We start from the raw sequence: 57671 nt of genomic DNA on the forward strand, positions 1-57671 counted from the left end.
GTTTGAGCGCCAAGCTATCGTAGCGCTGTGCAACAGCAAGGCATACGCACATCTGCCGCCAAGTCAGATCGTGCCGCAGCTGGCTGACGAGGGCCGATACATGGCCTCAGAAGCGACCTTTTACCGTGTACTGCATGCCGCAGGCCAACAGCATCATCGCTCGCGAGCCAAGAGACCGCATCGTCATGAGGCACCCACCACCTATGCGGCGACAGCCGCTAATCAGGTGTGGTCGTGGGACATCACCTACCTACCGTCACCGGTTCGCGGGAAGTTCTACTACCTCTACCTGATGGAAGATATCTACAGCCGCAAGGCCGTGGGCTGGGAAGTTTACGAGGCAGAAAATGGCGAAAATGCAGCTGCGTTACTGCAGCGGAGCGTGACTCAAGAGAAGTGCTGGTGGCAGCCGCTGGTACTTCACTCGGACAATGGAGCGCCAATGAAGTCTGCGACGCTGCTGACCAAGATGTATGACCTGGGCATCACGCCTTCTCGTGGCCGGCCACGCGTCAGCAACGACAATCCTTACTCTGAATCACTGTTCAGAACGCTGAAATACTGTCCTCAATGGCCACAGAGTGGATTTGCCAGCCTGGAGGATGCGCGTATCTGGGTGAGAGATTTTATGGCCTGGTACAACACTGGGCATCGTCATAGCCGAATCCGCTTCGTGACACCGGCTCAACGCCACGAAGGAAAAGACCGGGAAATCCTGGCTCGACGCGATGCGATTTATCGCCAAGCCAGAGACAAACGACCCGAACGATGGTCGGGTATCACCCGCAATTGGAGCCCCATAGGAACGGTGTATTTGAACCCTGAAAGAACGCTGAATGTGGTGACGAAGGTCGCGTAGCACGACGGCGGACGCGACAACTACCTTGAAAAACGCCGAGCGCGTTGCGTTTGCTCAAATATTTGTAGGTGCTACGCGTAAGTAATGCAAATTGTAGCCAACCTTACGAACCTAGTGGGCAAGTGCGCAGTCGAGCGAGGTTTCCCCCACTCCGACTGGCCGCTGATTATCGATTCAGCCCATCGCGCAGCCACTGGCCCCTGTTCAATTACAGGATCAGGGCCTTGGCCCACTCGCGAGGGCTGCGGTAGTCGATGTCTTCTAGCGCCTCTATTTATTTCGGTTCAGACCTTACTCCCTACGGTCGTAGATGCGGCACCGCAGCATTGAAAAGCCCATTCGACTTCTTCAAAGCTGACGACTCGGCGAGGTCGGGTCCGCTGGCACAATCCATGACTTCAACGGACCTTCTTCCTCGTTTGTAAGGCTTGACATAACCCCCCATAGACTATTCGAGCAGTTCCTTCACTCTCTGGTGGGCACCGGACATATCTGACCGGAGCAAATACTCATTCAAGGTCAGATGGCCATCCACGCCTTTCGCTAACGCCACGTCATGCACAAACTCTGGTGTGTGAATAAGCCCAGGGAAGCAGCCGACTGCCAGGCTTCGACCGTTACGCTGCACCATCATCGGCACTGACTCCATGGCATCGAAACTACAGTGGTAACCGTCTAGTTCGAGGCTGGCGCGCAATTGCGACAGTGTCTGCCACTGCTCCTCTAGGGACGCACAGCCGGGCGATACGCCATCCACTGCATACTTCAATAGAGTCGCTCCGAGATGCCTGTCGAGACGGCTCTGCAGGTGTTGATTGTGGAAGTGATTCAGACACTCAGTGCAGGACGTTTCACAGTCGCAGCTTTCTAACAGTTCGCGTGTTGCCTCTAGGATCTCCACGATGTGCCGGGCTGCAATCTCAGCGTACCCTGCTCCTCCTGAAAGAGTGTCATACAGGAAGACTTCCAGCACACGCGCCTCGCCTTGGACTCCGGGGTCGATCCTGAAGCCCGAGCCGAACTCTGAGGGGTCGAGGTCCAGTTGCGGGTGACGACTTGCCGCCAGCCTGAGTGCCTCGGCAATTGAGTGAAGAGAATCTTCAAGGATTTGTAAGGTCACGACCTCGGCCGTATTCGTAACCAGCGGCGCTTCAACTTTCAACCTGAGTAGTAGCAGGTCTGTCTTGAAATCATGGCCAAGAAGGACCTGTTCAAAGCGTCCGGAGCAATGTGTCGGCGTACCTTTCGGAGCCACCAACTTGTAGGGCCGGTCATGTGCGCTGGGATGAGCGCTGCGATCAGACACAGATGCGTGGCCGCATTCAACGCATACAGAGAAGCCACCAGATTCGGCCCCTTCAATACCTCTGTTTACTGTCACCAGCGTCTGGTCAACCGCATGGGTAAAACTCGCGCTAGACCCACAGGGGTGGAAGGACAACTCGTCTGGGTTAACAGGCTGTGGAAATTGCGCCATCGTTGCGAAGGTGATTTCCTGCTCTCGATCGTTTTCAGGTAAGTCCTCGGCTTTTTCCGGGCCGAACACTTCCGGCAAAATCATCATCTCTGCGGCAAGTACTCCGCCGCATACCGGACATGGATCTTTAGGATCAGAGGGCATATTGGGGTTGCGGACAAAAGTGCAGGTTTTGCAATGAACATGGCGTTTGGCATTTTTGAACAGTGGTGCCGCCCGGTTGATCACATTAGCTGGCAGGTCGGCGAAGACCCCACCGGATCGATAGGTATGTCGATCAATCACGATCAGCCTTCCTGGGGCATATTCACTCAAGGCTTTGCTGATCGACTGCTGCGGACGTTGAACAGTCTGAATTTCTAACCTGCCATTTATCTTGGTCAAGCTCTCCACCAAGAAGCTGCACAAATTCGTCGGAAACGCATAGGTAGGCAGCAATCCGTGGTGGAAGAGAAACTCCAGCAATTCTTTTTGCTCGATTTCAGCGTCGGAAACATTCCTGTCATCGTCATTGACCTCATCTGACTCCTGCTTCCCGCTCTCGTCGACTTGACTCAGCGGCTGTTGCGGTAACTGCGCCGCTAATTCATGAAGCCTCTGCATCAAGCCGCGAACGGTCTCTTCGAGCCACTCCAACAAGGTAGCCCCTTGGGTATCGAGACTCGGCGGGAGCCATGCCAGCACGGACTGTTTTAAAGGGCCATTGTCCTGAAGTACCTTACTCGTGATCCAAGCCTTGAATTGCTCGAGATTAAGCCCGGAGTCGTTACCGCCAAAAAAGAAATCATGGGTCGCACCCAGTGCCTTTTGCAGCAATGCCGTCTTGGATGATGGCAGAACCGGGTTCTCGGCCATGACCTCATGGAAGAATGTCTGGAACAGATAGGCGTGGACGTGACGACGAGCAATCTTAGCGTTATCGACCTTAATCTCGGGCGTGCGTGGTGGTCCGGCCACTATGTGCCGAGGATTAAGGAAATAGTGACTGTCGTGCGGTCCGTTTTGTGAATAGGTCACCACCGTGGAAACGGATGCGCCTCGGCGCCCTGCGCGCCCAGCGCGTTGCTGATAGTTTTCTCGTTGAGGAGGCACGTTGCGCAGAGCAACCGCTACCAATGAACCGATGTCAACGCCTACCTCCATGGTAGTCGTGCAACTGAGTACATCAATCGGTCGGTCGCTAGTATCGATCAGCACATCTTGGAAACGAAGTTCATAAAGCTCCGTGGTCGCATGCACCTTGTTACGATCACGATTCGACAACTGTGCTGTGTGCTCTTCCACGTTGAGATTGGAGAGCCTCGCACCCGGCTGCAATGCTTCCCACACCGGTTCGCGCCAGAGCCCTTTGCGGGCAGTTAAATACTCACTCCTCGCAGGATCCACAAGCGTGGCACGATCACTCCCGCACGCCAGGCAAATTTTGCCTACTAACGCGAGCGGTGTAACCGCTGTGCACTGACCGCATTGCGCCCAGACGTGATTGAGGTCCACCACCAAGTTAAGTGAGTTAGGCGACAGGAACCAGGCACCGTTTTCCTCGTCGGCTAGATGGTTGCGCAGCGTCGCTTCGAGTAGGTCTAGCGTTGTCATTTGACCGGGCAGATGGGTGGCGAGCGCCTCTCTCAGCGCTTTATCAAACTTGCCGTTGCTGCCCCACGATGGTTTTCCATAGCCCGCCGCTTTGACACGCAGGATACGATCAATCGATTTATCGAACGCAAATTCCTGCAGCAGCATTTCTATCCAGCCAATAGTGAGTGCTCGCAGGTCCTGGTCTGCGAGTGATACACCCGACGCGACGAGATCCTGCTTGATTTTCCTCAGCTTGGTGTTGACTGGCTCGACATAGCCAATGGTTGTCCCTGTCAATGAGTAGTAGCTGCTGCACAGCAACTTGAGCAAAGCGATGCGATAGCGTGCTGGCAACTCCGGAGGTAGACCACTTTGTTGAAGTGCCTCTTCCAAATCGGAGTCGCAATCGCGTTTGTATAGGGCAATAGCGTCGGCGACCTTGCGCGCGTCAACGCCGTCAAACAGCGGTAGATCAAATTCGGTGAGCACGGCTAGAAAACCGGTGTAAAGCACTTGCGTAGGCCTTGGCTCCCGCGAAATATCTCGCAGTTTTTGGCAGGCTAAGGCAATAGCTTGCCTAAATACATCCAGTTCTATGTCGCGAGGAATGTCTCGTGCCAGGCGAGCCGCTTTCTGACGGCCGTCCGAAAAGATAAGGACCTTGCGCCCACCGTTTGGATGGCGGGCATCTACGACCCTGCTCTCTGGTTGCCTGGCCATCTGGGTTCGAACCAGAGTAGTAAACGGTGCCTCCCCCTTGGTGATGTGGTCCATGATCTTTGAGGGTTCATCTTTACCGTTGCGAATCCTTCGCGTGCAGACGGGGCAATTATCGAAGGTAATCGGCTCCCCCATCGGTGTTTTGTCCGGCACTCGCACCCTGCGAAACCCGTCGACCCCTTCCTGGCTGATCGAGCTCATGATACCCGTCGAAATGTGCAGCCATTTGTCGCGGTGACGGCTCCGGGGATGTGTCGTTTCCTCGACAAAAATATCTACTGGCATCAGCGCCGCCGTGCCCGATTCGGAGAACGGGCCATTGGGTTGGTGCCAAACGAAATCCATCTCTGCGTTCACGTAGCCGCGTAAGAAGGCTGCACCGCAGTCACGATGGGTAAGAAATTCAAACACTCGACCTTTGGACTCGCAGTTGCATTGCGTCGAGGGCTTGGTTCGCAAGCTTCCTAAGACAGTTGCGCCCTCGTGGTTCCCATGACGGCTGGAACAATTCGGATCGATGCATGCATAGAGGCCCGGCAAGCCGCGGTGAAACAGATGGAGTCGCGTCGGTAATAAAACCCGGCCATCTGCAAGTCGTTGGGCGTGGCTTCCCAGCGCCAGCAGCGCATCGGTAGCCTTTTCTGAGCGGTTGTCCTGCGTCCGACCGAAGAGTTTTTCGCTGAGGTCATCAAGCTTTTCGGCTTTGCCTGAGACCAGATCGATCAGCCTCTCCAAGGGACCAAATCCGGTGAGGTTCTCGAATAGCCAGTTCCGCAAACCGGCGTGATCGGAGCCTTGGAATGGGGCCCAGCCGAGGGCTCGAGCCAGGTCATTCAGCGCACGCGTCGCCGATGATAGGTCGTTTGCCGCGCGCTGGAATGCAGGCAGATCCAAGGCGGCGAGCGCTTGGATCTGCTCATCGGTGATGCTGCGATCACCAGACCGGGGCTCATGGGTACCTTGAATGACGCGAAGACGACGCGGCGAGCTTTCCAACAACCCGGTCAAATCACCGGCAAACCGCCTACCGTTTTCAGCCGCAGCAGCCTCACTACCCAGGCTCGCGCTGGTCAGAATGCAGCGCATGCGCTCGCGTGGAATGTCCAGGCGGGCGCAGAGCCGGCGAATCAGCAGCGCAACCTCTGCCCCGCCCGCTCCGCGGTACATGTGGGCTTCATCGAGTACGAGAATGAACTCGTTGCGAACGTCGTTTTTCAACCAGTCCTTGGTCTGCTCGAAGATGTCACGCTCGATGGGGCGCATCAGCATGTATTCGAGCATTGAATAGTTGGTGATTAGCAGTTCGGGACAACGCACCTGCATTTCGTCACGTGTCATCAACTCACGGTCGCCAGGCTGCGTGAGGAGTCGCCCTTTCCAGTTTTTGGAAATGAATTCTTTGCCCTGCCGCTTACCTGACGAATAAGTTTTGGTCTGTACGGTGTCATCGGCATAAAAGCCGACGAGATCTTTGCTTGGCCAGCGCCCGATTTTAGCCAGTTCGCCTTGTACTGCCGGGACGTTGGCGACCTTTTTGTAGAACTGTTCGAACAGTGGCTTGATGAAGCGTTCATCGCGGCTACTTTCCCGCTTGCCTGGGTAAGGCGTGCGCCCTGTATAACTGCCAAAGCGAATCGGGAACGTCCGGCCCTGCTGCAGGATACCTGCCGCGTCGGTGTTGCCAAATATGCGTCGGATTCGCGCCAGTTGATCATTGACCAGCGCGTTCATGGGATACAACAGCATGGCCCGGCACCCGGGCATTGATGCGGACTTTGGCCGCTCTGCTCCCTCAATCGCCAAGGAGCCAATTACTGGCATCAGAAAACTCTCGGTTTTTCCTGAGCCCGTACCAGTGGCGATGACTAAGTCCGCCGACTCATCACCCAAGAATGCGGTCAGCGCCTGCGACTGATGCTCATACGGCTGGGGATAAAGCCCCAAGCCCATCCCGGACAAGTCGCTCAGTACTGAAGCAGCCGCCGGCGGGATGGCCAAGTGCTGATAAGCTTCACCGGTTTTATAGACTTGGGTGGCCTCCACGTACGGGGCCTGGGCGATGGTTGCATTGGCTTGCAAAAGCGCGTGGCGCTCTCTGACCAGTCCTTCATCACGGATGTGATATTGCGCCTCGATGTATTGACGCAAGCTTTCGGTGAGACTTTTCGCGGTCTCATGCACCCCGACCGCCTCTGCCATGGACGTGCTGTTCATCAGGTCCTTCCTTGTGCGCCGCCGCGCTCGACTAAAACAATGCCTAATCCATCGAGCGCACTGCGCACGATGGGGAATGTCTCGACTGGTATCACATGAATTTTCAACCCGGCATGATCACCCTCGGCTTTAGGTAATTCCCAGCCGAGCAGCAGTGCTTTTGCCTGCTCTGGCGGAAGCCGGCGATACGATCGCAAGGTCACAAACCGAGGGGAACTTTCTATTTCCATCCTATAAGGCCGACCAGCTTGGAAATCCAGATAAAAGCGCAGGCGACGTGCGTCTGCTGCCTCGATGGATGCCAATTGATCAAGCCGGCCGCAGTGAAACTTGCCAATGAAATAACTCACTATATTCTCGGTCCGACACTTGCCCAGAAATTGCCCGGAGGTGCTGGGCTGACTCACCAGCTCAGACCAACGTCCCTGCACATACATGGATACGGGCGCGAGATCCGTTGGACAAGAGGTAAAACGCCTGGACGCTTGCATGAGAAAGCGAGAAGACCAGGTCGCCAGTCCCTCAAGAGGCGCACCGATCCATTCGCTCGGGTCGACCACATCCAGCCATCCCGCGCAGTGTGACGTAGGTACGACCCGTACTCGCCCCAATCCCCTGGCCTTAAAGCTTCGCGGGAAACGCGGTGAAGGTCCGCCTCCCAGTACAACCGCGTAGCCGTCCTGCGATCTGATCGCTCGAGGAGGAGCAGGCAACCACCCTTTCTCAACCCGAACCAAATCGCCGATCTGCCCTAGGCTGTCGAGAATGCTCAATACGCCAGGTTTGGCCTCCGTATCATCTAGCATGCCTGACCAGAATGGCCCAAGGTGTTTGCGGACCAGGCTGGTCAGGCTGAGTGAAGCCGCAGGTGTCCACGCGCCGCGATTTTCGGTAGGCATCGCGCGTAGGAAGCAGGCAGCCCGGAGGCATTCCGCAATAGCAGCGATCCGCAGACCTTCGCCCTGGGTCGTGCAACCTAGGCCCTTGGCCAAGATGCTTTGTGCCTCCTGCCGGGACAGTGCCTGCCATCTCATCTAGGCTCCCTCGAAATGCGAAGTTTCAGCCTGATGTTGAGCCATGAGCTGCTCTGCCAGGCGGGCTAAATCTTCGAACGGACCGCCTGTACTTTTTGCCCAAGGCAGTGCCCATGCCGTTAAAAGGGCATACAGATCCCCTTCCTCGCTGCCTCCTGCAGCAGTCCGTAAGCGCAGATAGGCTCGTCCGGCGCATCTTCTCCAAAGGTTGCCCGGCTGGAAGCCCGCCTCCTCGAGCAGCCCCTCCAACTCCGCTAAGAGAGCGCCGGACTTGCCGCTGTCGAAACCCTCAAGCTGGTCCCATGACTCTTGCGCGAGATGACCATGCTTCAGATTGATCAAACGGGAATTCACGCCACGCATGGGAAGCACATCGGTATCGAAAACCGGGCCGAGTTCGGCAAGTGTGCCACCGTCGGGAAATGCTGCGGGCCCCAGGGCCCACGAGGCGACCAGCGCAAGTCGGGGATAGACGTACATGGCTAATTGACGGCGGGTAATCACCTCGCGAATGGCTGAGCCATAGACTTCGAAGGCGGAGCGATTTGCACCTTTCAGGGCCAGGCAACCTGAGGTCTCCCCCACTATTTCCAGACATTCCGCCGCTGCCTCATCCGAGACAAGGCCTACAGGCACGCGCCACTCGTGGTAAGTTGATCCGCCCACGGCCGCGGCCAGTGCATCAGCGACCACGTCCGCCAACGACCCGGTAAACTGGATCAACTGACCGGCGGCGAGCGCGGCTATGAGTTGACGCGCAACGGTCAGTGCTGCCCCCTTTACGAAGCCGCACGCTTGCAGGTTGTTGGAGATCAAATCGCATGCGGTCTCCACGCTTAGGATTTCGACAAGAGGCCCCTGAGGCTCTGCTTCAAACAGACGAACTTGTGAGGCAGGGGGTGACTCGCTCCTTTCTGTGCCAACGCTACATTGCAAGGTTTCCAGGCGTTCTGACAGCCGTGCTACTGCCTCTGTGGTCTCCACCCAAGCCGTTTCGCGTGCTGTGATGGGCTTCAGCCGCTTTTCGATCGCACTGAGGTGTGTCGCCATCTCATCCCAAGCACCTGATCGGTCAGACAGCATCTTCACTGCTTCGCTCAAAGATCTAAAGTTGTCTTGCGCTGCTTCGGCGGAAGAGCCGACGCGAATGGCGTTCTCTTCCAGTGCGCGGACGGTCAATACCAACTGCTCATCCGCGGCAAGGAGGCGCTCTGTCAGTGCGCGAAGTTCGGCGAGGTCGCGCGTGGACTCTGTGGCGCGCTCGCTGACGTCACCCAGTTCCTCAGCCAGGTTGTCATCCTTCAACCGAAGTGCATTGATCTGCTCGACAAAAGCATCAGCTGTCACTTCAAGGCTTTCAACGCTGTCCTCTAGGGCGCCGACGCGATTCGGCAAGGCTTCAAACAGTCGATCACGCGCCACTATGGCCGCAGTGCGGAATTTGCTCAGTTCTGTCTGAGTGTCGGCGTGGTCAGCGAACCCACTGAACGTGATCAAGCGCTCTACAGTCTCGCGCGGGGCATCCGGGAAACGTTCAAAGAGTTTGGACAGAAAAAGCGGCCCCGCATCATTAGCGGGCGGCAATTTGTCACCTGCGGGGAAATCTTTATGCAGATGATGTCTCGCCCACTCTACCCAGAAATTGGCGAAGGCCTTCCAATCGGCTTCACTCTTCTGGCCACCCAGCGGATGCAATAGATGACTGATGAGTCGCTTTTGCTTGGCTTTGAAGTCAGTTGGCGTCCCTCTGCGAAAACCATCAATGGCGGTCATACGGTCATAGGAGGACTTTCGACAGCTATGCGGTACTTCCTCAAAGAACTCGGTAAGAGACTGCTGGTCGAACGCCGAGATCCGAGCTCTGGCCTCCTGGCTGTAGTAGTAACTCATGGCGAGACACTTTTCCCTGAAGATTTGACCTCAAAACCGCAGGCGATAACGTCCTTGATCAAGGCACGATAATGCGGAATTAGCGGAGGTTTTGGTTGGAGGGCGCCGAACGCGTTAACCAACTGGTCATCGTCGGCGCCCATGTGGATCGGCGCAGTGCACTGTAATTGCGTCATAAAGCTCCGCAGCCGCGTGCGTATGGATGGTCCGAGACTTGGCGCAGCGATGTCCGGCGAGCACTGTGCGCGACCACGCAAACGCAGCCTGCCGAACCCGCCTAGGTCGAGGTCAACGTAGCATGCAGCATCAATCAGGCCGTCAATCACGACCGCTTGTAGTTCTGGCGTAAGCAGGCGCTGATGTGGATTGTGAGGCGCGCTCATATCACTCGCTGCCAGCTCGTACTTGAGGCCAGTGGCAGCGCGTTCAAGGTAAACATAGCCTGACGCACCTGAAGGCATTGCCATGTATTCCAGTCTCATCTGATTGAGCCTGGTCAAGGCGATGCATTCCTTGCATCGGGATCCTTCGAAGGGCACGACCAAGCGCACGCCGGCTGTGTTAGTGAAAGCCACCTCCACCCCTGGCAAATCGATCGCAGTGTCGACGTTGAAGGTCGTCGATATGTATTTTTCAATCTCCGACGTACCAGCGTTGGCCACGTGGAACTGCTGACGGCCGTCAGGTATCAAGGCAAACAGTGCCGGATCTCGATCCACCCCTGTTGCCGAAAGCCGATTCTGCCCGCTCAGCAGTAACATGGTTGGCCCATTAGCGGTTTGCCCCACCGGCATCCCCCGGGCTGTGAGGATGATTGCGGTAGAGCCAACGCATTCGGCGGAATTCAAGCTGGAGCTCTGGGTCAAGAACGGCCAGGCGATTGAAATACTTGGCACGACCCCATTGACGGTCAAGCCCGTCAAAGACTCCAGCCATTCTGCGCAGGCATCGGACGGTGCCGTGGGCACTGTAATAAGAGCTAGATTCCAACCCTCACGGCTTTGAAATTTGTCAGGAACTAGTTCCTCTGGAAAATTTAGGTTCTCCGGTGCCTTCCACAACAGCGCGTAGCTGCCGTCCTTTCTGAACTCCTGGGCCCTTGGAAAACCCGGCGTTCTGTCACCCGCCAAGGCCGTGAATACTGCGGCTCCGAAGGTGGGCAATCCGTGACAGGTTCGCTCTACTCCATCGGTAAAATGCCGATCTGGGGTGCCTTGGAACGACACGATGCGAAAACTCTCCTGCGACAGTTCCGCAGTCACGCGGCGGCCGTTCGGCATTCCGCGCATATCGATCTCTTGAAGAATCCCATTGCCTACGTCTAGGGTGAAACTCGCGTCGCAGGGCCGACAAGACGGTAGTGTTAGTTCCAGATACCAGGCAGCGCGGTTTCTCCCTCTCTCAATTTTCAGCCGTAATTCCATACTACGCATGGGTCGCGCCGACAATACGAGCCCGGCTCCATGCTGACCGTGCAGGCCGGGCACAAAATTATCGCACTGTGCCGAGCCGAAACCTGGCCAATGAGCAAAGCACTTTTTCTGCTTAACCCCTGCGCGATGTAATACCTTTGCGCGACAGATCGGGCACACATAACGGCCCTTGCGTGTAGCCTGCTCTGCTGACTCAATCTGATTGGTTAACGTATTGACGGCATAATCCAAGGCCTGCCTCCTTGCATCCCTAGTGTCCGATAGCTTGCGTCATCCCGTTATCCAACTGGAGTTCGCGGCGCAGCAATTGTGCTTGGCTTCCAAACAAAGAAATCAGGTCCGATGACCGCCACCGCCGGTAATCGGGGAAGTTAGCGGCCCGTTGGATAACCCAGCGATCCAGCGCCAGATCAGCGATTTGCTTCACTGTTTGAAGCGAGCGGATATCCGGCTTACCCTTGCCGGTTTGTAGGATCTTCGTTGCATTGGTCGCCAGTTGGCAGATAAAGACTTCGCGCTGGATGCCGTGACGCATCAGATCATCCTTGAAACCAAGCGCCTTCAGGGCTGCACGGGTAGTGCGCAATCGCCAATTCGGTCCTTGGCCGTACGCGTGATGATCAGCATAGGTATGATCAATGTGGCGCAGATAGTCACGCAGTTCCACGAACAACCAATCAGGAATATGGAAGTGTCCCCAGCCACCGGTGTAGCCGATTGATTTGAGATACTCTGTGCCATTGATTTTTAGACGATTGTATACCGAAGAACGGCCCATCGAAGACGTGGTGATGACGGCCATCAGGCGCGCTCGCTTCTCCTCCTGAGAAATTATGCCCGTGGTAGCTCCGTAGGCATCGGCGAAGTCGTTGTAAAGATCACGGCTGCGAAGCAGGCAAGCAATCAGTTTACCGCAGAGCAAGGAGTTGTAAGGTGGGAGCGCTCCGAGGACATAGGCATCCATGATGTTGACCAAGCGCGCGCCTCGATCATGCGAGTTCCAACCGATGAATTTGTCCCGCACGCCCAGGTTGAATACAGGATCACCCACGGCGATGATGCCGATTAGTTTGCCATTGGATTGATCCCACACCAGGTAGCGCAACCGTCTGCCGAAGCCGCTGGACACCGGGACTGACCACGAAAGTGATGCCAGACGGAATAAGTCGCTCTGCCAAGTGCCCGACGAAACCCGCTCCAGGGCAGGGGAAATTTTCTTGGGAATCACCTCAGTACCTGAGGCGAAATATTGCATCAGTTTCGCACCCGCTCGAGCTACAAAGTTGCTGCTGGCGATGAGGCGCTCCTCTCGTTGAGCTCCATGCAATGTCCGGATCGCATCCTTGTCATTGCCGGGCGCGCGCAAGGCGCCCTCATCGGTCCTGGTAAAGCCCAGCGTATGCAGGTGCTCGCGAAGTTTTCGCTTGAGGTTGGCTTCCCTCGGATTAACACCCGCGATAATGATGTTGCCCTGTGACATCTGCGGCTTCCTGCTCACTGTCATGCTGCATTCAATATCAAAGTTTTTCATTGACGCATGCCACGGCTCATACGCTGTGCACCTGGAACGCGATGCCAGTGCACGCCTGGGAAAGTTCCGAAAATAGCCTGTCGTGCGGGCTGAGGTCGGTGATGATATGGGCAACTGTCAGCGAACCCAGTTGCTGTGCCGCCTGCAACCCCTGCATGAAAAGCTCCACGCTTTCACTGCCGGAAAAGGAAGTCTCGTCAAGGGCATCCACGTCCATCACTACAGGTGCTTCGTCGGCCAACCAAATGATGTGCGAGGCAGTGCCGAATCGTTGTTGCATTAGTGCAATTTTTTCCCGCAGTTGAGTCTGCACACTGGCCATACTTGCCGACCCATCGATAACCAGTACCGGCATGGGCTGTACAGCATAAGCAGAAAACGAGGTCAGCACCGTCTCAAGCGCGAACTCGAGCTTATGGTGCGTTTCAGGCTTGAAGTCATCAACCAAGGTATAAGCATGCGCAAAATCGACGTGGTCATAATTGACCAGGACCAGTTCACCATCTGCTGCGATGGCGTCGCTGTAAGAGGCGGCTACGCCATCAAAGTAACGTTTCTTGAGTACTTTCAGCGCAACGTCGTCCGGCATCTTGTGCTGCTTGCACTCAATAATCGCAGCCACATCATCAGGCTTAATTCTAGCCTGGGCTCCCCGCACCACAACGATATCAGGATGCACTGTCTGTCCAGTTCGGCGTTGATAGGTTGGTTGATACACGATCTGCCCCAGCGGGTCGCTTTTGCGTTCGGCAATCACCGCGCTGCGTCCAAGTTCCAGGAGCGACGCGCCGGTGGGCGAACGGGTCAGTTCGAACCCGCGACTTTCAAACAAACTAAGCGTGGTAACCAAACACCAGAGTTCGTAGATTTGCCAGCGTTGGCGCCAGAAAGGTAAGCTAAGGATATCTTCCGGGGTGAGTGCTGGAGTGCATTGGTCCAACTGCTGCCGCAAATCGAAGAACGCGTTGGCATGCCACAGCGGCTGGTCACGGATGGCCCACAGCTTGGCGATTACATCTTTTGTTCCCCAGTAACCGCAATCATTCAACCCCTGCGCTAAGACCAACTCACATAGGTCGTATATTCTTGAGGCGACACCTGTGCTGAGTGCCCCTCGCGGTTTACTGGGAAGTTCGGAAGGCCATTCGGGTAACTGGTAGTTCCTGCATGCATCCGCGAAAGCGTTGCTTAGGGTATTGAACGATTCTGCGGGCGGTAACTGCATTAGCAACTGACGGTAGCGCCGGAAGGCCTCAAAGTTGATCGTGATGCGCTCACCGTGGAGATTAAAGTTCCAACTTATATCGAGTGCATCCCTCGAGGTCTTAGTCAAGGTGCGTTCGCAATAACGCCAGATGCCTTCAAACATGACCGAGAGCGGCTCAAGTGTTTCCAACATTGCCATCAGATACTGTTGGGCCGTGATGTTCTTGCTTTCCCCAGAGCTGATAAAGCTTTCATCGGGAACACCCAACTTTTCCGCTAAGCGCTGCAGTAGTGCTTCATCACGTGGATGTTTGCCATACCCCTGCGCCACTGCGAAGTTTTTCGCGTACCAGAGCTGCTGATGAATCTCGGCGCAAGTCTGTATCATAACTATCTTCCCTGAACGTTCGTGCGGGCGCTAGCCTAAAGCTTACGAGTGGCATTACGCCAGCTTTTTGTGCCTTCAACTCCTGCCCTTCCGCCCAACGGTGCGCTGCCCGCCCTCACCGTCGACCGCTCGGGGTCCACCAGCGCGAGCCCATTCGAGACTGGCCACTGAACACGTCAGCGCCAGCCTGTATCCCGTTCCCAGGCACCGAACGTCGACCAGTGACCCACTCAGTCATACTTAGTCGTTGAGGGCCTCGGCACAAGCGGCACCCTAGAGGCGCTGCCCTGCTTCCGACTACCCCGCCAGGGAGGCACACTGAAGTTCAGTGTGCACCACCTTGATAGCTGTCAGAAATCGCCAGTCTAGATCGCGCATCCCACTGAGGGTATCGGGGGGTATTTTGGGGGGTACATTTCTGCTTTTGCGAAAAAGAAATGCCGCCCTAGGGCAATGTCCAAATGTTTTTTGGCGATCCTGACAGTCTTTAAGGGCTTCGGGAATCCCTGTGAGCTGATCATTTCTGCCTTTCCTAGCCTCAGAGAGCCATTTACTTCCAGCGAATTGCTACATTTGGGGCAAATTTGAGGGCATTCTTTCGTGGTTTTAAAAGAATGCCCTAACCGAAAATGCTCAGCGCTTTCGGTAATCTGCCGACCACGCTGTTCATCTTAGGGATCGTGTTCCTGGAAATGGTGTAACTCATCCTGCGGTGCTATTGAGCTTCCTCCCCGCCTATGCTTGATCAGCAGAAAACGAAGATTGACCACGTAAGGATTATTCCTCGCCATCCGATCAATACATTCGGGAGAACACTCATGACTGCCATCCACGAAATCTCAACGCTTACCTCGAAGGGGCAGATCACACTGCCCAAATCCGTTCGCCAGCTTTTGGGCATTGACACTGGTTGCAAGATCGCATTCGACGTACGCGGGGGTGAAATCGTGGTCAGCCGCGTCGAAACCACCCACGAAGACCCTGCCATCGTTGCATTCCTGGGTTTGCTGGAGGATGGTATCCGAAGCGGACGCAACCTCACCACCCTGCCGGAAGACTTGGCGCAAACCATGCTCGCCCACGCAAACCACCCTGTAAACCTGGACGAAGATATTGATGGTGAGATCGCGCCTCTGATGCTGCTAAATGGCTGGGTCGTCTCACCCCTATCTTCGGGATGAAACCCGTTAATTCGACTCAACGGGACACTTGAAATCGTCTCCCATAAAAAAAACCAACAATTCGTAACTGTTCATCTGACGCAATAAAAAATGGACGGGGCGCTCGCGCACCCCTTTCAAACTCAGGCCCCGAATACCGGATAAGAGGCTTGTTCGATTGCCGCCATGGCTTGAACCTTCGTCATCAGGCCGGACTCCTCCATGATTTCCAGCAAAGGCCGGCCTTCTTTCACCGACTGGCGTGCGAGCTTGCTGACGTTGGCGTAACCCAGCTGTGGAACCAACGCCGTAGCGACCGCCATCGAGTCTGTCAGGTGCTCCAAATTCCGCGCTTCGTCGGCAACAATCCCGGCAACGCATTTTTCGCGGAAACGCTGGATACCTTGAGTCAGCAGGGTGATGCTGTCGAACACGCGAGAGGCGACCACGGGCTCGAAGTGGTTGATCTCTAGCTCACCGTACTGCACAGCCTGTGCTACCGCGACATCGTTGCCAATGACTGCGAAGCTAAGTTGGATCATCGACATTGGCAGAACAGGGTTCACCTTGCCTGGCATGATAGAAGAGCCAGCCTGGGCTTCAGGTAGCTTCAGCTCACCCACGCCGCCGACCGGGCCCGATGAGAGCTTGGTCAAGTCGGCGGCGATTTTGGCCAGTGAGGCGGCACAAGTACGCAGTTCGCCCGAAACGCGGCCGAACACATCCATGTTCTGCATCGCATCGAAGGGGTTGGCCGGGGCTTGGTAAGCGACACCGGTGATCTTTGCCAGATGTTGGTAGACCGCCGCACGATAAGCCTTGGGCGCCCCAAAACCGGTCCCAATAGCAGTACCGCCCAACGGCAGCGTATGCAGTTTTTCGCGCACTGCACCCAACTCATCGGCGAGGCGATGAGTCAGCGAGGCATAGCCTGAGAACAGCTGGCCCAGACGCATGGGCTGCGCATCTTGCAGGCAAGTACGACCAAGATGAAGGATGTCGGCAAACTGCGTGGCTTTGGCGTCGAACACCTGGGCCAGCAGCCGTACTTCGTCTATCAGCCCAGCGAGCATGGCGTGAGTCGCGACTTTCAGCGCTGCGGGGTACACGTCATTAGTCGACTGCGAGATATTGACGTGGTCGTTGGGGTGGACCACCTCGTAGCTACCCGCAACATGACCGAGCAACTGCTGGGCGCGGTTGGCAATGACCTCGTTGAAGTTCATGTTGGTCGAGGTCCCGCCGGAGCCTTCCAGTAGGTCAACGATCAGCGAATCGTCACACTCTCCTGCGATCAGCGACTGGCAGGCTCGGGCAATGGCTTCAGCCTGGGCGTCCTGAATTACCCCGCAATCAAGGTTGGCCAACGCTGCGGCCCACTTGCATTGGGCGAAAGCATCGCGAAAGGCCGGGTAATGAGCGACGGTCAGCGGAGACACCCGCAGGTTGTCGAAACCGCGTACGCTATTGACCCCGTACAGTTTGTCAGCCGGGATCTGCACAGCGCCTACATAATCTTGCTCGACGCGCACGTCGACATGGTCAAAAGTACTCACGGGTATTCCCCTCATCGATATTCACTAAAGCCTCTACCCCTTTGCCCAGCGCCTTGAGCCGCGGCAGGAAGGAATCGAGGATGACGGCACGGGCCGACTCGCAGGCATCTGCGAAGAAGGCGCCGTATTCATTACGCCTGGCCACCAGGTACAACGAGCGCTCTAGGCTCAGCTCGGGGGCGAGGTGAGCGGTGACGTTGTCCACCCAGGGCATGGCCTGGAGGAAGCACATCGGGCTGGTCACCGCCCAACCGATGCCTTCGGCGACCATGGCAGTCAGGGCGTCGGCGTTATCCAGTTCCAGGCGGTTGGGCACACGCACATTGAGGCCCCGCAGATGCCGGTCGATCTGCAAGCCAACTTGCGAGTTGCGGTTGAAGCGCACCACAGGCAGTACGTTCGCCATCGCCCGCACATCGTCCAGACTATTCAGTTGTCTGCCGGCAGATTTCGGGGTGATCACAAAATAGCGCTCAGTTAGCAGGCGATAGCGGATCACACCGTTTGCATCCATCAACGGGTCGCTGGTCACGATCAGGTCGAGATCACGCCGCAGTAACGACTCTCCTTGTTGCGGGCTCAGTCCCGTACGCACCGATAACTGCGACACTTGGTTGAGCAGATGGCGAGTGAGCAGGGAACCACAGGTGGAGGCGAACGAGTCCACCAACCCGAGGCGTAGGTCGGGTTTGACGCCGCGACCGGCATCGAGCACCTGAGCCTTGAGGTTCATGAGCTCCTCACTGAGCAATGCGCCTCGATGGCGCAAAGCCAGTCCGAAAGGGGTGAGCGCCAGAGGGCGGGTCGTGCGGTCGACCAGCACCACACCGAGCTCATCCTCCAACTGGCGAACCATCTGCGACACCCCGGACTGCGAGATACCCATGCGATTGGCTGCACCCGACATGCTGCCCTCCTCTGCCACGGCGATGAAAACCTGGACCGCATGCATGTCGATCAGTCGGTTGCTGGGCATGGGCTTAACCTCTTCCAAGGATCAATGGGCGTCGGCCGAGACCGCAGCCTGCGCATCGGGGGTTACAGCGGCAAGCTGCTCTTTGCTGGTCTCAGGCGCGAACAGATGGCAGAACACACCACCAAATACCAGCACACCCACGCAGACCCCTAGAGCGGTATGTACCCCAAGGTGTTGCACTGCAATCGGCAGCAGGAAGGTGGCAAATGCCGAGCCAAAGCGACTCGCAGCGACTGCCACACCGATGCCCGAGGCGCGCAGATGGGTGGGGAACAGCTCGCCTGGGTAGACGAACTCAAGGTTGACTGCGGCCGCCAGCACGCAGGCGAAGAAGCCGAACGCGATGATCGTTCCCATTGGCCCGAATCCGGCCCAGGCCAACGCAGCCAGACCCACCGCACTGAGGTAGAAAGTACCGACCAGAAACGCCCGGCGCGAGATCCGGTCAATAATCAGCAAGCCAAGCAGTGCACCGAGCATCAGCAGCACGTTGTAGACCAGACCCCCAACGAACTTGTCCTGCACATTCAGCGCTTCCAGTACCCGCGGCGAAAAGGTTCCCAGGGCGAAGAACGGGATCACCTGGCAGGTGTAGAACACACAGCCCACCAAGGTGTTACGCCGCCAGCGCTTGCTCATCAATTCCCTGAAGCCACCACGTGTTTGCTGGGAGGGGGACGCTGCCGGCAGGCTCACATGGGGACCGAATTTTGCGTGCACAATGGCCAGCGCTTCCTGGCTGCGACCACGAGCCATTAGCCATATCGGCGACTCCGGCACGCCCAGGCGCAGCGGTAAAATCAGCAATGCAGGTACACCGCTCAACGCCAGCATCAGGCGCCAAGCGTCCGGGCCAATATCGCGAATGGCAAAGCCCACCAGATACGCCGCCACATAGCCTGCTGCCCAGGCCGCTGCCAGCACGCTGAGCAGGCGACCACGGTAACGTCGTGGGGCGAACTCGGTCACCAGCGACTTGCTCACCACATAGTCAAAACCGAGCACCAGGCCGAGCAACAGCCGCAGCACCAATAACTGTTCAGGTGAAGTCACGAAAAACTGCGAAGCCGAGATGACCGCGAACAGCAACATGTCCCATGCAAAGATGGTACGTCGACCAAACCGGTCTGCCAGGGGCCCGGCAATCAGGCTACCTAGAAACAGGCCAGCCAGGGATGCCGCGCCTAATAGACCCATCCATAGTGCATTCAATTGCAACGGCCCCGCCGCCATGCTGACCGCGATGCCAATGATCCCTAGCACGAATCCGTCACTGAATTGACCGCCTGTACCGCTGAACACCGTCCGGATATGGAAGCGGCTCAGGGGGAGGTCTTCGAACGAAACTTGGCTACTCAGTCGTGTCTCCACTTGCTTCTTGTAGTTGTGGGCCGGCTCGGGTGGCCGGTTACGAACGAGTCTACGACTGCAGCATCAGCAAAACAGCAGCCGAAAAAACAGTATCAGGAATACTGATACTAGTCGCCAGCCAGCGTGATGCTGAGCGCCAGTACCGTTAGCGACATCGCTTCAGAAAGAAGGCAATCACAGGCAAGGTGAAGTCGACTGAGCCGAGAGTGTGAGGGTTGAACGAGGCCCGAGAAGTGAGAAATAAGCGGTGATCAGCTGAGCTGCGTCCCATCGTGCGATCTACTGCAACCCATCATTCGGGTACCGCTCTTCTCGCACCAATGACGTACTCTGAAAACCGCCAACCGCTACCCGGGTCCGCATCAGAAATCGCCAATCGTGATCGCCCGCACACCTACCACGACTGGGGGCAAAACTGGGGGCATAGCTTAGATTTTTAGCCTTGAAACCATCGCGCTAGAGCCAAGTCAAAATGTTCTTTGGCGACCCTGACAGTCTTTAGGCGTCTTCTGTCGATCGTGACCAACATGAGTGATGTAATCTATCTCGAGGCACCTTTGATCATGCTTTCCGCCCATAGCCAACCAGCGCGAACCAATTGTAAAGAAGACCCTGCCACACGCGCATTCCTGGGTTTGCTGGAAGCCGACATCCGCCGCGGGCTTAACCTCTCAGTACTGCGGAACGACCTGGCGCAGGGCATGCTCGCCAACGCAGGCCACGCTGTAAATCTAGAAGTTGAGATCGACGGCGAGGTTTCGCTCTGATCCAGCGCTATGGCTAGAAACTGTTGTTCCGTGACCGTGTGATCGTACGGCGACCCAGAGATCTAGCGACGTCGACGACGCGCACCCAACTCGATCCAGACAGGCGCATGATCGCTGGCCTTGGCTTCATTCCGCACCCAGGCATCCACGCCCGCACTTTTCAGGTAGGGCGCAAGCTCCCTATTGAGCAACAGATGGTCAATCCGTAACCCGGCATTGCGGGCCCAGTGGTTGCGGAAATAATCCCAGAACGTGTAGATGCGCTCATCAGGGTACACATGGCGGATGGCGTCGACCCAGCCCTGCGCCAGCAGCTGTTCGAACCCCGCACGGGACTCAGGCTGGAGCAGCGCGTCCTTGCCCCATGAGCGCGGGTTGTAGATGTCCATGTCAGTCGGCACCACATTGAAATCACCGGCCAGCACCGTTGGATGACCACTCTCGTACAGCGTTTGTGCATGCTTGACCAGGCAGCCCAACCAGCGCAGCTTGTAGTCGAACTTAGGGCCGGGTTGCGGGTTGCCGTTAGGCAGGTACAGGCAGCCCACCAGCACCCCATGGGCGGCAGCTTCCAGGTAGCGGCTCTGGTCATCGTCCTGCATGCCGGGCAGGTGCGTGGCAACTTCCAGCGGCTCGCTGTCACGGGCCAGCACGGCCACACCGTTCCACGCCGGCTGCCCCAGGTAAAGGCAGCCGTACCCCGCTGCTTCGATCTCCTGGCGCGGAAACTGCCGATCCGCTGCCTTCAGTTCCTGCAGGCAGGCAATATCGGGCCGTTCACGCGCCAGCCAGGCCAGCAACGCCGGCAGGCGGCTGCGGATACCGTTGATGTTGAAGGTGGCGATCTTCAGGGCTTTCATGCGTCCGGGTCACTGACGTGGGCCGCCACCGCATCTTCAAGTGCGCGCACATGCGCCTGGTCGGCGAGCGACTTGAGCGCCAGCCAGTCGTCCCAGTCAATGATGCCGTCGTCACGCAGGGCCTCAGCCGTGCGGACCAGTTCATGGTGGTAGGCGTCGGGCGATGCTTGCCGGTAGCTGATGTCGTCGTATTGGGCATACCAAGCTGCAAGTTCGGGGATGCTGCGTTCGATGCTCATCTGAACGTCCTCGCTTGACCATTACTGGTCAGAGCCTGGGCTTGGCGTGATGTTCAACCGCAATGTGCGCGTTAGACAAGGAGCCGTGCTTACGTGCGCCGCAAAGTGTGGCGCCGAGGCTGTTCGTCCCTTACGTCGGCCACATCGCACAGGTCGCCCGGCGGGCAGGACCAAGCAAGGGTGAGCATCCAAAAGGAGATACACCATGAAGATTCTCAAGCCCCAATCGCTAGCACTGGCTCTGTGTCTTGGCGCCAGCGCGCCCCTGGCGCTGGCAGCAACCGACATGAACGACCAACGCGCGCCGGGCGCGCAAACCCAAGACAGCGGCAACATGAATGGCAATGGCGGAGCCACAGGTTCCGGTACGCCTGGAGATGGCATGGGTACCGGCGCTAGCGGCACCGGGAGCAACGGCACCGACAACACCGGTGGGGATGGCACTACCAACGGCTCAGAGACCGATACCGGAAGCGGCAACGGTGGTGGGTCGAACATGGGCGGTGGCACGGGCGGCTCAAGCGGCTCCGGTGCGGGTGGCGCGGGTGGCGCGGGTGGCGCGGGTGGCGCGGGTGGCGCGGGTGGCGGAGGTTAAAGCTAAGCGCCCCTACCCTCCAGGTAGATCGTAAACAGGCAAGGCCGGTGCCGCACTAAGCCCTGGCCTCGACCTGTCACTGCAACTACCCGTCCGTCACAGCACCTGAAATCCATGCGCCAACGGGTCACGTTCATCCACGAACAGCGTGTTCAGCCCTGTCACACGGGCCCACCCCGAAACGCTTGGGATCACGGCATCATACTCGCCCACTTTACAGGCCGACTCGACACGCCCGACATAGGTAGTGCCGATCAGGCTCTCGCTGCAATACGTATCGCCCACCCCTAGCCGCCCTCTGCCGTACAACTGTGCCAGCCGAGCTGAAGTGCCGGTGCCGCCTGGCGAACGGTCCAGGGCACTGTCACCATAAAAGACGATACCGCGCCCATCGGCTTCGGCCTGCCGCCCTGCATCACACCAGAGCACATGGTGCACCCCGCGGATGTCATCGTGCTCCGGGTGCATGGGGTCGCACAGCGGGGCAAGTGCACTGCGCAAACGCCGACTCTGGTCGACGATCTGCGCCGCCGACAGGCCATCCAGCCCGGGCCAGCCAGGCTGAGGTTCGACGACGGCGTAATAATTGCCCCCGTAGGCGATGTCTACCTTTAGTACTCCAAGGCCTGGCACTGATACTTCGAGATCAGCCTGGTGGAGGTAGCTCGGTACATTGATCAACCGCACCGAACTCACCTTGCCCTGGGCTTCAACGTACTCCACCTCCACCTTGCCGGCTGGCGTTTCGATAGCCAGCCGCCCCGGCGTTCGGGGTGATACCAGCCCGTGCTCGAGCACCACCGTGCTAAGCCCGATGGTGCCGGCGCCGCACATCGGCAGGCAGCCGCTGACTTCGATGAACAGCACGGCGAAATCACAGTCCTCACGCACCGTCGGGTAAATCATGGCGCCAGACATCACGTCATGCCCACGCGGTTCGAACATCAGTGCCCTGCGCATCCAGTCGTGATCACGCAAAAAGAGGGCACGGCGCTCGGCCATGCAGACATGGGGCAGCAACGGCGCGCCCCCGACCACTACACGCACCGGGTTGCCACAGGCGTGGGCATCGATGCAGAAGAACGTCTTGCGCATGCAGATCTCCTTAGTGTTGGCGTACCGGTTTACGCTGCAGCAAGCCGCGTGACAGACGGTCCAGCAGCAACGCAACGGCCACGATGGCCAGCCCTGCCCGTAGCCCCAGGCCCATCTCCATGCGCGTCAGGCCCCGGGTCACTTCAGCACCAAGGCCGCCAGCGCCCACCAGGCCGGCCAGTACCACCATGGCCAGGGACAGCAGGATGCACTGGTTCAGGCCTACCAGCAGTGTGGGTGCAGCCGAAGGGATCTCGATCTTGCACAGAATCACCCGGGGCGTAGCGCCCAGTGCCTGGCCCAGTTCCAGCAGGTGGCGCGGCACCTGGCGAAACGCCAGTGTGGTCAGGCGCATCATGGGTGCCACCCCGTAGATCACGGTGGCCATGATGGCGGGCACCTTGCCGAGGCTGAAAATCATCACCGCAGGTATCAGGTAGACCCACGGCGGTACGGTCTGCATGATGTTCAGCACGGGGCTGGAGGCTTGCTCGAAACGCTTGAACCGAGCCGCGAGAATGCCCAGCGGGAACGCGATCATCACTGACAGCAATACGGACACTGATACCAGTGCGAGTGTCTGCATGGATGCCGTCCACAACCCCGAAAGCAGGCAGAAGCCCAGCATGGCGGCGGCCAGCACGGCCGTACGCACGTTGATCATCACCAGGGCGAGCGCGGTGACCAACGCAATCACCCCCCACGCAGGCAGCGCCAGCAGCGCCGCCTCGAAACCGCCCAGCACGGCGTCGACCACACGGCTGATGAACGCAAACAACGGGTGGAAGTTGGCATTGAGCCAGTCGACCCCTGGCGCCAGCACGGCACCCGGAGAAAAGCGCATGTCAGTGAGCATTATTCTGGGCCTCGCGCTGCGAAGGGGTGGCGTTCTGTGCCAGACGGTCCAGGATCAGGGTAAGGATCACGATCGCCAGGGCGGCATCGATGGAGCGAGCAATATCGAGCGTGCGTATGGCCCCGTAGATGGCTTCACCAAGCCCGCCCGAGCCTACGATCCCCGCAATCACCACCATGCCGAACGCCATCATCAGGCTCTGATTGACGCCAGTCATGATGCTGGGCAAAGCGAACGGCAGGCGGATCTTGAAAAACAGCTGCATTGGGCGGGTGCCGCTGGCCTCGCCCAGTTCGATGAAAGCGCGTGGTGTCATGCGAATACCCAGCGCCGTGAGGCGCAGCACCGGCGGGATAGCGACAATGAACGTCGCCACCAAGGCGGTCGCCGAGCCATAACCCAGCAAGGCGATAGCCGGTAGCAGGTAGATGTAGGGTGGCAGGGTTTGCAAGAGGTCCAGCACTGGCTCGACCACACCATCGAGCTTGGGCCACAGCCCACCGATCACACCGCATGGGATGCCGACCAGCAATGCCAATGTGGTTGCCGCCAGGACCAGCGCCAGTGTGCTCATGGTCTCGCCCCACATGCCGATCAGTGCGCATACCAGCAGACCGATGACCGTCAGCGCTGCTGATCGCCAGTGCCCCGACAGCCGCCAGGCCAGTGCGCCGATCGCCAACGCCACGACGTAAAACGGCGCCAGGTTCAGCACCCATGACAAAGCATCTACCAGGCTGGTGAGTACCCCGTTGATCCAGTCGAATACCTGGGCGCCGCTGTCGGTCAACCATTCCAGCCCGGCGTCTACAGCGGCATCGAAATTGGCGGGAAAGGTCGACAGGTTCATGCCCTCGCCTCCCGCTCAGCGCCTTGCACCCCACGGAGCAGGTCGGTGGGTGTGACAATACCGATGGGCTGGCCGTCGTCCACGATCAGCAAGGCTTCACGCCTGGACAAGACCAGGCAATTGATCAGCTCGTCAAGGTCGGCCTGCGGGCTTGCAACCGGTAGCGTACCGAGGTCGATGTGTGGGTGGCGCGTGCCCCACTCTGCGTGACAGGACATTACCGAGTGCGCCCTCACCAGATGCAAGCGTGAGATCCCGGCAACGAAGTCGGCCACATAGCCATCGGCCGGGTTCAAGACGATGTCTTCAGCGGTACCGACCTGGATGATCACACCGTCCTTCATGATCGCGATACGGTCGCCCAGGCGGATGGCCTCTTCCAGGTCATGGGTAATGAATACTGCCGACTTGCCCAGGGATTTCGTCAGGCTGCGAAACTCGTCCTGCAGCTGGCGGCGGATCAACGGATCCAGCGCACTGAACGGTTCATCCATCAGGATGATCTCAGGGTCGCAGGTAAGCACCCGCGCAAGCCCCACGCGTTGCTGCATGCCACCGGACAGCTCGCTTGGGTAGCGCGAGGCCCAATCGCTCAAACCCACCTTGTCCAGCGAGCGTTGGGCCGCCGAGAGCCGGTCGGCCTTGGCGACGCCCTGTACCTCCAGGCCAAACGCGACGTTATCCAACACCGTCCGGTGGGGTAGCAGCGCCACGCTCTGGAACACCATGCCGATGTGCTGCGAACGGACGTTGCGCAATGCCGGGCCATCGAGCGCGGCCAGGTCTTGCCCCTTGACCAGCACCTGCCCTGCACTGGGTTCGATCAGCTTGTTCAGCAGCCGGATGAGGGTCGATTTGCCGCTGCCCGAGAGCCCCATGATGCAGAAAATCTCGCCCCGCTTGACGTCCAGGCTTACGTCGGACACGCCGATGACGCAGCCATGGTCCTGCAGTATCTGCTTTTTGGAGATGCCGTGATCGCGGCTCGCCTGGATCGCATCTTCAACATGCTCGCCGAACACTTTCCACACACCACGGCAACTTACCAGCACATCATCAGCGCAACTAACTGAACTCTTCATTTCACACCCGTCAACCCAGCAATTTCTGGTTTTATTGTTTAAGTCGTTTACGGCAGTGTCAGTGGCAGATCGGCAGTCATGAACGTGACCGCCCTCCTTCAGCGGTCACGCTTAAGGTCAGGGCTTTTTGATGTTTTCCCAGCGTCTGATCAACTCGGCATTACGCGATGTCCAGTCCGCGACGGCCTGGTCCATGGTCTTGCCGTCCTTGACTTCGCCATTGATGGCGGTGATATCGCTGAGCGGCACATAGACCCCGGCCAGCACTTCACGGGCGTGGGGGTTCTTTTCCGCGAAGCCTTTTTGCCCGATCCAGTAGTAGCCCTGCGGTGGCGGGAACACCCCTTTGGGGTCCTTGAGGAACTTGAGGTCGTACTTCTGCGACATCCAGGAAGGCTCCCAGATCGTCACCGCCACCCATTCCTTCCGGTCGATGGCCGACTTCAGCGCCGCGGTCATGGCCGCAGAGCTGCCCTCCAGCAGGTTGAGCCGAATACCGTACTCGGTGACCGCTTTCGCCGCGTCGCTCATCAGCCCAGAGCCTGGCTCAATGCCAATGATCTTGTTGCTGAACTTATCGGCCTGGTCGTTGAGTTGTTCGAGGGAGTCGATGGGTACGTACTTGGGCACCGCGATGCCCTGGTACAACCCGTGTGAAACCGGGGACAACTTCTCCAGCCGGTTCTTGTTGCGGTTCCAGTAATCCTGAGCGACGTAGTCAATCTGCGACGCCAGAATCTGGATATCGCCTTTGCTCAGTGCAGCGTAGGCAACGCCCCATTCGGAAAACGATGTCACCTTGACCGTGTAGCCGGAGTCTTCGAGCACTTTCTTTGTAATACCGGTAATGGGTGTCAGGTCTTCCCACGACAGGGTGCCCATCTGGATCACGTTGTCTTCCGCCTGCGCGTTGAGCACCGCTGCGCTTAACATCGCGAGCGCACAGAGCGCTTTCTTCATGTAACCCATTGGCTCTTACCTTTATTGTGAATTTATAAGTGACGCCTATGCCGAGTACACGCCCGGGCTTGCCGAGGGCTCCCCACCGGGCGCGTGCAGCGAGACTGGCACGGGCGCACAAGCCGGTCAATACTCACTGAATTCTATATGTATACAAATAGAATTCATTAACTCGGCTCAAACCTTTGAATCTTCTGCGCTTGAGCACGTCGAGGTGCTGGGCGCCGATCCCAGGGCCAGTCGTAATCAGGAATTGTTCTGTCGTGAATGGAACAGCGCTACCGCCTGGGCTTGGGCGTAGGGAGTACAGCGTTGGAGCAATATGAACGGCAGATGCGCCACCGAGCGCAGCAGCGTGCCCCCCTGATAAAAGCAGCGATGGCCAAGCCAATACCGTAGACTGACGGCGAAAAACCTTCATGACTGTGTGTAGGCTTACTGTCTAATCACCTTCTAAAGCCCTTATCCAAACCGTAGACAACCTCATGACCAACAAGAAGTCTTCCATGAATGCGCCGAAGGCCACGGATATCCCGATTGATCGCAAAGTGGTATTGAGCGAGGCACTCCGTCGCCGCATCCTGAATATGGAGCTTGCGCCTGGCGCGGTCGTCGACGAGATCGCCCTTGGCAATGAATTCGGCCTGTCCAGGCCGCCGGTGCGCGAGTTGCTACGTCAGATCGCAGCGGAGGGCTACATCGAGCTGGAAACCAACCGCGCCCCGCGGGTCGCAGCGATGAACCACGACTCCCTGCGAAGTTTCTTTCTTGCAGCACCGCTTATCTACATCGCCACCACCCAACTGGCTGCGCTGCACGCCAGCGACGCGGAGATCGAACAGCTCAAGCGTATCCAGCAGCAGTTTCGCCAGGCGATCGACAGTAAAGACGTTGAAAACCGCGTCATCCTCAACGACGCGTTCCATCTCGAGATTGGCAAGATGGCGCACAACGAGTACCTGATGCCCAGCCTGCGCCGGTTGCTGATTGATCACGCGCGCCTGGGGCGGATCTTCTACCGCCACCCCACCACCGATGACATGCAACGCGACCTTGAACTGGCCTGCGACCAGCACGACCAGATGATCGACGCCATCGAACGCCGCGACCCGCAGGCTGCTACTCAGATCGTCCAGGCCCACTGGGAGCTCTCCCGCAGGCGGATGGCCGAATACACTGCACCCAGCGGTGTTGAGGTCGCCTTGGCTTACTGATGTCGGCGCCTGGGCTCCAACCAAAAAACCACTGCCCCAAGGGGCAGTGGCCAGTTGCGTGCCGAACGCCGTCAGAACAGCAACGCGACTGCTCGGGTCACGAAGCGTTGATCCAGATAGTCTTCAACTCCGTGTATTGGTCATGGGCCCAGATGGACTTGTCGCGCCCACCAAAACCAGACTCCTTGTAGCCACCGAACGGCGTGCTTACGTCACCTTCGCCAAAGCAGTTCACGGTCACCACGCCGGCACGAATTTCACGCGAGAGACGCAGCGCATTGCGCAGGCTGCCGGTGTACGCCGACGCTGCGAGGCCGTAAACGGTATCGTTGGCCAGTTCGATCGCCTCGTCGAGGGTTTCGAAACTGGTCACACTCAGCACCGGGCCGAAGATTTCCTCTACGAACAGTTTACTGTCGCGGGTAACGCCATCCACGATGGTCGGCTGCACGCGCAGGCCGCTCTCAGTATGGCCACCCTGCACCACGTTGAGCTTGTGCTCGTTGGCGTAGTCCAGGTAGGACTTGACCTTCTCGAAATGCGATTTGCTGACCATCGCCCCCAGGCGGTTTTCCGGGTCGAGCGGGTCGCCCAGTTTCCACGCTTTCAGGTGCTTGCCGATCAGCGCCAGCAGCTCATCCTTCACGTCCTTGTGCACGATCAGGCGCGAGGACGCCGAGCAGTTCTCGCCCATGTTCCAGAACGCGCCGGCAGTGACGAACTGGGCCACTTCATCCAGGTCTTCGCAGTCGTTCATGACCACCGCCGGGTTCTTGCCACCCAGCTCCAGGACGATGCGTTTGAGGTTGGACTCTGCGGCATATTTGAGGAACAGCCGCCCCGTATCGGTGGAGCCAGTAAAGCTCACCATCGGGATATCCATGTGGCGGCCAATGGCTTCGCCCACTTCGCGGCCGCCGCCAGGCACCAGGTTGAACACCCCGGCAGGAATGCCCGCCTCATGGGCCAGCTCCGCCACGCGCAAGGCGCTGAGGGTGGTTTCCTTGGCGGGCTTGACCACTACCGAGCACCCGGCAGCCAGGGATGGGGCGATCTTCCAGGCCAGCATCAGCAGCGGGAAGTTCCACGGCAGCACCAGGCCGACCACGCCGATGGCTTCGCGCACCACCATGGTCACTGCCGCATTGCCGGTCGGGGCGGTAGCGTCGTAGATCTTGTCGATCAGTTCGGCGTGCCAGCGGACAGTGTGGATGGTCTCCGGCACGTCGACGGTCTGGCACTCGCTGACCGGCTTGCCACTGTCCAAGGCTTCCAGCACTGCCAACTCGTGGGCGTTGTCTTCGAGCAACTGGGCGAACTTCTGCAACACATGCTTGCGGTCGTTCGGCTGCATCTTCGACCAGGTGCCCTGCTCGAACACACGTTTGGCTGCGGCCACGGCAACGTTGACGTCGTTGACATCGCAGGCTGCGACCTCGGCCAACTGCTCGCCGGTAGCCGGGTTGGTGGTGACGAAGGTATTACCCGAGATCGCGTCGCGGAATTCACCGTCAATGAACGCCTGGGTGCGCAGTTGCAGGTCGGCGGCGATGGCCGCGTATTGATCCTTGCTCAGCAAGTCAGCCATGTTCAAGGCTCCTTAGTTGATCTGGGCGATGGTGGCTTTCAGTTCAGCTACAACCTGCTTGAGCGTGTCTTTCTCGGCGGCATCCAGGTCGGACAACGGTTTGCGCACACCACCGGTATTCAGGCCATTGAGGGCAACGCCGTACTTGATGGCCTGGACGAACTTGCCTCCTTCGAGGAAGTCCATCAGCGGCATCATCGCGGCCATGATCTTGCGGCCCTTGTCGAAGTTCTTCTCGATCACGCAAGCCTCGTACAGGGCCACGTGCTCGCGCGGGATGAAGTTTGAACCGGCGCAGACCCAGCTCCTGGCGCCCCAGGCGAAAAATTCCAGGGCCTGATCGTCCCAGCCGCAGGACAGCTGGATGTTCGGGCGCTTGATGGCCAGGCGGTGCAACTGGGCCATGTCACCTGAGCTTTCCTTGATGGCGACGATGTTTTTCACGTCGGCAACGGCGTCGAAGAACGCTTCGCCCATGCTCACGCTCATGCGGCCTGGGTAGTTGTACAGCATGATCGGGAGGCCGGCAGCGGCATCGACCGCTTTGACGTGCAGGGCGATTTCCTGCTGGGTCGGCAGTGCGTACGGCGGGGTGCCCACCAGCAGTGCATCGGCCTTGATGTCCCTGGCGTGCTGGGCGAAGGCCACGGCGTCTTCGGTGCGGATGCCGCCGGTGCCAACGATCAATGGCAGGCGGCCGTTAAGCACGTCCTTGGCCTGTGCGGCCAGTTCAACGCGCTCTTGGGAGGTGTGGGCATAGTACTCGCCGGTTGAACCGCCGATGATGACCCCGTGCACCTTCGAATCGACCAGGTATTCGAGAACGTCGGCAAAGGCCGCTTTGTTAATCGAGCCGTCGGCCGACAACGGGGTCACTGCAGGTGTGTAGATGCCTTCGAACTTCACGGTATATCTCCAGTATGTCGTTGGATTAAAACCACGACGCACGCACGCCGCGGCTTGGCTGGGTCAAGCGAGTGAGGCCGCCTGCTGCAGGTTCATGGAGCGTGTCTCAGGCGCCAGTACGTACGAGAACGCCAGGCCGATGAACGTAACCCCCGCCGCTGCGTACATCGTTGCGCCGATGCCATAGGTGTCGAGGCCAATTGGCACGAGCCAGGTGCCCACCGCCGCCCCTACGCGAGACAGGGAGGTACCCACGCCGACTGCGCCAGCGCGGATCTCGGTCGGGAACAACTCGTTGGGGTAGACCAGTTGCAGTACCTGGGCGCCACCAATGAACAAGGCGTACGCACCGAACAGCACCAAAATCAGCATCTCGGAGCCGGCACTGCAGGCACCCAGGCCAAGCAGCGCCAGGCCCGACCACAGAAAGCTGTGCAGCAGTGTGGTGCGTCGGCCCAAGGTGTTGAGCAAACGGGTGGCGATGATGCAGCCGACCACGAACAGGCTGGTGATGGCCACAGAGCCTATCGACGCCCACTCCCCTTTGAGGTTGAGCGCACCCAACACCTTCGGCGCGAATGCATAAACCGCGAATACCGGGATCACCGAGCAGGTCCAGAACATCGTGACGAACAACATGCGCTTGCCGTAACCCGAGTGCAGCAGGCTGAGGAACGAGAGCTTGCGGGTCTTGGGCTCTTCGGGCAGGTTGCGCAGCGAGAACGCCTGGCCATACACCTTTTTGATGACCTGCTCGGCCTCTGCGGTTCTGCCTTTGCTGATCAACCACCGCGGTGATTCGGGGGTGCCCAGGCGTAGCGCAAACAACACGGCGCCGACCACGGCGGCACTGGCCAGCACCAGGCGCCACGCATCATCCCCACCCTGCAGCAGAATGGCCTCACCGGTCATGTAGGCCGTTGCGGCGCCAGCGAACCACAGCACCGTCAGGGTCGCCAGGCGTGGGCCACGGCTTTTCTTGGGCAAAAACTCCACCAACAGCGAAGTTGCCACCGGGTACTCAATCCCGACTGCAATGCCGATCGCGAAGCGCAAAAGGAACAGCGCGAGCGCCGAGTCCACCCAAAGCTGGGCCAACGACGCCAGGATGAAAAAGGTGGGCCCGACGAAAAAGACCCGTTTGCGACCAAACCGGTCAGTCAACCACCCGCCGCAAAACCCGCCGAAGAAAATACCCATCAGGGCGGAGGCCGCAATCATGCCCTGCCAGAAACTGGTCAGCCCCAGGCCCACGGACATCTGTGACATAGCCACGCCAATAATGCTCAGCACATAGCCGTCCACGAACGAACCGCCGCCGGACCTGACCGTCAGCAACTGGTGAAAGCGGCTGATAGGAACGTCTTCAATCGATACATCAGAGTTTGTCATTATTTTCTCCTGCTACCGCTGTAGTGCCGACCTGTTCAGCCAGCGGCCAAGGCCGGCCACGGCATTCAAGGCGTTGAAAGGGCTCAGCTCTCCTTGCCCGCCCGGTATTGCCCCCACCTGAGGTTCATGTTCAAGCCCAGCGACATGAGGGGTGCGGGCGGGTTGGCATTGGGCCCGGGCGTCTTGCGCACGAAGTCGATGAGCTCGTTGTGCTCCCCCGCCAGCCAGTCGGCCAACAGTTTTCCGGTGGCCGTGCCCCGGGTCACACCCAGGCCGTTGCAGCACAGGGCGCCGTACACGTTTGGCGCCAGTTCGCCGAAAAACCCCATGTGGTTACGCGACATGGCCAAGGCGCCGCCCCAGGTGTATTCGAACGGCATGTTGGGCAACATCGGGAAACGACGCGTGAAGGCGTCGCGATGACGGGCCGCGAACCTGTCGATGAACTTGCGGTTTGCACGGCCATCCGGGTTGAAACTGAAGCTGTTACGAATGAGCAGGCGGTTGTCCGGCGTACGCCGCACCGTGGTGCCGAATGGGTCTGCAGGGATCACGCCCCAGTAAGGCTTGCCGCCCAGGCGCGCTTGTTCCTCATCGGTCATTACCCGGGTCAGGCTGGCGTAGGTGAACACCGGCAACATGCGCCCTTTCAGGAACCCGAAGCTCATGCCAAAGGCATTGGTAGTGAGCACCAGCTTGTTGGCGGTGATCGAGCCGTTGGCATGCTTGAGCACGGTCTGAGCGCCATAGGCGACGTCGGTGATCGGCGTGTGTTCGTACAACGTGACGTTGGCGGGCAGGTGATCTGCCAGGCCTTTGACCAGTGCCGAGGGTTGCACCAGCGAGGTACCCGGCGTGAACAGCGCCTTGCGATAGAAGTGGGTGCCGATGTGCTCAGGCAACTCATCCGCCTCGATCATCTGATAGGGCTGTTCGAGTTTGTCCAGGCCCCGTCGATACGCTTCCAGCACCGCAATACCGCGCGGCTCGACGGCTGCCTGGTATTTGCCGCAATGCTTCATCTGGCAGTCGATCTGGTAACGCTCCACCAGGTCCTTGAGCAACGACTGGCCACTGATATTGAGCTTGAGGGTGGTACGGGCAATGCCAATGTCACCGATGTAGTCTTCGGCGCCAATATCGTGCGGCAGGTCGATTGCAAAGCCGGCGTTACGGCCAGACGAGCCGTAGCCCACCTCCTGGGCCTCCAGCAGAACGACCTGGTCGTCCGGAAAGTGCAATGCCAATTGCCGAGCAGCGGCCAGGCCCGTAAAGCCAGCACCCACCACCACCCAGCGAGCATGGGTGTGGCCGGTATGCGGGGGCTTGATCTGCCGCCCTTTACTGAGGTGGTACCAGCCGCATGTTGTGTCGTCAGCGGGCAACGAACTTATTTTTATCATTTCAGGAACCAGTTGTTGTTGTTAGCGCCTGTTCCTCATCCCGCCTCGCGATCACGTGGCAATCGGTGAACCGAGCCTGTACGGCCCAGGTTTTCGAAGCTCACGGAGGTCGTGCGATGGCGCTATGTCTACAGTCTGTATACTGAATATAGGCAGCGTTAGACAGTGTGTCTACAGATATTTTTCTGCTTTCGATACCGCTCACAGCCGCACGCGCACGGCACGTCTGTTAGCGACTCAATCATGTCTATTTACGCCTGAACGCCACCGGATACCCACGTTTTAAATACCGCCGCAGGCTCGATACCCATCTACTGTATTCATTGTCTATCTTTGGTATACATTAGCCGCTGCCTGCCCTAGCACCCTCTGCCAGTGCGTTTAACCCGCCTTGAATATTCGAGAAATCCGCCGTGAACCCGACGCGCAACTTCAGCAATACCCTCAGCGGTCACAACTCACGCTTCACGCCCCCGGTCGATGCGGGTGTCAGGCAGCAGACGCAGGTTGGCTTCCTGCTGCTTGAGCACTTTTCCCTTCCTGCGTTCACGCAGGCGCTGGATACACTCGTCACCGCCAACCTGATCCAGCCCGGAAGTTGCGCCAGCAGCACCTTCAGTGTTGATGGGGCCGCCGTCACCAGCGACCTGGGCATTGTGATCTGCCCCGCAGCAGCCATCACCTCAGGCCTTCAGCAGTCGCTCGACTTACTGGTGATCTGCGCAGGGTTGCGCACCCCACTGGTCGCTTCGGTGCAATTGACGGGCTGGCTACAGGCGCTCGCGCACAAAGGCGTTGCACTTGCAGGGCTTTGGAATGGTGCATGGTTCATGAGCCAGGCCGGCCTGCTGGATGGCTACCGCTGCACCGTGCACCCCGAGCACCGGGCCGCAGTGGCCGAGACAGCGCCGCGCAGCCATGTCAGCTCGGAGAGCTTCGTGGTGGACCGGGACCGCTTGAGCGCTGCCAGCCCTGCCGGCGCGTTCAATATGGTGCTCGAATGGCTGGGCACGAAACGGGGTACGCAACTCACCGACGGCATTACCGCGATCCTCGCTTTCGAGGCGTCGCGCTACCGCCGCGCCAGCCCCGCTCCCCATGCGAACATCAGCGAGCCTTTGCGCGAGGCCATCAACCTGATGAGCGCCAACCTTGAAGAGCCCTTGAGCCAGGATCAGCTGGCCAGCTATGTAGGCCGTTCGAAGCGGCAGATAGGCCGGCTGTTTCAGCACCAACTGGGCACTACCCCTGTTCGGTACTATATGGAGCTGCGCATTACCGAAAGCCGCCGCCTGCTGCAGTACTCAGAGCTGCCACTACTGAGTGTGGCGATCGCCTGCGGCTTCGTTTCAGCGAGCCATTTCAGCAAATGCTATACGGCATTCTTCGGCTACAGCCCTTCCAAGGAGAAACGCTTTGGGTGCATTAAAAGCATGCAGCGTGAAGTGAAGTGAGCCCCGGCTCCATCAACAGCGCATCCGGGGCGCAGTGTCCGGTTCGCGGCGTCAATGGGGGGTAGGCTTGCAGCGCGCACCGAGTACCGTTGCCAGAACAACCAACAATGCCCCTGCAGCCATGCGCAGCGATGGCTCATCCTCGAACAGCCACCACGCGCCAAGGATGGCGTAAACGGGCTCCAGGGCGATGATCATGCCCGCGGTACGCGCTTGCAAACCCTCCAGACTCTTGACGAAGAGAAACTGCGAAAGCCCGGTGCAGAACACGCCGAGCAGCGCCAGGTACATCCAGTCCTGTGCATGCAGACCGGTAGCCGGCAGATGATCAAACGCGAACGGCACCATCAGCAGGGCAACCACCACGTTCTGCCAGAACGCCACCTGCAAGGCTTTCATGTGCGTGGTGTGCCGCCGGTTCACCACTGCCAGCAACGCAAATGAAACGCCCGAGCCCAGCCCCCAGATCAGCCCGACAGTACCCTCGTTGAGCAGGTCGAACGTAGGCACCACCAGTACCAGGCCAGCCGTTACCATCAGCAGTAAAAGCCCTTCGCTACGGCTGATGCGTTCGCGGAAGAACAGCAGGTCGATGAGGGCAATGAAGGCCGGGAAGCTGGCGAAACCGAGCGTGGCTACCGCTACCCCTCCGACCTTTACGGCAATGAAGAATGTCACCCAGTGTGCTGCCAACAACGTGCCGGTAAGGCCAAGCACGGGTACGTTGCGCCAGGTCAGGGCGTCGAGTAGACGCGTCCCTTTCAGGCCCGCAACGAAACCCAGCGCAATGAAGGCAAAGGTCGCCCGGCCAAAGGTGATGATACTGGCGTCTGCCAGGATCAACGCCCCGAGGATACCGGTAAGGCCGAACAGCAAGGCAGCGATATGCGCCCAGAGCAGTGCATTACGATGACCGGGGGCAACACCGGCCGCAGAAACAGAAGTAGCGATCATGGCAGTCGTCTCAAAAGGTGCGCGAACGCAATCCGCACAGTCGCAGCGCGGCGTTGAGTGTGATTGGAAATTTATAGTTATGAGGTGCTACCGGCGGGCCGGTGCGGGGCGCTGCAGCGTTGGAATTATGAGACGAGGCTGCTTACTCGCAGATAGTGCAGCGGCTTACCGGTAGCGCGCAGTAAGCCGTTATGTGAATTATGGCCCGCCAACAGGGGCCTATCTCGCCTTGAGAGGACGTGCCCTTGTCAAATATAGACACGCCACGCTGTACACCCCTGAAAGCACCCCAGGTAAAGGTCGGAGCAGGAGGGCAACGTCGCACCTTGTGTTGGCAGTGTTCGCCCAGAGCATGATGGCAACGTTTCCAACCTCCTACTCTGCCACCTTGCCAGAGGCGTAACCCTTGAAAAACTAACCACCCGATGCCACGGAACCACCTTGCATGCCCATCGACTTCAGACCCGCTCAAGCCTCGGATGCGCACGATATCGCGCGCTTCTTTCAACTGACCTCAGAGGGCATGGCCGATTACATATGGAGCAAGCTCGCCGCACCGGGTGAAGCACTGCTCAGTGTCGGTGCGGCCCGCTATGCCCGGGAGCAGGGCGACTTCTCCTACAAGAACTGCCTGATGGCCACCGACGCAGGGCGCGTCATCGGCATGATGCACAGCTATGCATTGCACGCCACGCCTGACGGGCATGTCGAGACCGACCCGGTGCTTGCCCCTTATGCCGACATGGAAATACCCAACACCTTGTACATCTCCAGCCTCGCCCTGGATGAGGCCTGGCGCGGCCAAGGGCTTGGCGTGCAGTTTCTTCGCCATGCCCAGCAGCGCGCCGATGCTGCCGGGCTGGATGGGCTATGCCTGATCGATTATGCCGAAAACCACGGCGCACGCCGGTTCTATGAACGCCATGGCTTCCAGGTTGTTAAAACCTGCCAGATCGTTGCGCACCCGATGCTGGGCGTCACCGGTGACGCCTATTTAATGTATCGCTCTTCCCACAACCTGCTCGAGAAATAATGATGAACAAGACGCTGACCGTATTCCGCGACCTGGATATCCAACCGGTGCGCGACCTTCCCTTTTTCGAAGAAGTCCTGGAAGGTGACCCCCACACGCTGACCTCCAAGTACTATCACGATGAACAGCAAGGCCGCATTTCCGGGGAGTGGGAAGCCAGCATCGGCGCCTGGCGCATCGACTACAAAGTCTGGGAGTTCTGCCACGTTCTGGGTGGGCGCTGCGTCATCGAGCTTGAGGGTTGCGCCCCGGTCACACTCGCCGCTGGCGACACGTTCATTATCGAACCAGGCGCCAAGGGCAAATGGACTGTGCTCGAAGACATGAAAAAGAATTTTGTGATCCTCTTGCCCGCCAGCGCGTGACTTGTCTCGGCTTCAGGCTGAGCGTCTTTGGCAGTGCAGCAGCGGTTTCGGGTACAAACGCTTAATCTGCTATCGTTCGCGCCCTGCATCAAGGCAATAACAGCCTGAATCACTGACAAGGAGTGTTACGATGAAACACCCGGTGCGACTGACCGGCGGCCAGTTCGACGCGTTCATGAAGCGGTTTTTCCCAACCTTTGTGGGCGGCTTTCTGCTGTGTGCACTGGCGTCAGGAAGCGGCATGGCGCTCTGGGAACACAGTTATCTGCGTGGTGTGCCTGACAGCGGGAACTACGCCGTGGCAGCAGTGATGGGCCTGGCGCTACTGCTGTGCGGGGGCCAGTTTGCGTTCATCCGTGGCTTGCGTTGGGGCATCTGGCTGGTAGTGCCTTGCCTGCTGGCGCCCGCGCTGGTAGCCGCCAGCCTGTTCGGCACTCGCTACGCCGGCCCAGGGCAACTCGCGGTGCTGGCAATGGCCCTGCTGGGTTTGCTGGTGATCAACAGCAAACGCCACCGCGGCATGCGCCAGCGTTTGCATGAAATGCGCCTGCAACGCAAAGGCGCACTGCCGGCAACGCCCGCTGACCACTTCCCGGACGGCGCACCCCCCAGCAAACCCTGGTTAGCGCGGGTGGTGCTGGGTTTGCTGGTCATCATGGTGGCCTGCAAGATCTACCTGGTTTTCTGGGGCTGATCGCAGGCGAGCACCGCCGAACTTTCCGACAGCCACACTGGAAATACCCGCGAGTCTCACGATCCCTCATGGCCTTTGCCAAATCGATGCATCCACCCGCACCCGCTTCGGGAGCAGTTTGTGCTCGAAAAACAGGTCAGCCGTTTGCTGCTGAGCCGCAGCCACCGCGTCACTCACCGGCAGTACCGGTGATGGCGGCCGGTGGCTGAAGCTGCGCTGCACCACCGCCTCCGGCAGGCCCATGAACGCCGCCAGCAACCGCACGCTGCCGGTTTCGTCGCTGCGGGTCAGCGCCTCGGCACGGCTGATTTGGTCAAGCACCTGTGCGACGAACCGTGGGTGGCCCTGTACATAGGCCCGGGCGCCCAGCATGAAGGGGCCACTCAAGCCCAACCCCTGCCCGTCGGCCAGCAGCCGCGCCTTGCCCTCAAGTTCCATGGCCGAATAGAACGGGTCCCAGATCGCCCACGCATCCACGCTGCCACGCTCGAAGGCAGCGCGGGCGTCAGCCGGGGCCAGGAACACCCACTGTACGTCGCGGATGCTCAAGCCTGCCTTTGCCAGCGCACGCAGCACCAGGTTGTGCGCACTCGACCCCTTCTGCAGGGCGATACGCTTGCCCTTGAGCCCGGCCACCTGGGTAGTCGGGCTGCCGTTGGGCACCAGGATCACTTCGGCCTGGGGTTTGGCCGGCTCAGCCCCGATGTACAGCAGGTCGGCCCCTGCTGCCTGGGCGAAGATCGGAGGTATGTCACCGGTGGCGCCAATGTCCAGGCTGCCAATGTTCAGCGCCTCGAGCATCTGCGGCCCCGCGGGAAACTCCAGCCACTGGACCTGAGTGTTCGGGAAGCGCTGTTCCAGCAACTGGTGCTGCTTGGCCAGCACCAGGCTGATCGAGCCCTTTTGATAACCGATGCGCAGGCTGGGCGGGTCGCCGGCATGGGCGAGACCCGCCAGCGCTGCCAGCAGCAATAGGGCAACACGTGCAAGCGCCATGGTTTATTCCTTCCAGTCGGTCGAGGGTTTTTCCCAGAGGTTTATCCCGCCTTCAACGGCGTACCGGTCAATGGCCGCCAGCTCCTCGGCGCTGAACGCCAGGTTGTCGAGAGCTGCGACGTTTTCGGTGATCTGTTCCGGCCGGCTGGCACCGATCAGTGCCGAGGTCACCCGTGGGTCGCGCAAGGTCCAGGCCAATGCCAGCTGGGCCAGGCTCTGGCCACGCTGGTGGGCGATGGCATTCAGGGCGCGAGCACGGGCGATGTTGGCTTCGGACAAATGCTGGGGCAGCAGCGACCCGCCGCCTGCGCGGTTGACCCGTGCATCGGCCGGGATGCCGTCAAGGTACTTGTCGCTGAGCAGCCCCTGGGCCAACGCGGTGAACACGATCACCCCGGCACCCACGGCCGCTGTGGTGTCGAGCAGGTCGCGCTCTATCCAGCGGTTGAACAGGTTGTAGGACGGCTGGTGGATCAGCAGCGGCACCTTGAGCGTGTCGAGCAGCGCTGCCATCTCGGCGGTTTTGCCTGCCGAGTAGGACGAGATACCGATGTACAACGCTTTGCCCTGGCGCACGATATCGGCCAGCGCAATGGCCGTTTCTTCCAGCGGGGTATCGGCATCGAAGCGGTGGGAATAGAAAATATCCACATAGTCCAGCCCCAGGCGCGCCAGGCTCTGGTCCAGGCTGGCGATCAGGTATTTGCGCGAGCTGCCGCCCTGCCCGTACGGCCCGGGCCACATGTCCCAACCGGCCTTGCTGGAGATGATCAGTTCATCCCGGTAGCTGCGCAGGTCCTCGCGCAGCAGGCGGCCGAAATTCACCTCGGCGCTGCCGTACGGCGGGCCGTAGTTGTTGGCCAGGTCAAAATGGTTGATACCGGCATCAAAGGCGGTATGCAGCAAGGCGCGCTGGGTGCTGATGGGCGTGGCATCACCAAAATTGTGCCACAGCCCCAGTGACAGGGCCGGTAGCACCAGGCCATTGCGCCCTACCCGGCGGTAGGGCATGCGTGCATAACGGTCGGGGTTTGCGTGATAGCTCATGGGGATTCTCGTCAAACAAAATGGGGGTTGGCCGGGCGTTGCAGGCCTAGATGCTCGCGCAGCGTCTTGCCTTGATAGTGGCGACGGAACAGGCCACGTCGCTGCAGTTCGGGCACCACGTGCAGGGCGAAGTCTTCGAGCCCCAACGGCAGGTGGGGGACCAGTATGTTGAAGCCATCGGCTGCACTGCCTTCGAACCAGGCCTGCAGTTCATCGGCAATCTGCGACGGCGTGCCCACCACGCTGTGGTGCCCTCGCCCCCCAGCGATGCGTCGGCCCAGCTGCCCCAAGGTCAGTTGCTCGCTGCCGGCCAGCTCGGTCAGTAAAGCCTGGCGGCTGCGTTGGCCGTTGTCGGTGGGCGGCAGCGGTGGTAGCGGGCCGTCCAGCGGGTAGCCGGACAAGTCGAAGTTGCCCAGCATGCGCCCCAGCAGGCCCACCCCGACACGGGGGTCGACCAGGTCCTGAAACGCTTGGTACTTGTCTTCGGCTTGTGCCTGGCTCTGCCCCACTACCACGAACACACCGGGCATGATCTTAAGGGCGTTCGGATCCCGCCCGTACTTGGCCAGTCGCCCTTTTACGTCGGCGTAGAACGCCCGTGCCTTTTCCAGGCTGGGCTGTGCGGTGAACACCACTTCGGCGCTCTGTGCCGCCAACGCGCGACCGGCTTCTGAGGAACCCGCCTGGACCAGTACAGGCCGCCCCTGTGGCGAGCGGGCCACATTCAGCGGGCCTTTGACACGGAAATGCTCACCGGCGTGGTCGAGCGTGCGCACCGCATGGGGCGGGTGAAACAGGCCGCTGGCTTTGTCACGTACGAAGGCATCGTCCGCCCAGCTGTCCCACAAGCCTTGCACCACCTGCTGGAATTCACGGGCACGGGCGTAGCGCTCGGCGTGCGAAATGTGCGCCTCAAGGCCGAAGTTACCAGCCTCGGCGGCCGCGTCAGAGGTCACCAGGTTCCACCCGGCACGCCCCGCAGACAAATGATCCAGCGAAGCGAATTTCCGTGCCACGTGGTACGGCTCGTTGTAACTGGTGGTGGCGGTGGCGATCAGCCCGATGCGCTCGGTGACCGCGCTGAGCGCCGACAGCAAGGTTAACGGTTCGAAGTACACCGAGCGGGCGCTAAGGCTCGCCCAGGGTTCGGCGGGCGCTGCCACGCTGTCGGCGACGAACAGGGCGTCGAAGCACGCTGCTTCGGCGATCTGCGCCGTGCGCCGGTAGATGGCAAAATCCAGCGGGTCCGCCGGCACCTCCGGGTGGCGCCAGGCGGCAATGTGGTGCCCGGTAGCCATCAGAAACGCGCCCAGGCTCATTTGACGGGACATGGGGTTCTCCTTCAATACACAAATACGGCAGCCGCAGGCTCAGAAGTCCTTGCGCAGTTGCACGCCGAAGTAGCGCCCGTCGTCCCGGGGCACCGAGCGGTAGATGTAGTCACCGCCACTGGACAGCATCTGCGCGTACGACGTGTCGCCCAGGTTCTTGCCCAGCAGCGCCACGCGCCAGCCGGCGTTGTAGTCGGCCAGGGCAATGCTGGCATTCCAGATGCCATACGCGCCCTGGACCGTGTCCGGGTTCTGGTCGAGGCTGAACTGCACGGCGTCCTGCCAGCTGTAATCACTGCTCAGTTCCACGTCCAGGCCGTTGTCCAGCGGGATCACGTAGTCAGCCCGCAGGTAGGTTTTCCAGTCCGGGGTGAACGGCAGGTGGCCGCCGTCGATATTGCAGTTGGCGGCTGCCCCTGGCGGGCAGTTGAAGTGATCGACGCGCGCCTTGGTGTAGGCCACGGCGGCCGACAGTTTCAGGCGCGAGGTGGCCTGCAGGCTGGCATCCAGTTCTACACCCTGGGTCTTGACCTTGCCGGCGTTGACCAGCCGGGTGACCACCTGGTTGGCCACGGTGTCGAAGAAGTTCGCCTGGTAGTTGTCGTAATCGGTATGGAAGACAGCCAGGTTGGCGGTAAGGCGATTGTCCAGCGCCGTGCTCTTCAGGCCGATCTCGTAGGCGTCGGAGGTTTCGGGTTTGAGCGCCTGGGTGTCACGCGGCTGCATGTTGAAGAACACGTTGTAGGCCGGGCCTTTGTAGCCCCGGGAATAGGTGACATAGCCGGTCAGGTTGTCGTTGAAATCGTACTGCAGCCCGGTCCGCCCGCTCCACCCGTCCTCGTCCACCGACCCTTCGCTTGCGGTAGAGGGCTGGATACCGGTCACAGCGGTGGCCGACGTGGACACGCGGCGGTGATCATAGTCCAGGTCATCGTGGGTCCAGCGCAGCCCGAAGATGGCGCGCAAGTCGTCGGTAAAGTTGAAGGTGTTCTCGCCGAACAGCGCCACGCTGTCGTTGCGGGTAGCGTAATTGGCGCGGCCAAGGTTGGCGATGCCGCCATTCACCGACAGGCGCTGGTAGGTTTCCTGCGACTTGCCGTGCATGTAGAAGGCGCCCAGTACATATTCATTGAACTGGCCCTTGGGCGAGGTCAGGCGAAATTCCTGGCTGTACTGGTCGTAATCGACCGTGCCCTTGTCATGGGAGGCGGTCAGCGGCAGCAAGGCGCGCCGGTCACCGTCCTGGTACTGGGTGTTGTTCCAGCCCCGCCAGGCACTGATCGAGGTCAGGGTGAAGTCGCCCAGTTGCCAGTCCAGCTGCGCAGACAAGCCCTGGTTTTCGTCTTCGACGTGGGTCTTGAAGTCGCTGTTGATGTCACGGTTGTGAGCACTGGCGGTCACCGGCCGCAACTGGCTGGCAAAGGCGTTGCCCGCACGGGTGACCACACCGCTGGGCAGGGTATCTTCGCCTTTCATGTAGTCCGCGATCAGGGTAAGGCGCAGCGCCTCGTCCGGCTCGAATTCAAGCTTGCCGCGTGCGCCCTTGCGTGTGTAGCCATTGACGCGGTGGCCGTTGGCAACATTGTCCACGTTGCCGTCATAGCCGCCCCACAACGTGCTCAGCGAGCCCTTCAGGTGCTCATCGAAGCGCCCGCCAATGCCGAAGCGCAGGCGGTTCTCGTCGCCCCCACCAAAATGAGCGTAATCCACATACCCTTGGGTCTGCTCCGGGATGGCCTTGCTGATCACATTGAGTACGCCGGCCGATGCGTTTTTGCCGAACAGTGTGCCCTGCGGGCCACGCAGCACTTCGATACGTTCGAGGTCAAGCAGGTCGAGGGTAGATTGGCCGGGGCGGCCGAACACCACGCCATCGACCACTGTGGCGACCGTGGGCTCTACACCGGGTGAGGTCGAAATGGTGCCCACGCCACGGATGAACAGCGAAGTATCCTTGTTGGAAGCGCCGGCCCGGTAGTTGAGGGTGGGTACCTGCTGCACGATGCTGGCGACGTTGTTGCGGTTATCCCTCTCCAGTTGCTCGCCCTCCACTACCGAAACGGCCACCGGCACCTTTTGCAGGGGTGCCTCACGGCGGGTGGCTGTAACCGTGACGGCCCCCAGCGCAGTAGGCTGCACGGCCTCTTCTGCCTGGGCGCCCTGCCCTATGGCAGCCAGCAGCACAGCCGTGGCCAGGGGTTTGTGAGGAGGTTTGAAGGAAGACCGACTGCGGCTTTTCTGCATGATGCACACTGCCCTGATAGACCAGACGAAAGAGAAGCTGTGGGTGTCTGGTCTCGCTCGTGCGAGTGGCAGGCGCTTGCCAACAGCAGCGCTTGTTAGCGCTAACACGGCAAGTATCCAAGCGGCCTGCATAGCACGTCAAATACTGAAAAATTCGTCAGTTATGCCTTTTGGCTATTTGCCTTGGGCGCTCTGGTTAGCGCTAACATGGGCCCTCTTTCAGCCACAGTTGCCAGGGCGTCTGCGTGAACAAGCCCAATGAACCCACTCGAAAGCGCCGCGGTGCCGGGCGTGTCACGCTGGCGGAAGTCGCCCGGGTGGCCAAGGTGTCGTCAATTACCGTCTCGCGGTACTTCAACCAGCCGGAACAGGTTTCCGAACCGCTGCGCGAGCGTATCCAGGTTGTGGTGCAGCAGATGGGCTATGTGCCAAATCGGGTGGCCGGCGGCCTCGCCTCCGCGCGCGGGCGTATCGTTGCCTTGGTCATCCCGAACATCTCCGGGCCGATTTTCGCCGATACCCTGCAAGCCTTCAGCGATACCCTGAGTACATTCGGCTACCAGTTGCTGCTGGCCTCCAGCTACTTCAGCCAAGAGCAGGAAGAACAGGCGGTGCGGGCCTTTCTGGGATGGTCGCCAGCGGCACTGGTGGTCACCAGCCGTTACCACAGCCCCGCTACCGAAAAGATGCTGGCGGAGGCGGACGTACCCGTGGTTGAAATCTGGGATTACGTGCCTGAACGCCCTGCGCTGCAGGTGGGTTTTCGTCATTTCGAGGCGGGCCAACTGGCATGCCGCTGCTTGCTGGACAAAGGCTACCAGCGCATCGCATTCGTGCAGAACAGCGTCGCTGGCGACTTCAGCGCCCTGGAGCGGCGTGACGGGTATGCCCAGGTGCTGTTCGAAGCGGGTCTGGAACCCTGGGTGTTCGTCCCGCCCGCAGACGCAGCGCCATTCGAAGCCGGACGCCAGGCGCTGGAAGCGCTGATGCGCCGCACCCCCGCCCCGGATGCGATCATGTTCGCCAATGACAACCTGGCCGCAGGCGCCCTGCTCGCAAGCCAGCGTGCCGGGCTGCGGGTACCCGAAGACGTGGCGGTCATGGGCTTTGGTGACTACGCCTTCGCGCAGATGCTGTTGCCCAGCCTGTCCACCGTGCGGCCACCCTCGCGAGAAATCGGTGTGGTGGCGGCGCAGCGGGTGTTGCAGCACCTGGGCGCCCTGGCGGGCGAAGGCGATATACCACGCTTGAACCTGCTGACGTGCCAGCTGGTGGTGCGGGAGAGTATTTGAAGTAGCCCTGGCCAGTGTGAGTTCAGGTGTTGACTCTCCCGTATGGGGCAGGCGCTACCGACCTGCCTTTTGCTGCGGGTGAACACTGCAATGGGTAAACGGATACTGATCATACTGGGGCACCCCTGTGCCGAGAGCTTCTGTGCAGCATTGGCCGCTCGGTACACCGAGGCAGCCCAGGGTGCGGGCCATGAATCACGCGTACTGCCCCTGGGCGACCTGAGGTTCGACCCCGTCCTACGCCACGGCTACAAACAGGTGCAGGCACTGGAGCCTGACCTGCTGACGGCCCAGGCCGATTTGCTGTGGGCCAACCACCTGGTATTCGTCTACCCCATTTGGTGGGGCGGTATTCCGGCGCTGATGAAAGGCTTCATCGACCGGGTATTCCTGCCGGGCTTCGCATTCCGCTATCAGCCGGGTAAGGCGTTTCCCAAACCGCTGCTCAAGGGCCGCACTGCCGACCTGCTGGTAACCCTGGACACGCCGCCCTGGTATTACCGTTGGATATATCGCATGCCTGGGCTGCATCAGCTGCGCAAGACTACCTTGCAGTTCTGTGGTATCCGACCGTTGAGAACGCTGACGTTTGGCCCCGTGCTGGTTGCCAATGCGCCACGCCGCGAAGCCTGGCTAAAGCAGGCAGAGACCCTTGCCCGCCGCTGACAACGGCCAGATTTCCAGCCAGACCAACCCTGTGCCAAGATGCGTTGCACCCTTGCTGAAAAGGACCTTCATGTACATCGGCAAAGCCGCCCTGCTATCGGGCACTACGATCAAAACCATCCGCCATTACGAGGCCATCGGCCTGCTGCCAACGCCCGTGCGCCATGGCAGGTATCGGGTCTATGACCCGCGAACGGTGGCGCGCCTGAAGTTCATCAAGTGCGCCCAGCAGCTCGGCTTCAAGCTCAAGGAAATGCAGGGCATCCTGCAGGGGCAAGATGATTTTGAGCTGCTGTGGTCGGTCGCTGCCCAGGCGATCGCGGCCAAGAAACAACAAGTGATGGCTCAGATCAGCAGCCTCCAGCTGATCTATGCGGGGCTGGATGCGTTCGAAGCAGAGCTGCAAACGGCCAGCCACCGATGCGAAGCCGCCACCGGCGGTTAGTGAGGGTTGGAGCTCAGTCTTGCACCAGTTCCCCCTTGCTAATCGCAACCTTGATCGCCTGGGCGGTCGTAGCCACCCCCAGCCGCCGACGCGCAGAACGCAAATGGTTTTCCACTGTGCGTTCCGACAGCCCAGGCTGATGGCAATATCGGCTTGTCGGCTGCCGGCCGCCGTCCAGGTAAGCACCTCACGTTCCCGGGCCGTCAGCAGCCTTGCAGCCGAAGTTGCCGGTGCCATCGACAGCCGGCGAGCGGCCCTGAACGCCGCTTCGGCGACAATGACCAGGGCAAGGCAGGCTTCGGAACCGCTCGATACACGTTGACCGCCCAGGCTCATGGCGCCCTCCAGCCCGGCAGGCCCGAATACAGGCACTTGTACACCCTGCAGCCCTGGCCCTGCCGGGCGGCGGACCACCCGATACCGCTCTGTTCCTGCCTGATGGGTCTTGGACCAGAAGAAGGCTTCACGCGCTTCAAGGATGTGCCGGGTGACCGGACAATGCCGCACGTAAGCCTTGGCATCCACTTCCTGGCCATCCTCCCACCACTGGCCTTCTACCCAGAACACACGGTCAACAAGGTCTTCAGCGGTGACAGATACCGAAAACAACACGTATCGGTCGTAGCCCAGAGGCTGTGCGAACTCACGCACAGCCGCCTGAATGGCAGGCATCGCAGAGGCCTGTTGCATCGTGAGCACCGCCCGAAATGCAGCCTCGGCGGGCGTCATTGACCGTTGGCCTCCTTCAACAACGCGGTCGCCGCCAGCTTGCCCAAGGCATTGCCTGCCAACGGGCTGTCACCGGTCAGCAGCTTACGGTCCTGATGGACGAGCCCGGAGATGTCATCATTGATGATCTCCACACCCAGGGCCTTGAGCCGCTCACCGAACTTCCAGGTGAGGTGGCCCGGCATGTAGCCGATATCAGGTGTCTTGGCATCGAGCGCATCCGGGAACGCGCAGATCTTGTAGCCCTTGAACACCGAGTCGTCGCTACCCTCGGTGGCACTTGTCGCCAGAAATGCCGCCGGGCCGTGGCACAGCGAAATGATGAACTTGTCCTGGGCAAAGGCCCATTCGAGCACACGCTTCACGTCAGGGCTTTCGGGCAAGCCGATCAGCGCGCCGTGACCACCTGGTATGAACACACCGATGTAATCCGACTGCTCGCCAAGCGCCTGTTCCAGGACGTCGGCAAGCTTGTGCGGCTGCCTGAAGGCATCACGGTACTTGCTGTAAAGGCCCTTCACCTCGGCGTCTTGCGCGGGCATCGCCCAGTGCTCGAACTTGACCGCGTTACCCGACAACGTCGCGATGTCGAAGGCAAACCCGGCTTTGTCCAGGTGATACATCGGCAACAAGGTTTCGACTGGGTGATTGCCGGTAGAGAACAGTGTGCCATTGTCAGTGGGCAGGTAGCGCTCATCAGCACCGATCACCAGCACCTTCAAGCGCCCACCCGTGTAAGGGGTGGGGTAGTCCGCACCACTCAGGTCAGATTTGGGTGACGTAAATTGGCTCAACGAATACGGCGATGGAAAGAACGCACCGTCTTCTGCCGGGTCTGCGGTTGGGCGTTTATCTTCGGAATTCACAGGTTGCATGGCGGGTTACCTCGGTGGATGTCCAAGGCATTGATCCTAGGGGGCAAGGCCAGCACTCGCAATGAGGGTTTCCCCCTAATACGGGGATATTCCTAACGCTAATCACTCGCGCACCAGTGCCATGGGCCGGTGCGCTGAGTGACAGCTGATCCGTCCTCTTCGCGCTTACAGTGACTCGCCGTCGTCGATGTCTTCGTCCACTTCTGCCGCGTCAGTTTCATCAGCATCATTCAACGCGGGCGAGGTAGGCTTCAAAGGGTCATTGATATAGGGCACATCGCTCGGGCCCTTTTCTTCGTTACCTGCAGTTTTAGGTTGCACAGGGTTATCTCCTTGGTAGGTTCAGACAAAGGGTTTGGGGTCACCCGGGTTTTCCGGGCGCGGCTCATGGATGGGGCAACGGTTATGTTCAGCACGGAAGCCGGATGACATGTCATAGGCAGGCTTTCGGACGCGCATCACACCGCCGAGCGGCCTGTGTGCAGCCAGGCCATGCCAGGGGCTGAATGCCATGCCGTCGTCCATGGCACGCACCTTTTCCTCACTCCAGGCCGCCTGGGGCTCGACTTCGAGCCGGGCTACGGTCACGTAAGGGCTGAGGTCTTCCGGCCACTGAACCGAAGCGTCTTCGACAGGCATTTTTTCGCTATCGGTCGCCAGTTGCACCTGCAACTCCCATACGCCGCCCTGCGTTGCAAAAAACGCCTCTACGGCGTGGCGCAGGCCATCCGGGTCATCGCTCAAATCCACCTGCTGGTCGGTTAGTGCGGTGAGCGTGGCCGACACGGGCACCACGGCGAGCTTTGCGTAATAGGGACCGTACAACATCGGCACTACGGTGCTGAAGCTTTCACCCAGGATGTGCGTCTGCGGATGCCCACCGAGGCTCTTCAACGTGCCGCTTTCACCGCCGAATGCTTCCACAACTTTCTCGGCACCACGCAGCACGGCAGAGAGGGCTTTCTTGGTACCGGGCGCCTTATCGGTTGTCTTGGCCAGCATCTTGAGGGTTTTCAGGAAGGCCTTGGGGGTCGCAGCAGTGAACGCCTTTGCGTTCTGCATCACGAAATCCTGGGTGGTTTCACCCTCACTGCCGGGCAAGCGTGGCCCGTCCACACCGACCATCTTCAAGGCCAGGCCGCGTGGGGTGGACACCTTGTCATCCAGAATATCGCCAGGGTTGGTGGAGAACCGCAGGTAGGCATTGAACCGCCCCGGTTTGGCGAAGGCGCCCTGGGCCAGGTGCGATGGCAGGCCCGGCGCGACCGTGATGGTGCCCCGCAGCAGGCCATGGCCCTTGGCGTGAACGCTGCGGTAGGCGTGGCCATTGTCTTTGAACGTGATCTCCATGATCTGGCGTAGCGTGTCTTGCAGCTCCTGGCTGGTTTGCGCTTCATCTTCAGGAATGTTTTCAAAAGCAGGGTCGCACGGCAACGGTGCACCTGCAGCCGGTGTTACGGGCTCATTGTTCATCAAGGCTACTCCGGTCGTCTCTGTGGACGGTTAGGGTGTTCGTAACAAGGCAACCTGGGTGCCGCCGCGCAGCCCTCGCCGCAAGGTGTCACCCTTGCAGGTTTGAGGGGCCGGGGAGCCGATAGCGTTCAGCCATCTTGTGGAAATCCGGACAAGTGGAGCTGAACGCTTCGGCCACTTGCCCAGCGTCTTCACACCACTTGGTCCGCGATACGGATCGTTTGGGTCTGTTGGTCTTCCAGCGGCTGGCTAGCGTGCAAGGTAACGGGTATCGACTTGGCTGCAGGCACCTTGCTCCGCTGAGCGTGGTGCCAGAGCGGCACCAATGGGTTGCATTCCGGGTAGTAGGCCCCGGCACACCCTTCAGGTATGTCGTAGGCGATGATCTGCAAGGGCCCCGCTTCGCGCAGCACCTGCGGTTCGACCGCGGTGCGCAGCAACACCCAGTCGCCCGGCGCGAACCCCAGGCGCACCACGTCGCTGCGGTTCATGAACAGCACGCTGCGGGTGCCCTTCACTCCACGAAAGCGGTCGTCATAGCCGTACACCGTGGTGTTGAACTGGTCATTGCTGCGCAACGTCATCAATTGCAGCACATTGTGCGCATGGGGGCTGACCTGCACGTCTTCGTCAGCCTCCAGTTGCTGCGGCGCCACGAACTGGGCCCTGCCAGAGGGGGTCTTCCACTGGCGTTGACCCGCCGGCAACGGGCGGTGGAAGCCGCCCTGCTGCCACATGCGGGTCTCCATGTCGTGGAATATTTCCGGGTAGACCTGGCTGATGGCGGTACGCACCAAGGCATAATCGTGCCGCCATTCGTCCCATGGTATGCGGTGATCTGCGCTAAGTGTGGCCTCAGCCAACCCTGCGATGATTGCGACTTCAGAGCGCAAGTGCTCGCTGGCAGGCTCAGTGGTGCCTTCCCAGCCCCGCACCACACCGGTGCTGTCCTCGGTGCTGTAGGCCTGTACCCTGCCCTCCTGGCGGTCGATCTCGATATGCCCAAGGCAAGGCAGCAACCAGCCCTGCTGGCCGGGCAAGAGGTGGGTGCGGTTGAGTTTGGTGGCCACCTGTACATTCAGTGCCAGGTGCTGCCACGCAGCCTCCATGCGCCGTGTGTCGGGGATGGCCCGCAGAAAGTTGCCGCCCAGGCCGATGAAGGCCTTGACCTGGCCGGCCAGCAGCGCCTCGCAGCAGTCAACCGTCGCCATGCCCTTTTGCTCGGGCACTTGCACCCCAAACAATGCCTGTAGCTTGTCTGCAGGCACTTTGGACGGGTCTTCTGTAATACCGACCGTGCGCTGCCCCTGGACGTTGGAGTGCCCCCGCACCGGGCATATCCCTGCGCCAGGCTTGCCGATATTGCCCCGTAGCAGCAGCAGGTTGACCAGCATTTGCACATTGTCGACGCCGTGGCGATGCTGGGTCATGCCCATGCCGTAGACGATCATCACGTTATTACTGCGGGCGTACACCGTCGCCGCCGCTTCCATTGCCGCGCGGCCGATGCCTGAATGACGCTCCAGCAGGTCCCAGTCATAGCCCTCCACTTCCCGGCAAAGAGCCGCAAAACCCTCGGTATGCGCCTCGATGAATGCGTGATCGAGTACACCTGGCAAGCCCTGTTCGAGCGCCGCCTGCTCCATGGCCAGCAGCGCCTTGATGATGCCGGTCACCGCCGCCAGGTCGCCACCGATTTTCACCTGATGGTACTGGGTGCTGATGACTGTCGACTGCGGCCCAAGCATCTCGCTGGGAGACTGCGGGTTGACGAAGCGCTCAAGCCCACGCTCGCGCAGCGGGTTGAAGGTGACGATCGGCACATGGCGCTTGCGGGCCTCCTGCAGCGGGTGCAGCATGCGCGGGCTATTGCTGCCCACGTTCTGGCCGAAGAAAAAGATACAGTCGGTGTGTTCAAAGTCCGTGAGGGTCACCGTGCCCACTGGCACGCCTATGCTCTCCTGCAGCCCCACCGACGTGCTTTCATGGCACATGTTGGAACTGTCCGGAAGGTTGTTGGTGCCGTAGGCGCGAGCGAACAACTGGTACATGAAGGACGCTTCCAGCGATGCCCGCCCTGAGGCATAGAACACCACCTGGTCAGGCGTGAGCCCTCGCAGCTGTTGACCGATCTCGCGGTAAGCCTGCTCCCAGGTGGTGACCTTGTAGCGGTCGGTGACCGGGTCATAGTGCAGTGGGTGGGTGAGCCGGCCCTGGCGTTCGAGGTCATGGTCATTCCACGTTCGCAGTTGGGCGAGCGTGTGGCTGGCAAAGAACTCAGGGCCGGTACGGTGGCGGGTGATTTCCCACGCGGTCGCTTTCGCGCCGTTCTCGCAGAACTCAAGGGCATGGGGGTCGCCGGGCTTGGCCCACGCGCAGCTGACACAGGCAAAGCCTTTGGGTTTGTTCTGTTTGACCAGGGCAAGCGACCCCGAAGCCATGACCTGTTCACGCCAGAGGATGGCCATGACCGATCGCGCTGACCCCCACCCTCCTGCGGCATCTTCATAGGGTTTAAAACGCGCTTGAGGGTGGATGAGCGACATGGCCGCCTCGCGTGAAGTTATGTCTGAATATTTCGAGAAGTGACGATAGATAAAAGTTCAAGGCGCAGGCTGGCGCCCCGCTACGCCAGCCTTGGGCTCAGGCAGAGCCGACCCAGGGATGCCCCATGACCCACTGCAACGTCAGCCCCAACATAGGCTTGCGCTCGGCCTTGGCGCGTTCCTCTGCCAGCGCGCCAATGGCGTCGAGCGTGGGCTTTTCGGCCGACGCCTGGGTCTGCTCCAGCAGCGCTTCGAGGCGGTCGTGATAGGGCTGGTTAAGCACCTCGAAGTGTTTGGCGCAGGTGGCGTGCAGGTAATCCACCCAGAAAGGCCGCTCCAGCAGCGACTGCGCGACCTTGGTGTCGGTTTCCTGCGACAGGATGGTGCTGGCCGCCCGTTGCAGCTGGGCTTCGCTGACATTGGAAAACAACCGGTGATACATGTAGCGCGGTTGCGCCGGAAGCCCCAGTGGCCTGACCAGTGCGGCGCGGTAGGCCAGGTGGACTTCCACTTCATCGTGCAGGCCATAGGGGTTGGCAGCGCGGGCCTGCTCGATGTGCTGGCTGGCCACCCGGTCGACCTCGTCGAGGCGATACAGCTCACGGCCAAGCTGCACCAGTGCCGAGCCGATGTCGGACGTTGCCAAACCGGCGGTACGCGTGACCACCAGTGCACGCACTTCCAGCAGGCTCAGTATCAGCAGCATCTGGTCTGAGCAGGTGCGGGGCCCTGCTGCCTGCTGGAACATGGCCTGGCGCACCTCGGTGTTTTCCACGCAGGCTTCAATGAGCGCCCAGATGCGTCTGCGCAAGTCCATGCCCTGGTACTCGTAATCTGCTGAACGGCCCAGGTCGTGGATGAAGCGCATCAGGTCATCACTGCCGGGTTCTTGTGACAACTGGGCCCAGCGCGTTTCGCGAACCCCACGCTGAGCGGCCTCCAGACCGTCCAGCCAACGCTCCAGCGACTCCTGGCCCCCCGGCCCATGCCTGCGCACGGGCAGCATGGCCGTGCCTTGCGCCCCCAACGTTTCGCGCAGGGTTTGCTGGGCTTCATCAGGCATGGCGTTGTCATGCAGGCTCAAGCCGGCAAGCCGCCTGTGGGAATGGGCCAGGGTCGGGCTCATGTCCTCGACACGGTTGTCGCGCAGGTCGATGTCTTCAAGGGTGGGGTGCATGTAGACCTCGACCGGCAACTCGGTCAGGCCGGTGCTGCGCAGCGACAGACGCTGCAGGTTGAGCAGGCTGCCAAGCGGGGGCAGAAGTGCGATGGGGTTGTACGACAGGTCGAGCGTGCGCAGGCGCTGTAAGGCGGCGAGCCTGGCCAGGCCAGCCTCATCGATCACCACCTGGTTTCGGGCCAGTGACAACGTCGTGAGTTGGGTCAAGGCCTGCAGGCCATCTGGAATACCGCCCAGCAGGTTTTCACTCAGATCAAGGGCCTGTATCTGGGTAAAGCGCTGCAAGAAACCCGGGGTGATGGTGTGTAGGTGGGCACGCCGGATGGACACCTGGCTGACGTGCTCGAAGGTGATCGCTTCGGGAAGCACCGGCAAGCTGTCGATGCGCTCGCTGTCGATGACCAGACGGTACTGGCCGTCAGCGTCCGGGCGCTTGCGCCGCCAGCAGTGGCGAATGCGCCGGGCAATCTGCCGGCGACGCTCCGCCAGCGGTGCTGCGGTTGCCTCGCGCCGCCAGGCTGCCAGGCTTTCGTTCAGGTCCAGCAAGCACTGATGCAGGTGCCGCAAGTGGTCCCACGGGGTGTCCCCGCGCAACCGCACGGTTTCAAGGTAGGCCTCAACGTCCACATCCTTCAGCGTCGGGAATACCTGCTGGTAACCGTGCAGCAAGGCGCGGCGTGAGCCTTCCGCCCGCCCGCTGAGTGGGTAACCCAGGCGGCCATCGCCCAGCCGCCTGGGCGGGCGTACCCCTCCGGCAACGGGCGCCATTGCCAACAAGTTGGCTGCCTGATCCCGGTCGGCGCTTGCGCGGTCCGCCAGGGCGCTGGCAAGGCCGCGAGATGAGGCGTCAACCCCCGCAACAGCCTGACGCTGTTCAGCATCCAGGTGCCAGAACAAGGCCTGGAACAAGTCATCGCTCGCCAGCGCGCCGGGCCGAGCGACACCCTCGCTGTCGGTGGCCAGGTAACCCTGGGGCGTGCGAACCAGGCAGCGCGTTTCCATGGCGGTCGCACTGCCTACCCGCGCAAGCACATCACCCTGCAGCCGAGTGTCGCGTACCTGAACCTGTACCCCAGCCGGCCATGGCGCCAGGTCATCTACCAGGCCCAGGGCCAGCTGCTCAGTGTCGGTGGTGGCTGCCGCCGGCTGCTCGAAGCCCGCACAGGCCCTGTCCAGCCGGGCGTCACGCAGTAACCAGCGCGCCTGCTCGGCCATGGCCAGCGGAACCCGCTGCTGCTCCAGTAGTTGGCTCAGCTCGCTGCCGCTGGCGTGCTCCACCAGCGCGCGCCCGGCCCTGGTAGACAACGTGGGAAAGTCGCGATGCAACGGCTGCGCGGCGCGGCTGGGTGTGCCCTGCATGTGCTGCCAGTGGGCCTCGAAGGCCTCACCACGCAGCCTGGGGAACCACTCATGCAGCTCATGGCGTTGAGCAGCATCACACAACCGCGCAGGTGCGGGGGCGTCTTCGAGGTGCAACAGGCGCACCTGGTTTTCGTTCATGGCCACCGTGCGCAAGAGCCGCTTGGCCAACGCATCACTCACCGCCCCCAGGTTGGCCCCCAGGCGCCGCACCAAAAGGCCTGCCCCTTGCCAGTCCTGGGGGCGTTCCAACCCATGCCGGACGCCGGACGCGCCGTTATCGTGCAGGGTGATGGCTGGCGCGTCGGGCCGTGACGGATGGATCAGCGTCGGCACGTGGTTGTCGTCACCCAGCGGGTACGCCTTGTTCGAGATAGACACATGTAGCCGACCCTGGAGCGTGCCCCGCTGCCCATGTGCAAGCGTCTGCTCGGGCTCTGCGTAGCCCGGGAGGTCGGTGCGGGCCAGGCGCAGTTCGCCGTTCCAGAGGCGCACAGGGGCCAGGTCGTCCACTGCGGCCACCCGCGCCGCCAGCTTGACGGCCACTGCCTCGGCCGCCGCACCGCCTGCCATCATCGCAACGCTCTCGGCCACTGCCATCAGGTGCGCCAAGGCCGCCTCGCGGTCGCCGAACGCCCAGTCCTGGTAGCCTTCGTACACCTCGTCCGCCAACTGCACTGCGGTCAGCCCCAGCAAGGGCAAGGCCAGCCCCGGGATGAAAAAACTGGCGATCCCCAGCGCGTCGAGCCCTACCCCTTTTAGCCAGTGCATGCGGCGGTCGCGCTCTACGCTGTCGACCTTGGTGGTAGGTACGGCCAGTGTCTGTGCGTCCTCCAGCAGTGTGTCTACCTGCACCTGGCGCAGGTGGGCGCACAGTGGCCCCTCGATACGCTGCCAGCGCCCATCAAGCTCGATGGCGTCCTGCGCGCCTCCGGTGGCCAGCAAACGCTGCAACGCCTGGTTGAAAGGGACGCGGTCCTGTTCCTTGATGAAGCGCTCGAAGAACCTTCGGTAACCGGGGTCGCGCAAGCGTGCGCCCAACGCACTGAACCACAGTGCCCAGGAGGCATAGGTACACATCGCACCTGCGGGATCATCCGGCACCCAGGCAACAATGCGCTGCAGCGTCGAGGCATCGTCATGCTCCTCGAACACCACCAGACCGCACATCTGGCGGCCGAGCAAACGGACCTCGTTGGCAGCCCACCCTGTCGAGTCACTGGATGCACGTACGGCGTTCGTCACAAGCGCAACTGCTCGCCCATCCAGGTTGCCTTGAGCGCGGGCCATGTGCGTGGCAGCTACCAGCCGGGCGCGCCAACCCTCCTCCAGCACCGCCTCGGTTTGGTGACGGCGGGTGTTGTCTGCCAGCAACACCTGCTTTAGGTGCTGCTGATAGGCGGCCCCTATATCCAGTGACCGGCACAGGCCGGCGAATGCCCGGGGCCGCCAGGCGATCGGCTGGGCCTGTGCGTCGAGCAACGTCGAGCTCTGCAACCAGGCTGTTTCGGCAGTTTCATGCAAGGTGAAATTGTGCAGTGCGCAGGCGAGCAAACTCTGCTCGAAGGTAACGGGGACAATACCGTCGGGCGCCAGCCCTACGCTGGAGGGGTAACGGATATGCACGGCGCGGCGCAGGGTGGCGAGGCGAACGTCCAGCGGCGGCTGCACCTTTCTGGCCAGCGCCTCGCTGAGCAGTGCACTGGCGAAGGTGTCCAGTGGCTGAATTTGGCGCAGCAACGCCTGAACGGCCTCGCATGCGCGCTGCTGCTCGGCAAGCGCCTGCCGCAGCCCCGTCAACTGCTCGGCAGTAGCTTTGGTCAGCCACGCTGGCAAGCGGCTGGCAATGAAGGTATCGACAGATGTATCTGCAAAAGGAAGTGTCTCCATGGTGAGCTCCGTCATGGCGAAACCCACATGGAGCCTGTATCACACGCCGGTGCAGCGGTATCTATCTACGCTCGCATCAGAAATACCTTGCAAGCTTACCCTCCCCTCCTACCACCACATCCGCTACAATCGCGCCCGGGTGCTAGCTGCGTGGTGCAGTGATGCAGGTTAAAAAACTACGCAGGTCGGGCCGCCATGCGGGAGTTCCTGCGCCTATGCATAACACCCAACTGCCCCGAGCCCAGCAATTGGCCGAACGTGCTTTCGCCCGTTTCGAGCAATTCCTTCATATCGAGGCGGTCAGTGGCGTCGTCCTGCTGATCGCTGCCATCGCCGCCCTTGTCTGGGCCAACTCACCGGCTGCTGCCAGTTACGAAGCCCTGTGGCACACCCCGATAACCCTGGGTATAGGTTCGCTGGTGTACGCCCAACCGCTGCACTTTTGGGTAAACGATGGGCTGATGACCGTCTTCTTCCTGGTGGTCGGCATGGAGATCCGCCGCGAGATCCATGAAGGCGCCTTGGCCAGCCTGCGCCAGGCAACGTTGCCGATGGTTGCCGCCATTGGCGGAGTGGCCGTGCCGGCACTGGTTTACCTGGGCTTTGGCCACGCAGCTGACGAGCAGCGGGGCTGGGCGGTACCGACCGCCACCGACATCGCATTCGCCGTTGGGGTACTGGCCTTGCTCGGCAAGTCGATCCCGTCCAACGTGCGGGTTTTCCTGCTGGCCCTGGCGATCATCGATGACATCATCGCCGTGCTGATCATCGCCGTGTTCTACTCCGGCGGGCTGGATTACAGCGGTTTCGCGGTCGCCGCCCTGGGCCTTGCGCTGGTGGTAGGGCTGCAGCGCATCGGTGTCGGCTCCGCCTACGCCTATGTCATCCCGGGCGCCATCACCTGGGTGGGTGTGCTGATGACCGGTGCCCACCCGACGCTCGCCGGTGTGGTGCTGGGCCTGATGACCCCGGTCACTGCCCGCCCCATGCGCGAAACGCCACTCGAAGCGGTGACCCGTTTCACGCAGGAACTGGTAGGCCGCGCCCACAACGCCCGCCAGGCCCCTGGCGACTTGCTCAGCCCGCTCAAGCACCTGCGCCTGGCGCAACGGGAACTGCTGCCGCCTGTGGTTCGCGTGCAAAGCGCCCTGCACCCGTGGGTGGCCTACGCGATCATGCCGGTGTTTGCCCTGGCCAATGCCGGGGTCAGCGTGGGGGGCGTAGACCTGGGTGCCCAAGCGCCTCACGGGGTGATGCTGGCGGTAATGCTGGCGTTGGTAGTGGGCAAGCCCGTCGGCATCGTCAGTGTCAGCTGGCTGATGGTGCGCTTGGGGTTGTGCTCGCTGCCCGCAGGCGTCACCTGGAGCGGCATCACCTTGATCGGCCTGCTGGCCGGCATCGGGTTCACCATGTCGATCTTCATCGCCAACCTCGCCTTCATCGACCCGGCAACGCTCGGGGCGGCGAAGCTGGGTGTGCTCTCAGCCTCCGTCATCGCCGCGGTACTGGGGCTGGTGTGGGGAATATTGAGGGTACGCAAGGCCTGACCCGCGACGTGCCCGCTGCGCCGAGGCGCAGCGGGTTTCACTGCCCGGCCGGCAACCCGCCCCTGCACCGCTTGTCGTGCCAACCCCAATCAGAATCAACGCAACCGGCGCTACCCATTCGAACAGGTATGAGCATTCTCAACTGCAGGAGCTTCTACCATGCGCGAATACCCTACTCCGCCCTTCCCGTCCCAGCCCCAGGCCGTACCAGGCTCCCAGCGCAAGATGGAGCCGGTACCCGATTGCGGCGAGCATAGCTACAAGGGCCATAACCGGCTGGAGGGCAAAAAGGCCCTGATCACCGGCGGCGACAGCGGCATAGGCCGTGCAGTGGCCATTGCCTATGCGCGCGAA

Annotated in this window: 44 protein-coding genes and 1 pseudogene (1 of these 45 running past the window's edge); 14 read left to right on the forward strand and 31 right to left on the reverse strand. The window is 60.4% G+C overall.

Features of this window, described 5'->3' with window-relative positions:
* Nucleotides 1-859 (forward strand): IS3 family transposase (locus IAE33_RS08460; protein WP_201163152.1); only part of this gene is annotated, 859 nt, incomplete at its 5' end.
* 448 nt (nucleotides 860-1307) lie between these two features.
* Here IAE33_RS08460 and IAE33_RS08465 read toward each other — a convergent pair.
* The 6 genes from IAE33_RS08465 to IAE33_RS08490 form a co-directional block, all read right to left on the reverse strand.
* Nucleotides 1308-6845 (reverse strand): DEAD/DEAH box helicase, encoded by a 5538-nt coding sequence (locus tag IAE33_RS08465; protein ID WP_201163153.1) that lies wholly within the window; start codon nucleotides 6843-6845, stop codon nucleotides 1308-1310.
* Complete coding sequence (locus IAE33_RS08470) at nucleotides 6845-7195, reverse strand: hypothetical protein (protein WP_201163154.1); 351 nt, start codon at nucleotides 7193-7195, stop codon at nucleotides 6845-6847. Before IAE33_RS08470 ends, IAE33_RS08465 begins: the two co-directional genes overlap by 1 nt.
* A 684-nt stretch (nucleotides 7196-7879) precedes the next feature.
* Nucleotides 7880-9769 carry a hypothetical protein gene (locus IAE33_RS08475; RefSeq protein ID WP_201163155.1) on the reverse strand — a complete coding sequence of 630 codons (1890 nt, stop codon included), beginning with the start codon at nucleotides 9767-9769 and terminating at the stop codon, nucleotides 7880-7882.
* Entirely contained in the window at nucleotides 9766-11433 is a 1668-nt protein-coding gene (locus tag IAE33_RS08480; RefSeq protein ID WP_201163156.1) for a competence protein CoiA family protein, read from the reverse strand. The genes IAE33_RS08475 and IAE33_RS08480 overlap by 4 nt, the downstream gene beginning before the upstream one ends.
* Nucleotides 11434-11452: 19 nt before the next feature.
* Nucleotides 11453-12733, reverse strand: coding sequence for a Druantia anti-phage system protein DruA (locus tag IAE33_RS08485; RefSeq protein ID WP_236406298.1), 1281 nt, complete (start codon nucleotides 12731-12733; stop codon nucleotides 11453-11455).
* A gap of 16 nt (nucleotides 12734-12749) precedes the next feature.
* Nucleotides 12750-14327: a hypothetical protein gene (locus IAE33_RS08490; protein ID WP_201163157.1), complete on the reverse strand. Its 1578-nt coding sequence runs from the start codon at nucleotides 14325-14327 to the stop codon at nucleotides 12750-12752.
* 818 nt (nucleotides 14328-15145) lie between these two features.
* Between IAE33_RS08490 and IAE33_RS08495 the strand changes: the two genes are divergently transcribed.
* Nucleotides 15146-15508: a type II toxin-antitoxin system PrlF family antitoxin gene (locus IAE33_RS08495; RefSeq protein ID WP_201163158.1), complete on the forward strand. Its 363-nt coding sequence runs from the start codon at nucleotides 15146-15148 to the stop codon at nucleotides 15506-15508.
* A 122-nt stretch (nucleotides 15509-15630) separates the two neighbouring features.
* Here IAE33_RS08495 and IAE33_RS08500 read toward each other — a convergent pair whose 3' ends face one another.
* The 3 genes from IAE33_RS08500 to IAE33_RS08510 are packed head-to-tail and all read right to left on the reverse strand — an operon-like array spanning nucleotide 15631 to nucleotide 19390.
* Nucleotides 15631-17019: an aspartate ammonia-lyase gene (locus IAE33_RS08500; RefSeq protein WP_328804832.1), complete on the reverse strand. Its 1389-nt coding sequence runs from the start codon at nucleotides 17017-17019 to the stop codon at nucleotides 15631-15633.
* A gap of 10 nt (nucleotides 17020-17029) precedes the next feature.
* Nucleotides 17030-18019, reverse strand: a complete 990-nt coding sequence (locus IAE33_RS08505) for a LysR family transcriptional regulator (protein ID WP_201163160.1) — start codon at nucleotides 18017-18019, stop codon at nucleotides 17030-17032.
* Nucleotides 18020-18040: 21 nt separating this feature from the next.
* Nucleotides 18041-19390, reverse strand: a complete 1350-nt coding sequence (locus IAE33_RS08510) for an MFS transporter (RefSeq protein WP_328804833.1) — start codon at nucleotides 19388-19390, stop codon at nucleotides 18041-18043.
* A 527-nt stretch (nucleotides 19391-19917) separates the two neighbouring features.
* Between IAE33_RS08510 and IAE33_RS08515 the strand changes: the two genes are divergently transcribed.
* Nucleotides 19918-20157, forward strand: coding sequence for a hypothetical protein (locus IAE33_RS08515; protein WP_201163161.1), 240 nt, complete (start codon nucleotides 19918-19920; stop codon nucleotides 20155-20157).
* Nucleotides 20158-20219: 62 nt separating this feature from the next.
* On the opposite strand, the gene xth is transcribed toward IAE33_RS08515, so the two are convergent.
* Both xth and IAE33_RS08525 read right to left on the reverse strand, forming a co-directional pair.
* On the reverse strand, nucleotides 20220-21017 hold the full coding sequence (xth, locus tag IAE33_RS08520; RefSeq protein WP_201163162.1) for an exodeoxyribonuclease III: 798 nt from the start codon (nucleotides 21015-21017) through the stop codon (nucleotides 20220-20222).
* Complete coding sequence (locus IAE33_RS08525) at nucleotides 21014-21256, reverse strand: hypothetical protein (RefSeq protein WP_028634252.1); 243 nt, start codon at nucleotides 21254-21256, stop codon at nucleotides 21014-21016. The genes xth and IAE33_RS08525 overlap by 4 nt, the downstream gene beginning before the upstream one ends.
* A gap of 205 nt (nucleotides 21257-21461) precedes the next feature.
* On the opposite strand from IAE33_RS08525, the gene IAE33_RS08530 reads away from it, so the two are divergent.
* Nucleotides 21462-21851, forward strand: a complete 390-nt coding sequence (locus tag IAE33_RS08530) for a hypothetical protein (RefSeq protein ID WP_201163163.1) — start codon at nucleotides 21462-21464, stop codon at nucleotides 21849-21851.
* Nucleotides 21852-21947: 96 nt separating this feature from the next.
* Here IAE33_RS08530 and IAE33_RS08535 read toward each other — a convergent pair whose 3' ends face one another.
* The 5 genes from IAE33_RS08535 to IAE33_RS08555 form a co-directional block, all read right to left on the reverse strand.
* Nucleotides 21948-22946: a 4-hydroxyproline epimerase gene (locus tag IAE33_RS08535; protein ID WP_201163164.1), complete on the reverse strand. Its 999-nt coding sequence runs from the start codon at nucleotides 22944-22946 to the stop codon at nucleotides 21948-21950.
* Nucleotides 22947-22956: 10 nt separating this feature from the next.
* Nucleotides 22957-23805, reverse strand: coding sequence for an ABC transporter permease (locus IAE33_RS08540; protein ID WP_028634255.1), 849 nt, complete (start codon nucleotides 23803-23805; stop codon nucleotides 22957-22959).
* Nucleotides 23792-24652, reverse strand: coding sequence for an ABC transporter permease (locus tag IAE33_RS08545; RefSeq protein WP_060481880.1), 861 nt, complete (start codon nucleotides 24650-24652; stop codon nucleotides 23792-23794). Before IAE33_RS08545 ends, IAE33_RS08540 begins: the two co-directional genes overlap by 14 nt.
* Nucleotides 24649-25734 carry a quaternary amine ABC transporter ATP-binding protein gene (locus IAE33_RS08550; RefSeq protein WP_201163165.1) on the reverse strand — a complete coding sequence of 362 codons (1086 nt, stop codon included), beginning with the start codon at nucleotides 25732-25734 and terminating at the stop codon, nucleotides 24649-24651. Before IAE33_RS08550 ends, IAE33_RS08545 begins: the two co-directional genes overlap by 4 nt.
* A gap of 117 nt (nucleotides 25735-25851) precedes the next feature.
* Nucleotides 25852-26703 (reverse strand): glycine betaine ABC transporter substrate-binding protein, encoded by an 852-nt coding sequence (locus IAE33_RS08555; RefSeq protein ID WP_201163166.1) that lies wholly within the window; start codon nucleotides 26701-26703, stop codon nucleotides 25852-25854.
* A 497-nt stretch (nucleotides 26704-27200) separates the two neighbouring features.
* On the opposite strand from IAE33_RS08555, the gene IAE33_RS08560 reads away from it, so the two are divergent.
* Nucleotides 27201-27908, forward strand: a complete 708-nt coding sequence (locus IAE33_RS08560; protein ID WP_028634259.1) for a GntR family transcriptional regulator — start codon at nucleotides 27201-27203, stop codon at nucleotides 27906-27908.
* A gap of 97 nt (nucleotides 27909-28005) precedes the next feature.
* Here IAE33_RS08560 and IAE33_RS08565 read toward each other — a convergent pair whose 3' ends face one another.
* From IAE33_RS08565 to IAE33_RS08580, 4 genes are all read right to left on the reverse strand, one after another.
* A complete protein-coding gene (locus IAE33_RS08565; protein ID WP_201163167.1) occupies nucleotides 28006-29496 on the reverse strand; it encodes an aldehyde dehydrogenase in 1491 nt (496 codons plus the stop codon).
* A gap of 12 nt (nucleotides 29497-29508) precedes the next feature.
* Entirely contained in the window at nucleotides 29509-30402 is an 894-nt protein-coding gene (locus IAE33_RS08570; protein ID WP_201163168.1) for a dihydrodipicolinate synthase family protein, read from the reverse strand.
* A gap of 63 nt (nucleotides 30403-30465) precedes the next feature.
* On the reverse strand, nucleotides 30466-31794 hold the full coding sequence (locus tag IAE33_RS08575) for an MFS transporter (RefSeq protein ID WP_201163169.1): 1329 nt from the start codon (nucleotides 31792-31794) through the stop codon (nucleotides 30466-30468).
* An 83-nt stretch (nucleotides 31795-31877) separates the two neighbouring features.
* Nucleotides 31878-33197: an NAD(P)/FAD-dependent oxidoreductase gene (locus tag IAE33_RS08580; RefSeq protein WP_201163170.1), complete on the reverse strand. Its 1320-nt coding sequence runs from the start codon at nucleotides 33195-33197 to the stop codon at nucleotides 31878-31880.
* Nucleotides 33198-33610: 413 nt separating this feature from the next.
* Between IAE33_RS08580 and IAE33_RS08590 the strand changes: the two genes are divergently transcribed.
* Nucleotides 33611-34651: a GlxA family transcriptional regulator gene (locus IAE33_RS08590; protein WP_201163171.1), complete on the forward strand. Its 1041-nt coding sequence runs from the start codon at nucleotides 33611-33613 to the stop codon at nucleotides 34649-34651.
* Nucleotides 34652-34702: 51 nt separating this feature from the next.
* On the opposite strand, the gene IAE33_RS08595 is transcribed toward IAE33_RS08590, so the two are convergent.
* The gene (locus tag IAE33_RS08595; protein ID WP_201163172.1) at nucleotides 34703-35605 is read right to left on the reverse strand and encodes a DMT family transporter; all 903 of its coding nucleotides are present in this window, start codon (nucleotides 35603-35605) and stop codon (nucleotides 34703-34705) included.
* Nucleotides 35606-36050: 445 nt separating this feature from the next.
* Between IAE33_RS08595 and IAE33_RS08600 the strand changes: the two genes are divergently transcribed.
* From IAE33_RS08600 to IAE33_RS08610, 3 genes are all read left to right on the forward strand, one after another.
* Nucleotides 36051-36638, forward strand: coding sequence for a GNAT family N-acetyltransferase (locus IAE33_RS08600; RefSeq protein WP_201163173.1), 588 nt, complete (start codon nucleotides 36051-36053; stop codon nucleotides 36636-36638).
* 2 nt (nucleotides 36639-36640) lie between these two features.
* A complete protein-coding gene (locus tag IAE33_RS08605) occupies nucleotides 36641-37003 on the forward strand; it encodes a cupin domain-containing protein (protein ID WP_201163174.1) in 363 nt (120 codons plus the stop codon).
* A gap of 130 nt (nucleotides 37004-37133) precedes the next feature.
* Entirely contained in the window at nucleotides 37134-37697 is a 564-nt protein-coding gene (locus IAE33_RS08610) for a hypothetical protein (protein WP_201163175.1), read from the forward strand.
* 66 nt (nucleotides 37698-37763) lie between these two features.
* Here the strand turns inward: IAE33_RS08610 and IAE33_RS08615 are convergent, their stop codons facing one another.
* From IAE33_RS08615 to IAE33_RS08630, 4 genes are read right to left on the reverse strand one after another with little or no spacing between them, the layout of a single operon-like run.
* Complete coding sequence (locus IAE33_RS08615) at nucleotides 37764-38693, reverse strand: aliphatic sulfonate ABC transporter substrate-binding protein (protein WP_201163176.1); 930 nt, start codon at nucleotides 38691-38693, stop codon at nucleotides 37764-37766.
* Between the two features lie 3 nt (nucleotides 38694-38696).
* Complete coding sequence (mgrA, locus tag IAE33_RS08620; RefSeq protein ID WP_201163177.1) at nucleotides 38697-39740, reverse strand: L-glyceraldehyde 3-phosphate reductase; 1044 nt, start codon at nucleotides 39738-39740, stop codon at nucleotides 38697-38699.
* 11 nt (nucleotides 39741-39751) lie between these two features.
* Complete coding sequence (locus IAE33_RS08625) at nucleotides 39752-41071, reverse strand: LLM class flavin-dependent oxidoreductase (RefSeq protein ID WP_201163178.1); 1320 nt, start codon at nucleotides 41069-41071, stop codon at nucleotides 39752-39754.
* Nucleotides 41072-41110: 39 nt separating this feature from the next.
* Entirely contained in the window at nucleotides 41111-43315 is a 2205-nt protein-coding gene (locus IAE33_RS08630) for a TonB-dependent receptor (protein ID WP_201163179.1), read from the reverse strand.
* Between the two features lie 245 nt (nucleotides 43316-43560).
* Between IAE33_RS08630 and IAE33_RS08635 the strand changes: the two genes are divergently transcribed.
* The 3 genes from IAE33_RS08635 to IAE33_RS08645 all read left to right on the forward strand — a co-directional run bounded on the left by IAE33_RS08635 (nucleotide 43561) and on the right by IAE33_RS08645 (nucleotide 45718).
* Entirely contained in the window at nucleotides 43561-44607 is a 1047-nt protein-coding gene (locus IAE33_RS08635; RefSeq protein ID WP_201163180.1) for a LacI family DNA-binding transcriptional regulator, read from the forward strand.
* Nucleotides 44608-44697: 90 nt separating this feature from the next.
* The gene (locus IAE33_RS08640) at nucleotides 44698-45273 is read left to right on the forward strand and encodes an NAD(P)H-dependent oxidoreductase (protein ID WP_201163181.1); all 576 of its coding nucleotides are present in this window, start codon (nucleotides 44698-44700) and stop codon (nucleotides 45271-45273) included.
* 70 nt (nucleotides 45274-45343) lie between these two features.
* On the forward strand, nucleotides 45344-45718 hold the full coding sequence (locus tag IAE33_RS08645) for a MerR family transcriptional regulator (protein ID WP_201163182.1): 375 nt from the start codon (nucleotides 45344-45346) through the stop codon (nucleotides 45716-45718).
* A 186-nt stretch (nucleotides 45719-45904) separates the two neighbouring features.
* Here the strand turns inward: IAE33_RS08645 and IAE33_RS08650 are convergent.
* The 6 genes and pseudogenes from IAE33_RS08650 to IAE33_RS08675 form a co-directional block, all read right to left on the reverse strand.
* Nucleotides 45905-46447 (reverse strand): annotated as a pseudogene (locus IAE33_RS08650) (PA1136 family autoinducer-binding transcriptional regulator); the annotation flags it as partial.
* Nucleotides 46444-47322, reverse strand: a complete 879-nt coding sequence (hchA, locus tag IAE33_RS08655) for a glyoxalase III HchA (RefSeq protein ID WP_201163183.1) — start codon at nucleotides 47320-47322, stop codon at nucleotides 46444-46446. The gene hchA and the pseudogene IAE33_RS08650, both read right to left, overlap by 4 nt.
* Before the next feature lie 165 nt (nucleotides 47323-47487).
* Nucleotides 47488-47643, reverse strand: a complete 156-nt coding sequence (locus IAE33_RS08660) for a hypothetical protein (protein WP_169338818.1) — start codon at nucleotides 47641-47643, stop codon at nucleotides 47488-47490.
* A gap of 21 nt (nucleotides 47644-47664) precedes the next feature.
* A complete protein-coding gene (locus tag IAE33_RS08665; protein WP_201163184.1) occupies nucleotides 47665-48795 on the reverse strand; it encodes a catalase family protein in 1131 nt (376 codons plus the stop codon).
* 191 nt (nucleotides 48796-48986) lie between these two features.
* Nucleotides 48987-51341: an FdhF/YdeP family oxidoreductase gene (locus IAE33_RS08670; RefSeq protein ID WP_201163185.1), complete on the reverse strand. Its 2355-nt coding sequence runs from the start codon at nucleotides 51339-51341 to the stop codon at nucleotides 48987-48989.
* Nucleotides 51342-51438: 97 nt separating this feature from the next.
* Nucleotides 51439-55770, reverse strand: coding sequence for an NEL-type E3 ubiquitin ligase domain-containing protein (locus IAE33_RS08675; protein ID WP_201163186.1), 4332 nt, complete (start codon nucleotides 55768-55770; stop codon nucleotides 51439-51441).
* Between the two features lie 215 nt (nucleotides 55771-55985).
* Between IAE33_RS08675 and nhaA the strand changes: the two genes are divergently transcribed.
* On the forward strand, nucleotides 55986-57317 hold the full coding sequence (gene nhaA / locus IAE33_RS08680) for a Na+/H+ antiporter NhaA (RefSeq protein WP_201163187.1): 1332 nt from the start codon (nucleotides 55986-55988) through the stop codon (nucleotides 57315-57317).
* 159 nt (nucleotides 57318-57476) lie between these two features.
* On the forward strand, nucleotides 57477-57671 hold the 5' end (the start) of the coding sequence (locus IAE33_RS08685; RefSeq protein ID WP_201163188.1) for an SDR family oxidoreductase. 663 nt of this gene lie beyond the right edge of the window; the window shows 195 of its 858 coding nt (coding positions 1-195); its start codon is at nucleotides 57477-57479; the stop codon falls past the right edge of the window.

This window comes from Pseudomonas sp. S60 (genome assembly GCF_016647865.1).
In the GTDB taxonomy this organism is placed as follows: domain Bacteria; phylum Pseudomonadota; class Gammaproteobacteria; order Pseudomonadales; family Pseudomonadaceae; genus Aquipseudomonas; species Aquipseudomonas parafulva.

Bases quoted from the DNA above. Each gene is read 5' to 3' on its own strand.
- IAE33_RS08605 (WP_201163174.1), top strand. From the start codon at position 36,641: ATGAACAAGACGCTGACCGTATTCCGCGACCTGGATATCCAACCGGTG.
- mgrA (WP_201163177.1), bottom strand. From the start codon at position 39,740: ATGAGCTATCACGCAAACCCCGACCGTTATGCACGCATGCCCTACCGC.
- IAE33_RS08490 (WP_201163157.1), bottom strand. From the start codon at position 14,327: ATGATACAGACTTGCGCCGAGATTCATCAGCAGCTCTGGTACGCGAAA.
- hchA (WP_201163183.1), bottom strand. From the start codon at position 47,322: ATGCAACCTGTGAATTCCGAAGATAAACGCCCAACCGCAGACCCGGCA.
- IAE33_RS08580 (WP_201163170.1), bottom strand. From the start codon at position 33,197: ATGATAAAAATAAGTTCGTTGCCCGCTGACGACACAACATGCGGCTGG.
- IAE33_RS08465 (WP_201163153.1), bottom strand. From the start codon at position 6,845: ATGAACAGCACGTCCATGGCAGAGGCGGTCGGGGTGCATGAGACCGCG.
- IAE33_RS08615 (WP_201163176.1), bottom strand. From the start codon at position 38,693: ATGGCGCTTGCACGTGTTGCCCTATTGCTGCTGGCAGCGCTGGCGGGT.
- IAE33_RS08550 (WP_201163165.1), bottom strand. From the start codon at position 25,734: ATGAAGAGTTCAGTTAGTTGCGCTGATGATGTGCTGGTAAGTTGCCGT.
- nhaA (WP_201163187.1), top strand. From the start codon at position 55,986: ATGCATAACACCCAACTGCCCCGAGCCCAGCAATTGGCCGAACGTGCT.
- IAE33_RS08565 (WP_201163167.1), bottom strand. From the start codon at position 29,496: ATGGCTGACTTGCTGAGCAAGGATCAATACGCGGCCATCGCCGCCGAC.
- IAE33_RS08535 (WP_201163164.1), bottom strand. From the start codon at position 22,946: ATGCGCAAGACGTTCTTCTGCATCGATGCCCACGCCTGTGGCAACCCG.
- IAE33_RS08630 (WP_201163179.1), bottom strand. From the start codon at position 43,315: ATGCAGAAAAGCCGCAGTCGGTCTTCCTTCAAACCTCCTCACAAACCC.
- IAE33_RS08625 (WP_201163178.1), bottom strand. From the start codon at position 41,071: ATGTCCCGTCAAATGAGCCTGGGCGCGTTTCTGATGGCTACCGGGCAC.
- IAE33_RS08530 (WP_201163163.1), top strand. From the start codon at position 21,462: ATGAAGATTCTCAAGCCCCAATCGCTAGCACTGGCTCTGTGTCTTGGC.
- IAE33_RS08555 (WP_201163166.1), bottom strand. From the start codon at position 26,703: ATGGGTTACATGAAGAAAGCGCTCTGTGCGCTCGCGATGTTAAGCGCA.
- IAE33_RS08675 (WP_201163186.1), bottom strand. From the start codon at position 55,770: ATGGAGACACTTCCTTTTGCAGATACATCTGTCGATACCTTCATTGCC.
- IAE33_RS08610 (WP_201163175.1), top strand. From the start codon at position 37,134: ATGAAACACCCGGTGCGACTGACCGGCGGCCAGTTCGACGCGTTCATG.
- IAE33_RS08525 (WP_028634252.1), bottom strand. From the start codon at position 21,256: ATGAGCATCGAACGCAGCATCCCCGAACTTGCAGCTTGGTATGCCCAA.
- IAE33_RS08485 (WP_236406298.1), bottom strand. From the start codon at position 12,733: ATGAAAAACTTTGATATTGAATGCAGCATGACAGTGAGCAGGAAGCCG.
- IAE33_RS08515 (WP_201163161.1), top strand. From the start codon at position 19,918: ATGAGTGATGTAATCTATCTCGAGGCACCTTTGATCATGCTTTCCGCC.
- IAE33_RS08665 (WP_201163184.1), bottom strand. From the start codon at position 48,795: ATGAACAATGAGCCCGTAACACCGGCTGCAGGTGCACCGTTGCCGTGC.
- xth (WP_201163162.1), bottom strand. From the start codon at position 21,017: ATGAAAGCCCTGAAGATCGCCACCTTCAACATCAACGGTATCCGCAGC.
- IAE33_RS08600 (WP_201163173.1), top strand. From the start codon at position 36,051: ATGCCCATCGACTTCAGACCCGCTCAAGCCTCGGATGCGCACGATATC.
- IAE33_RS08505 (WP_201163160.1), bottom strand. From the start codon at position 18,019: ATGCCCAGCAACCGACTGATCGACATGCATGCGGTCCAGGTTTTCATC.
- IAE33_RS08545 (WP_060481880.1), bottom strand. From the start codon at position 24,652: ATGAACCTGTCGACCTTTCCCGCCAATTTCGATGCCGCTGTAGACGCC.
- IAE33_RS08560 (WP_028634259.1), top strand. From the start codon at position 27,201: ATGAATGCGCCGAAGGCCACGGATATCCCGATTGATCGCAAAGTGGTA.
- IAE33_RS08495 (WP_201163158.1), top strand. From the start codon at position 15,146: ATGACTGCCATCCACGAAATCTCAACGCTTACCTCGAAGGGGCAGATC.
- IAE33_RS08575 (WP_201163169.1), bottom strand. From the start codon at position 31,794: ATGACAAACTCTGATGTATCGATTGAAGACGTTCCTATCAGCCGCTTT.
- IAE33_RS08595 (WP_201163172.1), bottom strand. From the start codon at position 35,605: ATGATCGCTACTTCTGTTTCTGCGGCCGGTGTTGCCCCCGGTCATCGT.
- IAE33_RS08640 (WP_201163181.1), top strand. From the start codon at position 44,698: ATGGGTAAACGGATACTGATCATACTGGGGCACCCCTGTGCCGAGAGC.
- IAE33_RS08475 (WP_201163155.1), bottom strand. From the start codon at position 9,769: ATGAGTTACTACTACAGCCAGGAGGCCAGAGCTCGGATCTCGGCGTTC.
- IAE33_RS08670 (WP_201163185.1), bottom strand. From the start codon at position 51,341: ATGTCGCTCATCCACCCTCAAGCGCGTTTTAAACCCTATGAAGATGCC.
- IAE33_RS08645 (WP_201163182.1), top strand. From the start codon at position 45,344: ATGTACATCGGCAAAGCCGCCCTGCTATCGGGCACTACGATCAAAACC.